We start from the raw sequence: 54,736 nt of genomic DNA on the forward strand, positions 1-54,736 counted from the left end.
GGGAGGTAGCCATGGGCAGCCCGATCGTAGGAAGCGATCCCACGGACGAGACGGACGGGGACGCCAAGGCGTCCCCGCGACGGCTGTACACCGGAGGTGAGCGTCCTTTCGACCCGGAGGACCTCGTCATGGCCTCCGGGCACGACGTCACGCCCGAGCGGGTCGAGTGGGCCAGACAGCAGATCGAGCAGAAGGGCACCGCCGCGCTCGAACGCTACCTGCCCTGACATAGCCGGGCCCAGCAGCCGGCGGTCTGTGCGCTTGAGTACGCGTACTCGGGCTCACGGCCCGCCGGCCGGATGAGCATGGATGGATGAGCGAGGGGCGCCGGGGCGGCGTCGCCGAGGACGGCAGCGCCGCGGCGAACATCGCGGTGACGACGCGGCCCGCCGACCCGGCCGCCATGACGCACGTCGAGGGCTTCGTGGAGGCGGCCCTCTGCCGCTGAGGCCGCGGGGCTACTGGCGGCTCCAGCGGTCTCCGGCGGCCGGTCGGCACCGTGCAGTTCTCGCCATCGCGACCGGTCTTCCACCGTCAGAGTTTAACGGCACTTTTCCTGGTCAAAATTCGAACATGGGGTAATTCCTGCACGGGAAATGCCGCCTTTGAGCCATTTCACCGATTACCTCTACCGCCTCCGCCATTCGTAATCCTAGGGTGGTTTCGTCCAATCCCTTTGAATACGAAGGAGGATCATCATGCGGACTCGGAAGCGGGTTGCGGCGTTCGCCCTGGCCACGGCCCTGGCCGGCGCGGGGTTCGTCGGCGTCTCGTCGGCGTCGGCCTCGGCTGCCCCGACGGCGTTGAGCTGCGGCAACAAGCAGTTCTTCACGGGGAGCGGCGGGCACGCGGGCGCGTCGATCAGGTGTACCAACGGGCCCTTCGTCGCGGATGTGACGTGCTACAAGCCGGGTTACGGCCGGTACCACCACTACGGCAACCGGGTGGAAAGCGGTGGGACCTCGACCGTGTGGTGCGATCTGAACGCCACCGCGGAGAACGTGGTGGGCCTCGCCTCCTGAATTCCCGGAGAGGTCGCGCGGCCCGGTGGGCGGCGTCGGCCGGTGGGTGGAGGGCGGTGTGTCCGAGCGGCCGGGCATACTGGCGCCGTGTCGAGCACCGATGATTCCCCGCAGCCCCCTTCCCGTGAGCCGGAGCCGGAGCCGATGACGCCGGGCCGGGCGACGCCCGATCCGTTCGAGGGGCTCGTCCTGGACGAGCGGTTCATCGGGGAGGCCACCGTCAAGGAGCCGACCGCCCGGACCAGGATGCTCGCCACGCGGTGGCGGGAGGAGCCGCCGGTGGACCCGGGCGGCCGCCGCTGGACGCCCGGGCCGGCTCCCCGCGCGGCCCGCGGCGCGGGGCGCTCGCGGTGGCTGCGGCCCGGACGCCGGCGCACCGCGCTGATCGCGGTCACCGCGTTCGCGGCGCTGTTGGCCGTCGCGGTCGGGACGGACCCGGCCGGCGTGCTGAACCGGGACGGCCGGTCGAGGCCCGGCCCGCGGCCGGTGCCCGGAGCGCCCCGGCCGACCGCGGACGTCGCGCTGCCCGGCGGCGGGGTCTCCGACGGCGCCAGGTGCGGCACCCGGGGCTTCCACCACTTCGAGCCGGCGCCCGCGTCCTTCACCTTCGCCGGGCCACCGGCCGACACCCCACCGCCGGGGCCTCAACTCGTGCTCAGCTCCTACGGGTTCTCCCGGGACTCGGCGCAGGACCCGGGGCACTTCACCATCGACCTGGGTCTCGCCCCGGGCCCCGGCGGCCGAGCGCTGGACCTGTCGGCGCCGCTCGGTCCGCAGGGCGTGGCGGTGGAGATCGAGGGCCCGGACGGCCTGGTCGGCGGGGCCCACGGCCTCCCGCTGACGCGCGGCGACGACGACGCCCCGGCCGGCCCGGGCGGCAGCGTCCACGTCGGGCCCGAGGGCGGCGCGTCCGCTCGGGTGACGCTCCCGCCCGAGGCCCTGTGCCCGGGCTTCGACGGCTTCGCCGTCCAGCAACGGCTGGTGGCACCGACCGACGCGCACAACACCGTCACCGGCCGGCCGCCCTACCGGCTCACCGTCTCCATCTCCGATCCGGCGATCGGCGCGCTGCGGCGCCAGGTGGGCTCGACGGTGCCGGGCGACGTGCTGGCGACCGACAACCGGTTACAGCCGTAGGTAGTTGAGCGGTTGGGCGGCTGCCGGGCGCCGTACCGGCGCGCGCTACCGCTCGTAGCGCATCTCGGGGAAGCGCGGTGACGGGCCGTCCAAAAGGTGGTCGTCGTGGCCGCGCAGCCAGCGGTCGAGGAAGGACGCCACGTAGGAGCGGGTGGCGAGGACGGCGCGGTCGGGGCGGACGTCGCCGACGGCGGCGGCCACGGCCTCCGGGGTGACGGCGCCCTGGCGGGCGAGCTGGGGCAGCAGGGGCTGGGCGTCGGTGTAGGAGCCGTGGCGGGAGCCTTCCAGGGTCACGTCGGCGTGCCAGCCGGTGCTGTGCTGCCACAGGGCGTCCCAGCCGGGCTGCTGGTGGTAGCTGCCGGAGTCGGCCTCCTGGGTGCCCATCAGCAGGAAGGGCCGGGTCAGGCCGTCCGCGGCGACGGTGGGCAGGGGCAGCTGGACGCCGCTGCCGTCCGGGCCGGGGAAGTGCAGCTGGCCGTCGAGGTCGACGCCGGCCTTGAGGCGCGGGTCGTCGTGCATGGTCTGCAGGGCCGCGGAGCCGCCCCCGGAGTGGCCGACCGCGGCGATCCGGTCGAGGTCGAGGGAGGCGGCGAGGCCGGACGGCAGCTGCTCGTCGTGGCGCAGCCCGGCGAGCCGGTCCAGGACGAAGCGGGTGTCGTCGACCCGGGTCTGCAGCATCTTGCGCAGGAGGGCGCCCAGGTCGAGGCCGGGCTGGTCCATGAGCGCGGGGAAGACGGAGGTGGCGAGGTCCCCGTCGGGGAAGGCGACCTCGGAGGCCTCGTAGGTGTGGTCGACGGTGACGACGACGTAGCCGCGGGAGGCGAGGTCCTCCACCAGGGCGGTGCCCCAGCTGCGCGGGGCGCCGAAGCCCGCCGAGTACAGCACGACGGGCCGCTTGCCGCCGGGGAGGGCGGGCGCGTCGGCGCGGGCGTGGGTTCGGATGCCCGCCCAGTCGGTGCGGCCGGGTTCGAAGCCGTTCTCGCGCTGGCCGATGCTCCCGGCGCTGTCGAAGTGGTCGGCGGCGGCGGGGAGCATGTAGGGCGCGCGGTCGTCGCCGGTGGCGGGGCTGGTGGTCGGGTACCAGAGGCTGATCATCAGCTTGCGGTGCTGTCCGGGCTTCCAGGGGTCGTCCCGGCCGTCGTCCGTGAGCTGCAGGGCGGTCGTGCCGATCGGGTACGGCCCGGTGGGCTGCGGCAGCCAGGCCCTGGCCTGCCGCTCGGTGGCCCGCTGCGGCGCCGCCGCCGCGCCCGGCGCCCCGGCCGCACCCACCGTGGCCGTCGCCGCCAGCAGCACCGCCGCCGCGGCCGCCCCGGCCCGTCCTCGCCTGTTCATCGCCGTTCCCCCTCGTTCGTTCCCGTGGTCGCTTCGGACACGGGCGACGGTACGGGTGGGGAGGGGCGGAAACCGTCGTACCGGAGTGCCAAGTCCCGCTGTAGCACTCCGGTATGACGGTGCCATGACGGCGTTCGGCGCTGATCGCCGGTGCCGCCCGCCTACGCCGGCCGCTGCCGGTGGCGCGACCACCCCGTGTCCTCGCGTGCCGGCGCGCCGGTGGCCGGTGCCCGCAACGGTGTGCCCGGGGCGGTACCGAGGCCCGCCGGGTGCCGCTTCACGTTCATTGCTTCCCCATCTCTGCCGTGCCACCGGCACGACTGGTGACGTCGCACCGGGTGCGACGAGCGAGCTGCGGAGACCGCCGTGTCCGCAGTGCGATCGCCGCACCCGGCGCGCTGCCGCGCGGGGGCCGACGGCCGGGTGCCGGCGTGTCCTGGCGCGCTGGAGAGATCATCTTCGGGTCGCCTGTCACGGGGCTAACATGCGGCAGAGATCGGACAGGGGGCGGGAGATGCAGTTCAGCGTGCTCGGTCGGCTGACCGTTCGCGACGGCTCCGGGGAGGTCGGCGTGAGCGGTGCGCGACTGCGTTCCCTCCTGGCGGTGCTGCTCCTGCACGCGAACCGGCCCGTCGCGACGGACCGGTTGCAGGAGGCGTTGTGGAACGACGGTCCCCCGGCCTCGGGCGCCGCGGCCGTGCACAATCTGGTGGCGCGGCTCCGGCGGGTGCTGTCCGACGGGACGGGCCGGCGGATCTCGGCGACCCCGCTGGGCTACCTGCTGGCGGTCGCCGACGGGGAGCTCGACTGCCGGGTCTTCGAGCATCACGTCGGCCGGGCCAGGGCGGCGTTCCTGAACGGGGAATGGGATGCCGTGCACCGTGAGACGGCTGCGGCACTGGCCCTGTGGCAGGGCGAACCGCTGGCCGAGCTGGCCGACCTCCACGAGGCGCGGGCCCCGCGCGAACAGTGGTGCGAGACCCGGCTGCAGGTTCTGGAGTGGCACTTCGAGGCCCAGCTGAACCTCGGTCGGCACCACGGGATCAGCGCCGACCTCGCGGCCCTCGCCGCCGAGCATCCCTTCCGGGAGGCGTTCCACCGGCTGCTGATGTGCGCCCTGCACCGCACCGACCGCACCGCGCAGGCCCTGGAGGTCTACCGGACCCTTCGCCGGAAGCTCGACGACGAGCTCGGCATCGAACCCGGCCGCGCCACGCAGGACGTCCACCAGCGGATCCTGGCCACCGACGGTGACCCCGCGACCGCCCCGGAGCACGCGCCGACCGCCTCGCTCCCCCGGGACGTCCGCGCGTTCGTCGGACGTCGTGAAGAGGTCGACCTCGTGCTCGCGGCGTGCCGCCGTGGCGCCGGGGCGGGCGGAGTCCTCGGGATCCACGCCGTCGACGGCATGCCGGGCATCGGCAAGAGCGCCTTCGCCGTCCACTGCGCCCACCGGCTGGCCTCCGACTTCCCCGACGGCCAGATCTTCCTGCCGCTGCACGCGCACACCCCGGGCACGCGTGCCGTCGAGCCGGCCGAGGCCCTCGCCGAGCTGCTGCTGGCCGTCGGGGTGGCGCCGCGGCGGATCCCCTCCGAACCGTCGGCACGGGCGGGGATGTGGCGCAGCCAGGTCGCCGGCAGGAGGATCCTCCTGCTGCTGGACGACGCCCTCAGCAGCGAGCAGGTCAGACCCCTGCTGCCCGGCGCACCCGGAACGCTGGTCCTGGTCACGAGTCGCCGCCGGCTGGTGGGGCTCGAGGACACCGTCCCCGTCACGCTCGACGTCCTGCCCCCGCAGGAGGCCGCCGCACTGTTCACGGCCGGAGCCGGCCGGCCGGGCCTGCTGCCCACGGAGCCCGCGGTCGTCGAGACGGTACGCCTGTGCGGGCACCTGCCGCTGGCCGTCGGGCTCATGGCGGCCCGTCTGCGCCACCATCCGTCCTGGTCGGTCGCCGATTTCGTCGTGGACCTCACCGGGGCCACCGGGCGTCTGGAGGCGCTGCGCGCCGGAACGACCTCGGTGGCCGCCGTCTTCGACCTCTCCTACCAGCATCTGCCGGCCGATCTGAGGCGCCTGTTCCGCCGGCTCGGTCTGCATCCCGGTGACGACTTCGACGCGTACGCCGCCGCCGCGCTGGACGACACCGACCTCCCCACGGCCCGGCAGCGGCTGGAGGCGCTGGAGGACCACCATCTGATCGAGGAACCGGTCCGCGGCCGCTACCGCATGCACGACCTCCTGCGCGAGCACGCCCGCGTCCTCGCCGGGGCCGACCGCCCCGACGAACGCGGCGCGGCCGTGGACCGGCTGCTGGACTACTACCTGGCGGCCGGCACGGCCGCCGACCGCCACTTCGCCCGCCACAGCCTGCCCGCCCCCGGCCGCACCCCCTGCGGACGCGTCCCCAACCTGTCCACCCCGGAACGGGGAACCGCCTGGCTGCAGGCCGAGCGGGCGAACCTGCACGCGGCGGTGGAGTTCGCCGGCGAGCACGACCGCCCGCTCCACGCCGTGCGCCTGCCCTCGGCCCTGCACGAGTTCCTGCGTGGCCACGGCCACTGGGAGCAGGCGGACGCCCTGCACCGGATCGCCCTGGACACCGCGGTTCTCACGGACGACCGGCTCGGCCAGGCCCACGTCCTGGTCCACCTGGCCAGACTTCGGGACCAGCGGGGCCGGTTGGGGGCGGCCGCCGAGTTGCTCCTGCGGGCACGGGCACTGTACCGGGCGCTCGGCGAGCGGCTCGGCGAGGCGTACACGCTGTTCAGTCTCAGCGACGTGCAGCAGAGCGAGGGACGGTACGAGGCCGCGATCGAGTCGTGCCGCGCGTCACTGGCGATCCACCGGGAAGCCGGCGACCGCCCCGGCGAGGCGAACGTGCTGGTCAGACTCGGCTTCGTACAACAGCTCGCGGGGCACACCGGAGCGGCCGCCGAGAACCTGCGGCCGGCCCTCGCACTGTTCCGCACCCTGGGAGACCGGGGCGGCCAGGCCAACGTCCTGTTCAACCTCGGCCTGATCGGGGAGAAGACCGGGCACTACGAGGACGCGGCACGCGACCACAGCGCGGCGCTCGCCCTGTTCCGCACGCTGGGGAACCGGTTCGGCCAGGCCAACGCCCATCTGGGCCTCGGACTCGTGCAGGAGGCGACGGGACGGTACCGGGAGGCCGCCGACAGCCACCGGGCCGGTCTGGAGATCCTCCGCAGCACCGGGAACCCGATCGGCCACGCGGACGCCCTCACCTTCCTGGCCCGCGTCCAGCTCGTCACCGGCACGTACGAGGCGGCGGCCGGGAACCTCCGGGCCGCGTTGGAGACCTACCGCACGGCGGGCGTGCGCCGGGGCGAGTTGGACGCCCTGGTCGCCTGGGGCGGTCTCCTGCACGAGACCGGGCAGCACGCCGCGGCCGTCGAGCAGCTCCAGCAGGCCCTGGCCGGCATCCGCGACCTCGGCATCCCGCCCGCCGAGGCACGCGCCCTGGTCCACCTGGGCGACGCCCAACGGGCCGCGGGCGAACTGGACGCGGCCGCCGGGAGCCTGCGGCGGGCGCTGGCTCTGTGCAGCGGCCTCCAGCACCCCGGGATCGAGGCGGAAACCCTCAACGCACTCGGCAGGCTCCTCTCGGAGCGCGCACGGTGGGCCGAGGCACGCACCCGTCACACGGAGGCGCTCCGGATCGCCAGGGCCATCCGCCATCCGCTCCAGGAGGCGCGCGCACTCGAAGGAATGGCGAAGAGCTTTGAGCGCGAGGGGAACTCCCGCGACGCCGAGGAGCATCTCCGTCAGGCCCTCGCCGTCGCCCGGCAGCTGGCCGTACCCGACGCCGAGCGCATCCGGGGCAGCTTGTACGACGTGTACGGCGCCGGTGCGCACGGCGAGGGTGCGGCGGTGGACGGGGTCAGGACCGGGGCGGGCGGACCGGGGCGTCGTCGTGGCCCGGGAGGATGACCGGCACGGCGCACCCGGGGGTCAGTGGCCGGAGTCAGTGGCCGGGGGTGGGCTGTTCCGGGGTGAGGGAGTTGCCGGGCGGGATGTGGCCGCAGTCGGAGGGGGCGCGGCGGCCGGCGAAGCGGTCGCCCAGCCAGCCGACGGCCTGCGGGGCCCAGACGACGGGGACGCCGAAGTGGCTGAGGAGGTCGTACTGCTGGTAGGCGACCGGAGCGGTGCCGGTCGCGCAGTACTGGCGGGCGAGGGCCCGGACGTCCCCGGCGACCGCCACGCCGTCGCCCGTGCCGATGCCGGGCGGGCTGGCGAAGGTGCCCTCCAGGACGCCGCCGTTGCCCTGGGCGATGGAGCCGGGCACGGTCGGGGTGGGGGCCGAGCCGAGGTTGTTCCGGTTGACGGCCTCGACGAAGGGCGGCGCCGAGTTCGGGTCGGCGTACTGGGGCTTGACCAGCGCCTTCCAGGTCAGCCCGGGGTAGTGGCCCAGGGCGTCGACGATCGAGCCGTGCTCCAGCTGCTGGTAGACCGAGCGGCCGTAGTCGTTCAGGTAGGGCGTCAGGTCGCTGCCGAAGGAGCGCGAGGCCCCGATCACGGACAGCGGGGTGATGCCGCTCCACACCAGCGAGCCGTCCACGTACTTGAGGTTGTGCGCCGGGTCCACCAGCAGCCCGCCCTCGGTGTAGCCGACCAGCTTGGCGTTCACCTCGGGCGCGTAGCTCGGCGCGAGCGCGGCCGCCCAGCCGGTGGCGACAGCGCCGCCGGAGTAGCCCATCAGCCCGAAGCGGGTGTCGGGGCCCATGCCGGTCTCCGGGGAGCGGGTGGCGGCCCGGATGGAGTCCAGGGTGTTGGTCGCGTACTCCGGGCCGGCCGCGAGGTCGGCGTTCTGGCCCTCGGTGTCGGGGAGCACCACGTTGTAGCCCTGGGCGAGCAGCGGCACCAGGAAGAGCGCCTCGACGTTGGGGATCAGACCGCTGATGCTGACGTCGCCGGCCACCGCGCGGGAGGGGCCGTCCTTCGGGTCGAGCGAGTCGTAGAAGGACTGGTACGAGACGGCCTTGCTGCCGTCCCCGGCCAGGCTGCGCACCACGGTGGTGACGTTGGCGCTGGGGCGGCCCTGGGCGTCGGTGCTGCGGTAGAGCAGTTGGATCGCCGTCACCGGGGTGGGCAGGCCGAGCACGTGGTACGGCAGGGTCCGCGTCTTGAGCACGGTGCCCGGCGCGAGCGAGGCCAGTGGCGTGCTGCCGTCGTAGGCGTAGAAGGGGTCGCCCGCGGTGGCGGAGCGCGCGGCCGCGGGGGCCGCGGCGGCCGGGCCTGCCGTGGCGGCCACGGCGGTGGCGGCCAGGGCGGCGGTGACGGCGGCGGCGAGCAGCCGGGACGTGCACGTGCGCATGGTTCCCCCGAGTCGTGGAATTCCTGGTGGTCCGTCGGAGAACGCGGGTTACCAACTGGTAGCCGGCGCCCCGGAGAACATCATGTCCATGACCCGTCAAGCTGTCCCCGGGCCGGGTCACAAAGATTAACGACGGGGGTAGTGACCGGTCACAAGGCGGCGCACCGCGCGCCCGTGCCGCCCGGGGCCGGCCGGGTCAGCGGGTGGGCGGCGCGGCGGGCGCGGCCCGGTCCAGGATCGCCTCGACGATGCGCAGCAGGCGTTCGCCCGGCCGGTCGACGCTGCCGTTCTGCGTGCTGACCTGCGCGCCTTCGAGGAGGAAGGTGATCTCGGCCGCGGTCTGCTCCGGGTCGGGCAGCCCGGCCCGCGCGCACAGGTCGAGCAGCCGGCGGGCCTGGCGCTCCTTGTGCCGCTCGATCACCTGCCGTGCGGGGTGGGCGCGGTCGGGCAGTTCGGCGATGGAGTTGATGAAGGGGCAGCCCCGGTGCGAGACCGCCGGCAGCCCGCCGGCGATGAAGCGGGCCAGCCCGAGGATCTGCTCCCGGGGCCGGTCGGGGTGCTCGGCCTCGACCCGGTCGAACGCCGCCTGGTACTCGGCGGCGACGATCCGCAGCCACTCGGCGACCAGTTCGTCCTTGGTCTCGAAGTGGCGGTAGATCGCCATCTTGGTGGTCTCGGCCTTCTCGGCGATCGCCTGGACGCCCACCCGCCGGATCCCCTCGCTGCGGAAGAGCTCCTCCGCGGCGTCGAGGATGCGTTCGCGGGGCGGCAGCTTGGCCACCCTGCTCGGTCGTCCGGCGGTCGCTGTCATGGCTGTTCGGGGCCTCCGGTCGCTCGCGGGTGCTCCGCCTCCCTGGCGTCCCGCACTTCCTGAACCTGCTGCTACGGTACCAGTCCGTTCCACGCGATACCGATCGGTATCGTTGAAGACTGGTCGGTATCGACATCGGTACCGGTCCCGGATCCAGGAGTGACCCAGTGGACGTCACGGAGTACACGGCCTTCGACGCGGTCGGGCTCGCCGAACTGATCGCCCGGCGCCAGGTGAGCCCCGCCGAGGTGGAGGCCGCCGCGCGCGCGGCCGCACGGGCCGTCGGCCCGCGGCTGAACGCCGTCGTGGAGACCTGGCCGGCCGACGACCGGCCCCGCCCCGGCGGCGCGCCGCTGGCCGGGGTGCCCTTCCTCGTCAAGGACCTCGGGGTCACCATGGCCGGGCGGCGCACCGAGCTCGGCAGCCGCCTCGCCGCCGGGAACGTCGCCGCCGAGGACTCGACCCTGATGGCGCGCTTCCGCGCCGCCGGCCTCGTGACCTTCGGACGCACCGCGACCCCGGAACTGGCCTACAGCACCACCACCGAACCCGTGCTGTACGGCCCGACCCGCAACCCGTGGGACCCCACCCGCAGCGCCGGCGGCTCCAGCGGGGGCGCGGGCGCGGCGGTCGCCGCCGGGATCGTGCCGATCGCGCACGCCACCGACGCGGCGGGCTCGATCCGCGTCCCCGCCGCCTACAACGGCCTGTTCGGGATGAAGCCGACCCGCGGCCGCATCCCCGTCGGCCCCGCCGTCGACGAGATCTTCAACGGCCTGGCCGTGCACGGCAGCGTCAGCCGCACCGTGCGCGACAGCGCGGTCCTGCTCGACCTGGTGGGCGGCCCGGAGGCGGGCGACCCCTACGTCGCCCCGCAGCCGGAGCGGCCGTACGCGCAGGAGGTCCGCCGGGATCCGGGCTCCCTGCGGATCGGCGTCCTCGCCCAGGCCTGGGGCGGGCGGCGCACCACGGCGCCCGTCCTCGACGCGCTGTCGCGCACCGTGCGCCTGCTGGAGTCGCTCGGCCACCGGGTGGAGCAGGCCGGGGCCGAACTCGGCGTCGGCTGGGAGGAGTTCGTCCTGGCCAACGCCCGGCAGTGGACGGCGAACCTCACCGTCATGGTGGACGAGCTGGCCGCCGCCACCGGCCGGCCCGTCGACTTCTCGACCCTGGAGGCGCCGATCCTGGCCAGCTACCACTACGGGCGGCGGGTCACCGGCCCCGAGCTCGTGACCGCCCTGGCCGTCCGCAACCAGGTCTCCCGCAGCCTGGCACGGTACTTCGCCGCGTACGACGTGCTGCTCACCCCGACCGTGCCGGACCTGCCGGTGCCCCTGGGCACCCACGGCCGGGGCGCGGAGGCCCTGGACGGCCTCGGCTGGCTGCGCCGGATCCTCGACCACTCCCCCTTCACCGCGGCGTTCAACGTGGCGGGCACGCCCGCCATGTCGGTGCCGGTGACGGCCGACCCCGGCACCGGGCTGCCGGTCGGCATGCAGTTCGCCGCCGGGTACGGGCGCGAGGGGCTGCTCTTCCGGCTCGCCGGGCAGCTCGAACAGGCCTGCCCGTGGTCGGACCGCACTCCCCCGGTGTGGGCGGGCGAGCACCCGGGCCGCTGAGGTCCCGCCCCGGGGGAAGCGGACGCCCCTCGCGGCCGGAACGGTCGCGAGGGGCGCGTGCCCGCCTGGGAGTTACAGGCTGTGGGTGAGGTGGTCGGTCAGGAGGCGGGTGAACCGGGCCGGGTCGGGCAGGTCGCCGCCCTCGGCGAGCAGGGCGCTGCCGTGGACGAGTTCGGCGATGTCGGTGAGGACCGGGTCGTCGGACTTCGCCCCGTGGGCCCGGTGCAGGGCGGTGATCAGGGGGTGGGTGGGGTTGAGCTCCAGGATCCGCTTCACGGTGGGGAGTTCCTGGCCCATGGCCCGGTACATCTTCTCCAGGGTGGGGGTCAGGTCGTGGGCGTCGCCGACCAGGCAGGCGGCGGAGGTGGTGAGCCGGGTGGAGAGGCGGACCTGCTTGACGTGGTCGGCCAGGGTGGCCTGCAGCCAGGTGAGGAGGGCGGCGAAGTCCTCCTCGCGCCGGGCCTTCTGCGCCTTCGCCTCGTCGTCGCCGTCGGTGTCGGCGTCGTCGCCGAGGTCGACCTGACCCTTGGCGATGGACTGGAAGCGGTGGCCCTCGAAGGCGGGGACCTGGTCGGTCCAGACCTCGTCGACGGGGTCGGTGAGGATCAGGACCTCGTAGCCCTTGGCGGTGAAGGCCTCCATGTGCGGGGAGTTCTCCACCATCTGGCGGTTCTCGCCGGTCAGGTAGTAGATGGTGTCCTGGCCGTCCTTCATCCGCGCGACGTACTCGCGCAGCGTGGTCGGCTTCTGCGCGTCGTGGGTGGAGGCGGCCGAGACCAGGGGCAGCAGCGCGTCGGTGTTGTCGCGGTCCTCCAGCAGGCCTTCCTTGATCACCCGGCCGAACTGCTCCCACGCCGTGGCGTAGGCCTCGGGGTTGGCGGCCTGCATGTCCTTGAAGGCGGTGAGGACCTTCTTGACGAGCCGCCGGCGGACCGCGGTGATCTGGCGGTCGTGCTGCAGGATCTCGCGGGAGACGTTCAGCGACAGGTCGTGGGCGTCGACCACTCCCTTGACGAAGCGCAGGTAGTTCGGCATGAGCGCGTCGCAGTCGTCCATGATGAACACGCGCTTGACGTACAGCTGCACGCCCCGCTTGGTGTCGCGGGAGAACAGGTCGAACGGGGCGTGGGCGGGGATGAACAGCAGCGCCTCGTACTCGAAGGTGCCCTCGGCGCGCATGTGGACGGTCTCGGCCGGGGGCTGCCAGTCGTGGCTGATCTGCTGGTAGAACTCGTGGTACTCGGCCTCGGTCACCTCGCTGCGGGGGCGGGCCCACAGGGCCTTCATCGAGTTCAGCGTCTCGAACGCGTCGGCGGGTTCGGCGCCGTCCACGGTCTCGGCCTCGGTCTCGGTCTCGGCACCGTCCGCGGCGGCGTCCGCGGCGGGTTCGGCGGCCATGCGGATGGGCCAGCGGATGAAGTCCGAGTACTGCTTGACGATCTGGCGGATCTTCCACCCCGCCAGGTAGTCGCCGAGGCCGTCCTCGCCGTCGGCCGACTTGAGGTGCAGCGTCACCGAGGTGCCCGCCGGCAGGCCGTCGGCCGGCGCGATCGTGTAGGTGCCCTCGCCGTCGGACTCCCACGCGGTGCCCTGCTCGGTGCCGGCCCGGCGGGTGTGCAGGGTGACCTTGTCGGCGACCATGAACGCCGAGTAGAAGCCGACTCCGAACTGGCCGATCAGGTTCTGGGCCGCCTCCGCGTCCTTGGCCTCCTTGATCCTGGCCAGCAGGCCGGCGGTGCCGGACTTCGCGATGGTGCCGATCAGGTCGACGACGTCCTCGCGGGTCATGCCGATGCCGTTGTCCCGCACCGTCAGGGTCCGGGCCTGCCGGTCGACCTCCAGGGTGATGTGCAGGTCGGAGGTGTCGGCCGCGAGGTCGGTGTCGGTGAGGGATTCCAGACGGAGCTTGTCGAGGGCGTCGGAGGCGTTGGAGATCAGCTCGCGCAGGAAGATGTCCTTGTTCGAGTAGATCGAGTGGATCACCAGCTGCAGCAGCTGGCGGGTCTCCGCCTGGAACTCGAGCGTCTCGGTCGGGCTGGCCACGAGGGGTCTCTCCTTCATGTTCGTACGCGTGTGGTGACCGGCCAAGGATACGGAGGACCTCGCACGGCCCACCTGCCGTTTCCGGCACATCGACAGTCAAATGACCGATGCCACGGGTGCGCCGCTCCGAGAACAGTGGGGGCACGGCCCGAGCGGACAGCTCGGATCGCATGCTCGGAAACGCTCATCGAATGCTTGGAGCCACCCCATGAAGTCTCTGTCGGGCAAGCTGCCCAAGACGGTCGCCGTCCTCGGCCTCGCCGTGTCCGCGCTGACCGCCGTCGCGGCCACTCCGGCCTCGGCGGGCACCGCCGCCACCGCGGGCTGCACCCGGCCGCTGCGTTTCTACGACGTCGAGGTCCAGGTGGACAACTGCTCGGACGGCTGGGTCTGGATGTCCACCGGCACGCGCTTCAACGGGGCCAGCGCCTTCGTGAAGACCGCCTCCGGCGAGGTCCACGAGTTCCAGCTGGCGAAGAACCAGGCCAGCGCGATCAAGTACCACACCCGTCTCACCAGCGTCTACGTCTGCGGCAACGACTCCGTCGGCTGGTTCCCCCCGGTCCCCTTCCGTCGCTGCTCGTCGCAGGTCGGCCTGTGACGACGTCGCCCGGGTGACAGCCGTCGCCCCGGTGACACCGGAGCGGTCCGCCCACGGAAGGGGCGGGCCGCTCCTCGGCCTTCCCGCGCGGCGCCGGCCCGGGTTCAGCCGCGCTGCACGGTGACGCGGTCCACGGCCGTGCCGTCCTCGGTGACGGACCGCACCTCCATCCGGGCCGACGCGCCGCCCACGGCGGGCGTCACGTCGACCGCCACCAGGCAGTAGCCGGTGTAACGGACCCTGGACCAGGTGACCTTGACGGTCTGCTCGTGGCCGCTCCGGTCGGAGACCACCATCGGGACCGGGGCGTCGTTCCTGGTCTCGTGCCCGAGGTAGGTGTCGGAGGCCGGGAACTTGTAGAGCCCGCCGCCACCGCCGCCCGCGACGACGTAGGTGGTGCCGTCCTTCACCGGGTTGACGGTGTCGCCGGAGGCGGCCTTACGGGTGGCCTTGCCCGCGCGGATCGGGTCGGTCCGCTCGTAGACGTGGTTGTGGCCGCTGAGCACCAGGTCCACCTGGTACTTGTCGAACAGCGGGGCCCAGTCCTGCTGCGCGCCGAGTTCGGCCCCGTTGTCGTGGCAGGTGGAGTACGTGCACTGGTGCAGGTAGACGACGATGAAGTCGATGCCGGGGTCAGCGCGCAGGGCGGCGAGCCGGGCCTCCAGCCACTTCTTCTGCCGGCCCTTGGTGTGGTCGAGGTTGGCGGGGGTGTTGAAGCAGACGTCGTTGCCGTCGAGGCTGACCAGGCCGACGTTCTGGTAGCGCCAGGAGTAGATGCCCGTCGACTGGTCCCAGGCGTTGTCGGGCATCGTGAACCGGGCGCGGACGCCGCCGTAGCCGTCGCCGCCGTACCAGGGCTCCATCTCGTGGTTGCCGACCGCCACCATCCACGGGGTCCGGGCGGCGACGGGGTCGTTCTGCACGAAGAAGGAGTCCCACAGGCGGGCGTCGTACGCGTCGTCGGTCTTGCCGCTGCCGCCGCTGTTGGCGTACGAGAGGTCGCCCATGTGGAGGTGGAAGGCGGGGTCGAGGCCGGCGATCAGGTGGGCGGTGGCGGCGGCGTTGTAGCCGATGCCCTGGTCGCCGAAGGCCGTGAAGGTGAAGCCGGCGCCGCGTCCGGGGGCGGGTGCGGTGCGGAAGCTCGCCACGTCGCCGAGCCGGCCGGCCGGGTCGTGGCCCTGGTGGCCGACGGCGTAGTAGTAGGTGGTGTCCGGGACCAGCTGGTCCACCCGCGCGTGCAGGTAGTACTGGGTGACGGTGGTGGGTTTGACCAGCGGCTGGTCCTCGACCGGGTGCTGCCAGGCGAGTTTGCTGACCAGGGTGCGGACCTCGGCGGGGACCGGCGCGCCGAGGTCGCCGGGCTGCAGGCCGATCCGGACGAAGGGGGCGGTCACCGCGTCCGGCACCTGCCAGGAGACGACGACCTGGCGGGACGGGTCGGCCCCGTAGGCGAGGTGCCGGCCGAAGGGCCGCAGCGCGGACCCGGCGGTGCGCTCGCCGCGGGGCGACGGCAGGGTGGGGCTGCCGGGGGTGGGGGTGTCGAGGACGGGGGTGTCGAGGACGGTGGGGTGCGGGGCGGCGGCCCGGGCGGCGCCGGGCAGCAGGAGGCCGCCGGTGAAGGCCGCTCCGCCCGCCGCGCCGACGCGTAGGAGGGAGCGCCGGGAGTACCGGGGGTGCCGTGGTGTCTCGGACATGACATCAAGTTAGGAAACTTCCCTAACATCTGACAAGAGGACGGACGACACCAGAGTCGGGCTCAGGGCGGGCGCGGGCCCAGGGCGCGGGCTCAGGACGCGGGCTCAGGACGCGGCGCTGTCGTTCAGGTGGTCGAGGGCGTGGGCGATGAGGGGCTCGTGCCGGTGGACGGTGAGCTTGTCGCGGTAGCCACGGGCCAGGCCCGGCGCAAGCACGCCGGTGAGGTCGAGGGCGCGGTGCGCCAGTGCGGCGGCGACGTCGAGTTCCCCGAGGGCCAGGTGGGTGTCGACCGCGTACAGCAGGAACAGCGCGGTGTGCGGGTGGTGGGCGGTGTCCTGCGGCAGGAGCAGGGTGTCGGCGAAGGCCCGGAAGTACGGTGCGGCCCCGCGGGGTCTGCCCAGGTACCACAGCACGCCGCCCCGGGTGATCGACAGGCGCTGGTGGATGCCGGGGTCGAGCGAGGGGTCGGCGGGCGCGTCCGCCATGCACTGCCCGGCGTGGTCCAGTGCGGCCTCGGCCGCGCTCGCGTGGCCGAGTTGGGCCGTCGCGGTGGCGTCGAAGCAGTGCAACGTCGCCTCCGCCGCCGGGCTGCGGGGGCCGGCGGCGCGGGCGGCGCGGATGAGGGTGACGGCGCCCTCCGCCGCACCGGCGACCAGCTGGTGGAGGGTCAGCTGCGACATGGCCCGCGCGGCGAGCGCCGGCTCACCTGCCGCGGCGGCGGCCCGGACCGCGGCGAGGCCGTGCCGCTCGGCCCGCGCGTCCTCGCCGAGGGCGAGGCTGAACCACCCGCAGAGCAGGGACGTGCGGGCGGCCAGCGCGAACAGGCGCCGCACCGACGGGTGTGCCGACGACAGGTGTGCCGACGACGGGTCCGACGCCGGTGCGCCGGGGTGCCCGGCGCGGGTGAGCAGGGAGACGACCAGGCGGTGCTCGGCGTGCGCCGCCGCGTACAGGACGGCGGGCGACAGCCCGGTGGCGTTCTCGTGGCCCTCCAGGGCACTGGTGCGCGCCTCGATCCCCGCGACGCGGCCGGTCAGCGCCCCGAGGTCCGCCCCCGGCGCCGCCTCCACCCGGGTCAGGCGCAGGCGCTCCAGCGCACCGCGCAGCTGGCCCGTCAGTGCCGCGCCGCTCAGGACCGGTGCCGGCGCCCGGGCCGGGGTCTCCTCGGGCGGCAGCGCCGTACCGGCCAGGACGGTCACGGCGCCCTCGTCGGTGTGGGGCTGTTCCAGCAGGGCCGCGTCCCGGGTGGCGAGGTGCGCCCAGAACGGCCAGCCCAGACGGCGGACCTCCCTGGCCGCCACGCCGTGCAGGTGCGCCATCGCCAGCTGCGCGGTGAACTCGGGGGCGATCCGCCCCGACTCCCAGCGGGACACCTTCTCCCGGCGGGCGGCCATCCGCCCCAGGCCGAGCTCGTCGTGGGTGCGGGCGACGAGGCGGGCGTACTCGGGCTGCGACAGGCCCAGCGCCGCCCGCAGCGAGGTGAGGGGATGCGTCATGGGATGTCCTGGTCCTGCCGTGCTCGGGGGGAAGGGCCAGATCGTACGAACGCCCCGCGACACGGGCCAAGCGAGGAGGCACACCGGGGCACACCGGGACCGCTGGGACCAGCCGGGATCAGCGCCCTTCCGGGCGGGGGGTGCGGAAGACACGGGCCAGGTGGGCGGTCAGGCCCTCGGCCGTGGGCGGGTACAGGCGGGTGCCCAGGTAGCCGTCCGGGCGGACGACGAACGCCGTCGGGCCCGCCTGGGTGGCGTAGGCGCGGGCGAACTCGCCGCGGGTGTCGCGGTACACCGGGAGCCGCGTCCCGCCGGCGGGCGGCCGTGCGCCGTCGGCGAGGATCACGTAGGAGGTGAGCTGATGACCAGTCAGTTCGGTTGTGAGGGAGGCGAGTTCGTCGAATCCTCCGGTCGACTCCCGGTCGGTGCCGTACAGCAGCAGCACGTGTTCGCCGCCCCGCAGCACGTCGTACAGGCGCTGCGGGTAGGTGGCGATCTCGCCGGTCAGGCCGGTGCAGTCGGGGGCCCGGTCGCCGGGGCGGGGGGCGGGCCCGGCACCGCTGTCGCCGTCGGCGCCGTCGGCGTCCGGGGGGCCGACGATCGGGCTGTCGCGGTAGCCGACGAGCAGTTGGGCCTCGCGCAGCAGCAGGGTCGCCGGGTCCTCCGGGTCGGCCTGGACGCCTTCGGCGGCGTGCCGGACGGTGCGGCCGACCACCTCCTCGCCGACCGGGCGGCGCTCGGCGTCGTAGCTCGCGAGGAGGCCCGGGCGGGCGGTGCCGCCGATCGTGAGGGCGAGCTTCCAGGCGAGGTTGTAGGCGTCCTGGATGCCGGTGTTCATGCCCTGCGCGCCGGTGGGCGGGTGGATGTGCGCGGCGTCCCCGGCGACCAGGACCCGGCCGTCCCCGTACCGGTCCACCAGCCGGTGGCTGATCCGGAAGACCGAGGACCAGCGCAGGGCCGAGGCGGTGGCCGGCCGCGGCGAGAGCCGGTCCAGGACCGTCTGGACGTCGGACAGCGCCGGGCCCCGGCCGCCCTCCAGGCCGTGCGCGACGCCGGAAGCGGCAGGCGCGGCTGAAGCGGCCGGGACGGCAGGCGCGGCTGAAGCGGCCGATTCGGCCGGTGCGGCCGGTGCGGCCGGTGCGGCCGACAGCTCGGGTGGCACCAGCATCGACATCCGGTAGCGGCCCCGGCCCGGCAGCGGGATGCAGACCAGCAGGTCGTCGACGCGGCCGTCCTCACCCCGGTGCAGGGCGCGCACGCCGTAGCCGGGCGGCAGGTCCCAGTCGACCTCGACGTCGGCGAGCATGTACTCCTCGGGGAACGCCCCGCCCCGGAAGCCGAGCCCGAGCCCCTTGCGGACGGTGCTGTGCGCACCGTCGCAGCCGATCAGGTACCGGGAGCGGACCTCCTCCTCCCCCGCCGCGGTGACCAGGCGGCTGGTGACGCCGTCGTCGTCCTGGGTGAACGACACCAGTTCGCTGCGGCGCTCGATCCGGCCGCCGAGGCGGATCAGGTGCTCCTCCAGGATCCGCTCGGTCTCGTACTGGGGCAGCGCCGCGAAGCCGTACGGCACCTCGGGCGGCAGCGCCAGGTCGGTCCTCGGCTGCTCGGTGCCGTTCACGTAGCGCAGTTGCCCGCGCATCGGGACGGCGGCGTCGAGCGCGGCGCGCACCAGTCCCATCCGGTCCCAGATCTCCAGCGTGCGCGGCTGGACACCGACCGCCTTCGCGAACGGCAGCCGCTGCGGCAGCCGTTCGACGAGCCGGCAGCCGATCCCCCACCTGCGCAGTTCCACGGCGGCGGTCAGGCCGACCGGTCCGGCGCCCACGACGAGTACGTCCACTGGAAACCTCCCGGCTGCGTCCCCGGTGCGTCCCCCCGGTCCACCTCCCAGGGTGGCGGGCCGGGCGGGTGACGGCGACCGCGCCGCGGCCGGTGCCGGTGCCGGTCTCAGCACCTGGTCTCGGCCCCGGCCCGCCGGCCCTGGGCGCTCAGCCAGCGGCGGACGGCGAAGCGCAGCCGGCCGGGGGTGGGGCGGCCGGCGACGACCGCTTCGAAACGGCGGTGGTCACGGGCCGCCCGGAGCACCGCGAGGTCGTGGGTGCCGGGGGCGGGCGGGGCCGGTTCGGCGTGCTGGGCGGCTCGGTAGCTGTCCAGGAGGTGCTGGTGCAGTGCGTTCATGCGCCCACCGTGCACCCCGGCCGCCCCGCCGGTCCCGCCGATTGACGACCCCCGTCAAATGACGTGGTCAGCGGGCCGGGCACCATGGTGGGGTGAGCGTGACCATCGACATCACCGGACTGCCGCACGAGCGGATCGCCTTCCACCCCTCGCCGCTGGCCGAGCTCGGCAACGCGCTGCACGCGCTCGCCGAGCCCGCCCACCACCCCCGGCTGCACGCGTGGACGACGGCGACCTCCGGCACGCTCGAACCGGAACTGGCCGGCCGGATGCTGGAGGCCGACTTCATGTGGCGCTCCACGCGCTCCGACTTCCTGATCCCCGCCTGCCCCCGGCAGACCCTCGCCGAGGAGCTGGACGACCTCGACCGGATGCCGGACGAGAGGTTCGTCGGGGCGGCCCTGGAGATCTCCTGCAGCACCAACCACTACCCCAAGGGGCTGCCCTCGCCCCTGACCGACGCGTGGTCGCGGCGCCGCTCGCTCGACCTGGCGGCGGCCCGCGGCCCGCACCAGGCGGCGTTCGTCGAACGGATGCTCAACGACCCCACCGGGACCCGGGCGTGGATCCGGCGCCTCCTGGAGGACTGCGACCGGGCGTTCTTCGCCGACACCTGGCGCCGGGTCCGCGTCCAGCTCACCGCCGACGCCCAGCAGAAGACCGACCTGCTGCGCCGCAAGGGCCTGGCGGAGGCCCTCACGGCGGCGTCGCCGGCGCTGAGCCTGGAGGAGGACGAGCACGGCAGCCGCATCGTCGTCGACAAACTCGTGCACGGGCGCACCGACGCCCGCGACACCGCCGTCACCCTGCTGCCCAGCGTCTTCGGCTGGCCGCACCTGTTCACCCTGTACGGGCCGGGCTGGCAGCCGGTGATCCAGTACCCGGCCGCGGCCCACGAGATCGGCGGCGCCGAGCCCGTGGAGACGGTCAAGCTGCGCCTGGACGCGCTGACCCACCCGATGCGGATGAACCTGTGCCGCAACCTGGCGCGCGCCGCGTACTCGACGAACGAGCTGGCCGACGCGTACGGGCTCACCGCCCCCGAGATCTCCCGCCACCTCGCCGTCCTGCGCAAGGCCGGGCTCCTCGTCACCCGGCGCCGGGGCCGTTACGTCCTGCACCAGCTCGACATCTCCGTCGTGGCCCGGATCGGCAGCGACTTCCTGGAGTCGGTGCTGCGCTGAGGCCCGCCCGGCGAACTGCTCGGCGGTACGCGCAGAGTGCGCGGATCGAACGCGCGCGGGCTGTCAGCCCGTCGGGCCCGTGGCCGCGCGGGCCCGGAGGGCGTCGACGGCGAGGCGGGCGGCGGTGCCGATGGCGGCGTCGGCGGCGGGCAGGGTGATGGTGGTGGCCGCGGCGCGGGTGAAGACGGCGAGGGCGTAGCGGCCGCCGTCGGGGTACTCGACGACGCCGACCTCGTGGCGCAGCGTGGGGAGGGTGCCGGTCTTGCCGTGGACGCGGACGTCGTCGTAGGGGAAGCCGGAGGCCAGGCGGTGCGGCCAGACCTGGAGGCCGAGGAGGCGGCGCAGGGCGGCGCCGTGGTCGCCGGGGCAGGCGTCGCCGTGCCAGAGGGCGGCGAGCAGGGTGGTCATGTCGCGGGGGGTGCTGTGGTTGGTGAAGGCGGGGTCGAGGACTCTGAGGCGGGCGACGACGGCGGGGTCGACCGGGGAGTCCGGGCCGGTGTCCTCGGCGAGGGCGGCGCTGAGGTCGCGGAGTGTGTGGACGGCGACGGTGCGGGTGAGGCCGAGGTCGGCCATGGTGCGGTTGACGGCGTCGAGGCCGATCTCGTCCCACAGGGTGTCGGCGGCGGTGTTGTCGCTGACGGCGGCGGTGAGGTAGGCGAGGTCGCGCAGGGAGAGGCGGGCGGGGTCGAGCATGGCGGCGAGGCCGGTGCCGCCGGGGGTGCGGCCGGTGGCGGGGATCTCGACCTGTCGGGTGAGGTCGATCCGTCCGGCGGCGGCCTCGCGGTAGAGCGTCACGAGGAGGCAGAGCTTGTGGACGCTGGCGGTGCTGACGGCGGTGTCGGCGCCGAGGCCGATCTCGGCGCCGGTGTCGAGGTCGCGTGCGTGCAGCCGGCCGGTGACGCCGGCGTCGGCGAAGGCGGCGGTGATGCGGGTGCGCGCGGCGCGGCTGTGCGGGGTCCGGTCGGCGGCTGATCCGACGGCGGCCGTACGGTCGGCGGTCGGGCGCTCGGCTCCGGTGCGGTCGCTGGTCACAGCGGGAACTCCATTGCGGGCCGGGGGTAGAGCGGGCGGTGGGGCGGTGGGGGCAGCAGGCCGCCCGGTCCGGTCAGCGCCTCGTGGGCGGTGTGGGCGAACAGGCGGACGGCGGGCCCGCCCCGCCCGGCCGGCCAGGCCGTGGAGGTCCGCCAGGCCAGCGGGGTGCCGGTGAGCGGACGCCAGACTGTACCCGGTGGCGGCGCGGTGCGCGGCACCAGGGCGATGGCGCTGCCGGTGAGCACGAGCGCGCCCGCGACGTCGGGCCCCGGCGGGTCGACGACGGCCTCGGGGGTGCAGCCGTGCCTGGTCAGGGTGGTGAGCACCTCGTCGTACAGGGCCGGGGCGGTGGCGCGCGGGAAGAGCACCAGGCGCAGGCCGGTGAGGTCGGCCACCGCGAGCTCCGGGCGGTCGGCGTACGGGCTGCGGTCGGCGAGCAGGACGCCGAGCGGCTGGTGCAGGACGGGGCCGAAGGCCAGTCCGTCGGCCGGGCAGGGGTGGCGCACGACGGCGACGTCGACGGTGTGCTGGGCGAGTTCGCGCACCACGGCCGTGACGGGCACCTCGCGCAGTTCGAGCCGGGTGCCCGGGGAGGCGGCCTCGAAGCCGGTGAGCAGCGCGGCGAGGGTGGCCGGCCCGAGGTCGGGCGGGACGGCCGCGCGCAGGGTGCCGGCCCGTCCGCTGCGCAGGTCGGCGGCGGTGGCCAGGAGGCGGGCGGCGCTGTCCAGGGTCTCCTCGGCCTCGGCGAGCAGCAGCCGGCCCGCCGGGGTGAGGTCGACGCCGCGCGGGCCGCGGTCGAAGAGGGTGACGCCGAGTTCGCGTTCGAGGCGCTGGATCCGCTGGGAGAGCGAGGGCTGGGCGATCCGCAGGCGCTCGGCGGCGCGGCCGAAGTGCCGTTCCTCGGCGACGGCGCGGAAGTGGCGGAGGTGCCCCAGCAGGTCCATGGCCAGCCATCATAGGTGTTTTCTTATCGCCTCCTTCACGATTGCGGTCTTGGACTGGAGGGTCGGCGGCCTGGTTGGCTGAGCGCGACGGCGCGACCGCATCGGCGCGACCGTGACGGTACGAACCACCTGGGAGAGCACTGATGACGTCCGACCTCCACCGCCCCCGCCGCCCCCGTCCCCGCGTCGCGCTGCCCGCTGCGGCCCTGCTGGTGGCCGCGCTGGTCGGCGGGTGCGGCGGGGCGGGCGGCGCCTCGACGGCCTCCGGTACGGCGGCCTCCGCCGTGACGGCGGTACCGGTGGCCGGGGCGGCCCCGGCCGATGCGGCGGAGGCCTCCTTCGCGGCGCTGGAGCAGCGCTTCGGCGCCCGGCTCGGCGTGTTCGCGGTGGACACCGGCAGCGGCCGGGAGGTCGCCCACCGGGCCGACGAGCGGTTCGCGTACGCGTCCACGATCAAGTCGCTGGCCGCCGGGGCGCTGCTGCGGACGGCGTCCGACGCGGACCTGGACAAGGTCGTGTCCTACCGTCAGGAGGACGTGCTGGAGTGGGCGCCGGTCGCCTCGCAGCACGTGGCCACCGGCATGAAGCTGCGGGACCTGGCCTCCGCCTCCATCCAGTACAGCGACAACACGGCGGCCAACCTGGTCGTCGCCGAACTCGGCGGCCCGGCGGCCGTCCAGAAGTCCCTGCGGGACCTGGGCGACTCGACCACCAGCGTCGACCGCACCGAGCCCACCCTGAACGAGGCCACCCCGGGCGACACCCGCGACACCAGCACGCCGCGGGTGTTCGCCGGCGACCTGCGCCGCTACGTGCTCGGCGACCTCCTCCCGCAGGACCGGCGCGCTCTGCTGACGGACTGGCTGGTCGGCAACACGACCGGCGGCCCGTACGTCCGCGCGGGGGTGCCCGCCGACTGGCGGATCGGCGACAAGACCGGCAACGCGGGCTACGGCACCCGCAACGACGCCGCGGTGGCGTGGCCGTCGGGCGGGCGCGCCCCGATCGTGATCGTCGTCCTGTCCGACCGCGGCAAGGCGGGCGCCAAGTCCGACGACGCCCTGCTCGCCGAGGCGACGAAGACCGTCGTCAACACCCTCGGCTGACGTGCGCAGGAACGTCCCTTCCCGACCGACCAGGAGCCCGACCGCGATGATCCGCCCCACCCGCCGCGCCGCGACGGAGGCCGACTACACCCGGCGCCGGCTCGCCCAGCTCGCCGTCCTCGGTATCGCCGCCGGGGCCGCGCCGGCCGCCCTGCCGGGCCCGGCCTCGGCCGCCACCGGAACGTCGGCGAAGGCACCGTCCGGCCCGCGCCCTGCGGCGAAGGCGCCGTCCGCCGCCTGCGCGCACGACGAGCGGGCGCGCCGCCTGGCCGGTGACGACCCCGTGCTGCGGGCCCTGGTGACGGCGCTGACACCCGGCTCCGCCCTCCCCCAGCTGCCCGCGCCCCCGCCCGTCAGACTGTTCGACAACCTCGTGCTGCTGAGCGCGGGCTGGGTCTCGGCGATGGCGGTGCTGACGGACGACGGCATCGTGCTGATCGACGCGCTCACCTCGCCCGCCGACGCCGAGGATCTCATCGTCCCCGGGCTGCGGGCCGTCGGCGCCGACCCGACGGCGATCCGGCACATCGTCGTGACCCACGGCCACCCGGACCACTTCGGCGGCGCGCAGACCCTCGCCGACCGCTACGGCGCCCGGGTGCACATGTCCGCGGCCGACTGGGACCTCCTGGCCCGCACCCGCCCTGCCGACGCCCCCGCCCGCGACCTCGACATCGCGGACGGCGCGCAGCTCACCCTCGGCGGCACGACGATCGAACTGCACCACACCCCGGGCCACACCCCCGGCACCGTCTCCCCGGTCATCCCGGTCCGGGCGGGGCGCCGGCACCACAGCGCGATGCTGTGGGGCGGTCTCAAGCCGCCCTCGACGGTCGCCGAGCTGCGCACCTTCCTCGCCTCCGTCCACTCCTTCCGGGCCGTCATGCGCCGGGCGAACGTGGAGGTCGAGCTCTCCAACCACCCGAACGACCACGGCCTGGAACGGGCCGAGCAGCTGCGGCACCAGCCGCCCGGGGCCGCCAACCCCTTCCTGCTCGGCGGCCCCCGCACCCAGCGGTACATGGCGGTCATGGACGCGATGCTGCGCGGCCGCATCGCCGAGAAGGAGGAGGCCGTCGGGGCGGCGGAGGCGGCCGGGACGGCGGAGGGGGTCGTCGGGGCGGCGGTGGCCCACGGCTGTTGTTAGCCGGCTAGCCGCCGCTGTCGGCCGCCCGCGCCGCGATACCGGGAGCGGGCCGCACGCCGGGCCGTGCGGCGAAGACGCCGAGGGCGTTGGGGATCCTGCGTTCCAGGCCGTGGTCGAGGTGGTTGCGCACGGTGGGCCCGCCGGTGGCGGGGTCGCGGGTGACGAGGGTGGCGGAGGCGCCGCCGTCCAGGTAGGCGCCGTCCGGGCAGCCGAGCCCGCGCAGCACCCGGGCGAGCTCGGTGAGCGTCAGGCCGGTGGAGGTGCCCTCGCGCCCGTCCGTGGACAGCAGCGTCAGCACCCGCCCGCCGTCCGCGAGGCCGACCGCGCTGCGCGGCTCGGCGGTCGTGGCGTCCAGGCCCGCCGGCTCCTGCCCGTCGCGCAGCAGCCGGTAGGCGCCGAGCGCGAAGCGGAAGGGCACCGGAGTGTCCGGGACGAGGCGGTGGTCCACCGCGACCGGGGTGCCGACGGGCAGGCCCGCCAGCACCCGGGCGCCGGCCTCGCGGCCCAGCAGCACGGTGCTGCCCGCCGGGATCGGGCCCGCGCCCGGGGTCGGGGAGGTCGCGGCCACCCGGCCCCGGCGGACCGTCACCTCCCAGGTGTCCGCCGTGCAGGGGGCCGCGCGCGACTCGTCGTTCCCGCACGCCGCGCGGGCCCGGGAGACCTCGCCCCACTCCGGCGTGAACACCCCGATCGAACCGACCGGCAGGGCGTACTGGTTCAGCCCGCCCACCGGCCACACCCCGCCCGCGGCCCGCACACCGCCCCGCAGCACCAGGCGCCCCAGCCGGGCCACCCCGTCCGCCCCGACCCCGAGCACGTCCCGGTCGGTCTCCCCCGGCGGCGGCCGCCACCCGAACCGCTGCGCCGACGGCACCGCCGCCTTCAACGCCCGCCCCCGGTACACCTCCGGCCCGGACGGCGCCCCGGTGGCCGGCACCCCCGGGTGCTGTTCCTCGCTGATGTCGAAGAAGTCCCCGTTGACCGCCGCCACCGCACCGCTCGCACCGACCAGCGCGGTCAGCGGCGCCCGGGCCGCCACCGCGCCGGGGAACAGCAGGTCCGCCCGCACACCGGGCGCGCGCAGGTCGGCCCGCACGGCGTACACCCGCGCCCGGCCGTGCGGGGTGGGCACCGTCAGCTCCCGGTAGCCGACGCCGGGCGCGAGCACCGCCCAGTCCGCGGCGGCCTCGGCCCGGGAGGGCGAGGCGGCCGGGCCGATCGGACCCGCAGCCAGCAGGAGGGCGCCCGCGCAGCGCAGAACGGTCTTCATGCCGGCCATGCTGACGCCCACCGCCGAGCCGCCCCCGCACCGCCTGCGGCGCGCCGCCCGGCCGTCCCTCCCCCGCAGGAAAGCGGGCGGGCGGGGCGTTCGCGGGCTCCGGGGGTGTCTCACTCCGGCGGGGCGGAAGGGGTGCGGGGGTGCGGCAGGTTCACCACCACCAGGGCCAGTCCGGCCAGGGTGACGTTGCGGATCGCCGCGTCCAGGCCGTTCCAGGCCTTCGACTGCCACATGGCGAACCACTCGCCGCCGATCCCGATGAATCCGGCCCCGAAGAGGAGCAGCATCAGCAGCAGGCCGAGGGTGCTGAGGCGGCGCGCCGCCTCCGGCCGAAGCCACCAGGCGAGCGTTCCCGCCGTCAGCGCCAGGGCGCTCAGCGCCTCCCAGGCGATGATCGCCACGTAGGCGGCGTTCTGCAGGCCGGGCGAGGTGATGGAGCGCCACATCAGGTCCCGGTCCCGGAAGGTGGTGTCCATCGCCAGCACGTGCTGGACGAAGTGCTGGTTGGTGGCGAAGTCGGTGACGTTCCCGAAGACCACGAGGAGCTGGCAGAGGGCGTTCACGCCGGTGAGCACGGCCGCCGCCGCGGGCAGCGAGCCGAACGCGAGCAGGCGGTCGCGGAGGGTGGGGCCCGGGTTGGCGGGGCGGCTGGTCGGCATGCGGAACAGGCTAGCGCCCGGGGGGGGAGTTGGCCCGGCCGCGGTCGGGGTGGTGGGGTCGTTGCGCGAAGGGCTGACGGTTGATCATGCTCTTGTGCCGTGGCGGAACTTGAGGATGGTCCGGTGCGGTGCGGGACGGGCCGTGCGGACACCGTGCTGGTGGTGGTGCGCGGTCCGAGCGGGGCCGGGAAGTCGAGCGTCGCGGCGCGGCTGCGCGCCGCCTACGGCCGGGGCGTCGCGGTGGTGGGCCAGGACGTGCTGCGGCGCACCGTGCTGCGCGAGCGGGACGTCGTCGGCGGGGCGAACATCGGCCTGATCGACCTGGTGGCGCGGCACGCCCTCGACCACGGGTTCCACGTCGTGGTCGAGGGCATCCTCGCCGCCGACCGCTACGGCGCGATGCTGACCCGGCTCGCCGCGGAGCACCGCGGTCGCAGCTTCCTCTACTACCTGGACGTCGACTTCGACGAGACCGTGCGACGGCACGCCACCCGCCCGATGGCCGCGGAGTTCTCCCCCGAGCAGATGGCCGGCTGGTACCGGGCCCGCGACTTCCTGCCGGGCGGGCTGGAGCGGGTCATCGGGCAGGGCAGCACCCTCGACGGGACGGTCGAACGGATCCTCGCCGACACCGCCCTCACGCCCCCCGGCTGGACGCCGAGGCCCTGAGCTCGCGTTCCCGTCCGGCGGCGGAAACCGGGTTGCCCGGGTGGTGGTCGGTCGAGGATCATCCTGGGGTCCTGCACGCCCTCTGACCTCCGGAGACCCATGACCAGCGAACTGTCCGAAGCCCGGGAGCTCTTCGAGTCCGGCGACCCGCAGGGGTCGATGCGGGTGCTGCGCTCCGCTGCGGACCGGCTCCCGCCCGCCGAGGTCGCGCCGCTGCTGGCCGGGCTGGCCCGGGGCGCCGGTTTCGAGGACCTGGCGCAGGCTTCGACGGCGCTGGCGGCCCGGCCCGGGGACGCCGAGCGGCTCTACGACTACGGCTACGCCTGCGTCGAGCGCGGCATCGACGCGGTGGCCGTCCCCGCGCTGCGGGAGGCGCTGCGGCTGGTCCAGGCGCCGCCGGCCGCCGCGGTGCGCACCGGCCTGTTCCGCCGCAGGGCCAAGTCGCAGGCCGCCCCGCAGCTCGGGCTGCGCAAGGTGCTGCTGGAGCTGGTGTCGGCCCTGGAGGGCTGCGAGCGGCACGGCGAGGCACTGGCCGTGCTGCGTGAGCACGACGAGCGGCTCGGCGACTGGCCGGACCGGTACCTGACGGTCTACAACGCCCTGATGGACGGACGGATACCGCTGGCCCGTGAGGTGTTCGGGGCGATGTCGGCCCCCGAGGGGATCTGGGTGGGGCCGGGGCAGCGGGTCGGGCGGATGCTGGAGCGGGCCGCGGAGCTGCCGCCGGTGGACGGGCGGGACCTGCGGGGCTGGCACTACGTGCTCACCGGCGGCCTGCTCACCACCCTCTCGCCGCACGGCTTCGAGCAGGGCATGACCGGCCGCTGGGCCTACCTCCAGGACGACTTCGGGCACTGCCACCACGGTCTGGAGCGGCTGCGCGCCGTCCTGGCCGCCACCGGTCGCACGCCCGACTCGGTCGCGCTGCTGGCCGACCGGGGCAGCCGGGCGCTCGGGCTGGCCGCGGCGCGGCTGCTCGGGGTGCCGGCGGCGCCGTTCCGGCCCGGTACGCCGGGTGCGCTGGTGGTCGCGTACGACCTGAACGAGTGCGATCCCGCCGTGGTGGCGCAGCTGAACGAGCGCGCGGAGGGCCAGTTGCTCTTCGAGCACGCCACCTGCTGGACGGACCCGCCCGCCGTGACGGCCGATGTCTCCACCCTGCTGGGGCAGATCGTGAACGCCCCGTGGGAGCCGGGCCTGCAGTTCGGCGAGGACGGCGAACCGGCGGAGGCCGGGCCCGACCGGCGCTCGGCCGAGGAGCTCGCCGAGGCGATCCTCGCCGCCGCCCCGGAGGCGCCGGAGGGCGACGGCGGGACCCCGGCCGACCCGGACGCGGTCCTCACGGCCTTCGCCGCCCGCGCGGTCGGCTGGCCCGCCGCCGGTCCGCGCGACCGGGTGGCTTCCGCCGGGCCGGTGCGCAGCTCACGCTTCGCGTGACGGCCCGTCCCCACCCGCCGGGACGAAACCCTCCGGAACAAACAACCCCCCTGGTCACGGGCCTGCCGGGGTCACCTGGGAGGATCTGCGCCATGACGACCGACATCCGCCGCGCGGCGGGCACCAGAACCTTCTCCGACGTCCTGCTGTCGATGGTCGGCCTGCGCCGGGCGAGCACGGAGAAGGACCTGGCCGACCTCCGGGCGGGCACCACCTTGCAGGTGGCCTGTTCGAGCTCGACGCTGGGCACGGTCAGGATGCTGCCGATCGGCAAGGGCCGCACCGTTGCGCACACGGCCTCCGGCTACCTGCACCTCACGGCCGGCTCGGTGGCCTGGCGCAACCGGCGCACCGGCGAGGACGTCGCCCTCCGGGGGCCGTTCGGCCTGTCGGCGTCGGGGCAGAAGGCCCCGCACCCGAAGATGGCGCGCTTCGACCTGGTGGCGGACGGGGCGCAGCACGTGATCCTGATCCCCAAGGCCGATGTCCCCCTGGTGACGCAGGTGCTGGAGGCGGCCGGTGCGGCCGGCCGGTAGCGCGCCGGGCCGGGCGGCGGAAGGTCGAAGACGGGCCCTAGGCTCGCCCGCATGGGTCGTGACGGGCAGGGAAGTGACGGTGTGGTTCAGGTGCCGGCGCAGGTGACGGTGCCGGTGCCGCCGTTGGGCGGCTACGAGGCCGGGCGGCTGTTCCACCGGCTGTTGCAGTTGCTCCTGCGGGACTCGAAGGAGGCGGGGCAGCCGGTCGGCCTGCACCAGTACCTGCTGGGTGGCGTGGTGCAGTCGCACGAGCCCGCCCGGGCGCAGGGGGGTGACGCCGGGTCTCAGCAGCCGCGCTGTGCGTGCTGCGGTACGCCGTACCCGTGCCGCACGGTGCTCGGTGTGGCGGTGAGCGCGGGGTTGCCGATCCCCTGGGACTCCCCCGCCGCCGTGGTGCCCGCGCTGCGGGACGCGGGGCTGGAGCCCCGGCCGGGCGGTGAGGTCACGGCGGAGCGGGTGCAGTGGGTGCGCGGCTGGGACGCGCGGCGGACGGCGCAGGGGGCCTGGGAGATCGGCATCGCGCTCGACCGGGGCGAGGTGGAGACCCTGGCGGTGGGGGACGACGCGGCGATGGCCCGCTACCTGGCCGTGGCGGCGGTGGCCCTGGGCAGCCCGTACCCGTACGGCTGGGTCGAGGACGCGGCCGAGGCGGCGGCGGTGCGGCCGGCCGCGCACGCGCAGGTGGCCGAGTGGCGGGAGCGGGTGCGGCTGCCCTACCTGGACGTGCACCGGCAGTACGGGGCGGCCGGGGAGCCCGGGGGCGGGGCGAACTGACGCCCCGGTGCCCGGCCCCGCCCCCGCCCCGCTGTCCTGCCGGGGCGGGGGCGGGGCCAGGCCGCGCGGACCGGTCAGGGGTGGCCGTCCGGGCGGTGGACGCTGAGGCTGCCGTACGCCGACAGGGTGCCGGCCAGGTCGCCGGGCGCGTGGCGCAGGGTGGTGTCCAGGAAGGCCAGGGTGGTCGCGGCGACGAGGTGCGGGCTCGCGGTGCGGCCCAGGGAGCCGACGATCTGGGGCACCGGTGGCAGGTACAGCGGGCCGTCCATGAAGGTGAGGTGGGCGGCGCCGGGGACGGTGAGGCGGTAGCCGGTCGCGGTGTCGAGGGCGAGGGCCTCGGTGAGGCGGGGCAGGTAGCGCGGGTCGGTGCCGGGGGTGACGGCCTGGGTGAGCGCGAGCACCGGCTGGTGGAGGGCGGGGGTGGTGGGGCCGTGGGGGAAGCCGTCCAGGTCGATGACGGCGTCGATCCGGGGGTCCTGGCGGGCCGCCTGGAGGGCGGCGGCGCCGCCCATGGAGTGGCCGGTGGCGGCGACCTTGCCGGTGTCCAGGCGTCCGGCCAGCGGGTCGCTGCTCCCGCTCCGGTCCAGGTTCTCCAGCTGGGTGAGGGCGAAGCCGAGGTCGGCGGCGCGGACGGCCGTCCAGCCGGCGGCGAGTTGCTCGTCGGTGTCGCGGTCGCCGGAGGAGGTGGTCGCGGTGCGGATCGTGCGGCCGTCGTCGAGGACGACGGCGGCGGAGTCGTACGGGTGGTCGAGGCCGGCCACCACGTAGCCGTGGCTGGCCAGTTCCTCCGCCCAGGCGGTGTTCTGGGTGCGCACCCCGCCCGCCCCGGGGGAGAACAGGACGACCGGGAACCGCTCGTCCCCGCCGGACACGGGGGCGTTGAAGACCGCGTGGGTGCGGGCCCGCGGGACGCCGTCGACCAGGAAGCCGGGCAGGCCGACGCCGTGGGCGAGGGCGTCGGAGACGGTGCGCGCCTCCTGCTCGGTGCGCCCGAGGTACTGGGCCCGCGGCGCGTCCGCGGGGCTCTTCCGTGCGGGGTACCAGAGTTGGACGACGACGGTGCGCCGGTCGTCGGGGTCGGCGGTGAAGGTCTCGGGGCGCTGGGGGTCGGTCCACTGCACCACCCGGGTGCCGACCGCGAAGGGGCCCGACGGCTCGGGGAACACGGGCACCGGGAAGGCCCAGGCGGCCACCGGCCCCGCCGCGATCAGGCCCACGCAGGCCGCCGAGCCCGGCAGCGCCAGCCACCACCGGGCCCGCCACCCGGGCCGGCCGGGGGCGGCGGGGTCGCCGGGGTCGGTGGCGGGGTCGGCGGCAAAGCGGTGGATGCGGCGGAGCCGTCGCAGCAGGGGGGCGAGGGCGAAGGGCAGCGCGAGGGCGGCCCCGGCCAGCACCGGCAGCAGTTGCCAGCGGAGCCCCACCACGCCCAGCACCGCCGTGGCCAGGACGAGGACCGCCACCGCCGCGACGGTGACGCGCGGTCGGGCGGCGGGGGGAAGCCAGCGCGCCACCACCAGCGCGAGGGCGCCCAGCACGGCGAGGAACTCGGGAGGGGACATGGACAGTCCCGTGATGATCTCGGTCACGCCGCCATCGTCGGGGCGGGGCACCGGGCGCCGCATCGACCCCCGGTCGCCCCCCGGTCGCCCTCGCCTGCCACCGCGGTCGCAACCGGGCACGCCGCACGGGCGGGTGCACTGCGACCGCAGGAGGTACCGCACTCCTCCTGTGGTCGTACAGGGCCGGTGGTGCCGTCAGACGGCGGACTCATGTGCGCCGCCGCCCCCGCGGCCTACCGTGGCGTGGCGCGCTCAGCGGGCACGGCGCATTCAACAGGACCGTCGGGACCGACGCCGACAGGGATGTGGGGAACGTGGGGATGACCGAGGCGGCCGCGCAGTCCGGCCCGGGCCGGGTGGTGCGAGCGGTGGGGAGCACGCGGCTGCGCGGCCTCCGACCGCCGCCCGCCGTACGGGAGTCGCTGCCGCTCGCGCTGCTGCTGCTCCATGTCGCGGCCACCCGCGCGCCGCGGGAGTTCCCGGTGGCCGCGGCCCTCACGGTGGCCCTCGCGCTGCCCCTGGTGTGGCGGCACCGGGCCCCGCGTGCGGTGTTCGGCGCCGTGGCCGGCGCGGCCTTCGTCCAGTGGCTGGCGGGCGTCCAACTCCCCGCCGATGTCTGCCTGTTGGTGGCCCTGCACGCGGTGGCCGCGCACGCGGGCCGGCGCGACGCGCTCCTCGCCGGCGCCGTGGTGGAGGGCGGGGCGCTGCTGGCGTGCCTGCGCTGGGCGACGGAAGGCGCGTTCCTGGCGCCCTTCGTCGCACTGAGCGCGGCGGTCGTCGCCGCCGCGGCGCTGGGCGCGAACGCGCGCACCACCCGCGCCTACCTCGCGGCGCTGGAGGAACGGGCCACGCACCTGGAACGCCAGCAGGACCAGCAGGCGCGACTAGCCGTCGCCGAGGAGCGCACCCACATCGCCCGGGAGGTGCACGACATCGTCACCCACAACCTGTCCGTCATGGTCGCGCTCACCGACGCCGCCGTCCACGCCCAGCACCGCTCGCCCGAGCGGGCCACCGCCGCGATGGTCCAGGCCTCCGAGACCGGCCGTCAGGCCCTGACCGACATGCGGCGCTCGCTGGGCATCCTGCGCACCGACGAACCGGACGCGCAGCGCCACCCGCTGCCCGGCCTCGCCCAGTTGGAGGCCCTGGCCGAGCGGATGCGCGCCGCCGGGCTGGCGACCCGGGTCGAACTGCGGGGCGGCCACGCCCACGTGCCCGCCACCGCCCAACTGACCGTCTACCGCCTGGTGCAGGAAGCCTTGACCAACACCTTCAAACACTCCCCCGCCGGCACCCGCGCCGAGGTCCAGGTCCGGTGCTCGGCCGCGACCGTGACCGTGGACGTCACCGACAGCGGCCCCGGAACCGCCTCCCGCCCCGACCCCGGGACCGGAACCGCCTCCGGGGGCAGGACCGGGGCGGGGGCCGCTGCGCCCGGCCACGGCATCCCCGGCATGCGCGAGCGCTGCGCCGCCTACGGGGGGACGCTGCGGGCCGGACCGCTCCCGGGCGGCGGCTGGGGCGTGCACACCCGCCTCCTCCTCGACGGCGACGGAGCCGTGCCCGCATGACGATCCGCATCCTGATCGCCGACGACGAGGCGCTGCTCCGGATGGCCTTCGCCACGATCCTGGAGGCCCAGCCCGACATGGCACCGGTGGGCGAGGCCGCGGACGGCGCCCAGGCCGTACGCCTCGCCCGGGAGCTGCGGCCCGACGTCGTCCTCATGGACGTCCGGATGCCCGGGACCGACGGGATCGAGGCGACCCGGCAGATCACCCTGGCCTCCCCGCGGAGCAGGGTGCTGATCCTCACCACCTTCGACCTGGACGAGTACGCCTTCGCCGGCCTCGGCGCCGGGGCCTCGGGCTTCCTGCTGAAGAACACCAGGCCCGAGGAGCTCCTCACCGCGATACGCAACGTGGCCGCGGGTGACGCGGCGCTCTCCCCGCGGATCACCCGCCGCCTGCTGGAGGACTTCCGCCCGCACCTGCCCGACGGCACCCGCACCGGCCCCGGCAACGGCAGCGGCAGCGGCAACGGCAGCGGCCGGGACGAGCGGCTGGGCCGGCTCAGCGCCCGCGAGCGCGACGTGCTCCTCCAGGTGGGCCTCGGCCTGTCCAACGCCGAGATCGCGGCCGCCCTGTACCTCGCGGAGGCGACCGTGAAGTCCCACCTGGGGCGGATCCTGCACAAGCTCGAACTCCGCGACCGGATCCAGGCCGTGGTCTTCGCCTACGAGAACCGCCTCGTCCCCCCGGCCTGACACCGCCCGCCCACGGGCCGGTGCGGCCCGGCAGGGCGGGGCGGGGCCGCTACCTGCGCCCCTCCTCGTCCTCCTCGCCGTCCGGCGGCAGGCCGACCTCCTCGCGGTCCTCCTCGGTGCGCTCCTCCAGCTCGGCCTCGTCGGGGCGCCGGGGCAGGCCGCGGCCGTGGCCGGTGTCGGGATCGCCCTCGACGTCCTTGTTCGACTTGTGGTGCGACATGGGGATCCTCCTCGGCCGGACGGCCCCTGGTCGGGTACGGGCTCGGTACGGGTTCGGTACGCGCCCCCTCCCATCACCTCTCCGGGCCCGGCGGCCCGCAAGTCGGGCGGGCGGCCGCGGTCGGCCACGGGCCGGGCGGTCCGCTTGGGCGTTGGCCGTACGGCGGGCGGGTGGCGACGGTACCGTGCTGGGCATGCGAATGACCGAACGCCTGTGGGCGGCAACGGTGTTGGCGATCACCTGTGCGGGGCTGGGCGGGTGTTCGGGGGCGGGCGCCCCGGCGGCGGACACGGCCGCGAGCACCCCGGCGGGCGCGGGTACCGGAGCCGGTGCCGGAGCGGGCGCGGGCGGCGGGGCCGAGGAGGTCGAGGGGACCGAGCTCGGCTCCGGCCACCTGCGGCAGATCGTCGAGTCGGTGTACCTGTCCGGCACGGCGGGGCTGCGCGGCGGCGAGGTGCTGCGGCCCGGGCCGGGCAAGCCGCTGGCGCTCTCGCCCTGCCGGCTGGAGGCGCCGCGGGCCGGTGTGCGGATCGACGACAAGGTCCGCACCGGGGCTCCGACGGTGCCCGTGCCGGCCCTGTACGAGCTGCGGGTGCCCGCCGCGGCGGACGGGATGTGGGCGAGCGTGTACGTGCTCGCGCGCGGCACGGACAGCACGAAGCTGCTCGCCGACGTGGTGACGGCCGGCCGGGCGTGCGAGCCGCGCACGGTCGCGCCCGACGACCCCCGCTCGCGGTCCACCGTGCCGGTGGCGACCACCGTGGGGATCACCACCGGGACGGAGGGCCCGGGCGTGGCCGTGCTCACCCGGTCGGTGTCCGCCGCCCCGGGCGCCACCACCCCGCCCGCGGGCCCCGGCTGGACCATCGGCCCGGACGGGAAGCTGGTGCCCGACGGCGACCTGCGGGCCTCCCCCGCGTCGGGCCCGGTGGACGTGGACTACGGCGAGGCGGTGTTCTACGGCACCAACGGCCGGGTCCTGGTCGAAATGGTCAGGGTCGGCGGGAACCGCACCCCGACGAACGCCTCCCCCGGTGCCCCGGCCGCCGAGGAGGCCTACCCGGCCGCACAGCGGGCCCTGAGAGAACTGCTCGCCGGCTTCAAGGGCCTGCCGGACTGACCCCGCCGCCGGGCGCCGGGAACACCCGGCGGGAGGAGCGGCCCGCACCGACCGCACCGACCCGCGGGCACGGGCGCGGGCGCCTCACTCGGTGTCGGCCACCGGGACCTCGTCCTCGCGGATGATGATGTGGTCCTCGCCCTCGATCTTGATCTCGGTGCCCGCGTAGCCCTTGGCCGGGGCCTTGTCCTCGGCGGACGTCGTCGCCTCGTTGTCCTCGCTCATGTCTCCTCCTTCTCCTTCCGGTCGACGCCGTGTCGACCCGCACCGATCCTGTCATGACGGACCGTCATCAGAAGGTCACTCGCACGGATCGGAGGAACCCTCCCCCACCGAGCGGTCCTTCCCGGCGGGGCGGGGTTCAGGGGGCGGTGAACAGGGCGGGGAAGGCCGGGGCCAGCCAGGGGCGGCGGCCCCAGGCGAGGACCTTGCCGCGCAGCAGGGCGTCGGTGGCGCCGAGGCGGCCCAGGGCCATGAGGAAGAACGCCACCGGCTCGGTGAGGATCGTGCAGTCCGGGCGGCGCGGCGGCTGCGGGCTCACCGTGGCGGCGCCGTCCGCGAAGGTCACCGCGAAGCCTTCCAGGCCGCGGATCCGCAGGCGGTAGCAGGCGTTGTGGCCGGCCGCGGCGCGGGGGTCGACCACCCACGGCATGGCGGTTCGCAGGAAGGGCAGCGTCAGCGCGACGCGCCGGCGGTCCAGCGGGTGCGGGCGGCCGAGGGCGCGGGCGATGTCGTAGAGGTGGGCCAGCATGTGGGTCAGCAGGTAGGCGGTGAGGGCGTCCAGGTCCATCGCGCCGAGCGGGGTCGTCACCGGGGCGGTGCCGGGGCGCGGGGTGGCCGCCGCGGTGAACTCCCGTGCCCGCTCGGCGATCTGCGCGGCGAGGACGGCCGGGTCGCGTTCGGGCCGGGCGGCCAGGGCGGCCGCGTTCGCGGCGGCCAGCGAGCCGGGGGTGCCGTCGCCGTAGGGCCGTTGCCCGCCGGCGGCCAGGGCGGCCATCAGCTCGTTGGCCATCGCGAGGTGGGCGGCGGCTTCGGCGACCGTCCAGGTGGATCCGGGGACGGGGGTTCCCCCGTCGCAGCCGGCCAGCAGGGCGGGGGCCTCGTCGCCGACCTCGGTCACCGCCCGCAGGAGCGCGGTGCGGGCGGCACCGGGGCCGGCGGCGCCGGGGCGGTGCGGGGGCTGCGGGGCGTTCATGGGGGTGAAGCGTGGCCCACTCCCCCGCCGCTGTCCAGGGGTACGGCGCGGTCGGCACGGTCGGTGCGGTCGGTGCGGTCGGTGCGGTCGGTGCGGGGACGGGACCGGGCCCCCGCCCGGCGGGCGGGGGCCGTCGGGCCTGGACGGTCCGACGCTCCGTCAGTGGGCGACGATCTGGAGGTTGGCGCTCTGGCCGGCGGTGCCGCCCACGTAGAAGGTGTGGCCGTCGGGGCCCAGCGCCAGGCCGGTGAGGCCGTCCTCGTCGAGGTCGCCGGCGCTGTCGGCGGGGACGGGGGCGCCGGTGGCGGTGTCGAGGGCGAGGACGGAGGTGCTGCTCGTGCCGTAGTTGCTGTCGGCGAGGTAGAGCCGGGTGCCGTCGGCGCTGACCTGCGGGTTCTCCAGGGCGTCGCTGCCGGTGGCGGGGTGGAAGGTGGTGGTGACGGTGTCGGTGGCCGGGTCGATGACGGTGCTGGCGCCGCTGCCGAGTTCGGCGAGGCCGAACAGGCGCTTGCCGTCGGGGGTGAACGCCAGGTTGTAGTCCAGGTTCGTGGCGGTGCCCTGGACGGTGCCGGCCACGGTCGGCGCGGTGGCGGCCGCGGCCACGTGGACCACGCCCTGGCTGGTGCCGACGTACACGTCGCCGGTGCCCGGGCGGGCCGCGGGGGCGCCGACGTAGGGGGCCTGGACCTGGACGGATGCGGTGAAGGCCCGCTGCGCGGTGGCGAAGGCCAGGATCCGGCTCTGGCCGTTCTGCCGGTAGGAGGTCGCGCCGTTCTGGGAGACGTACAGGGTGGCACCGTCCGGGCTGAGGGCCAGTCCGGAGGTGGAGCCCGCGGTCCAGCCGGCGGGGCGCGGCTGGTCGGGCAGGGCGAGGGTGGCGAGCAGGGTCAGGGTGGCGGTGTCCACCACGCTGAGGCGCTGGCCGTCGAGGACGTACAGGCGCGAGCCGTCCGCGCTGAGGGCCGGGTGGGCGCTCCACTGGAGGGTGCCCAGGGCCAGGCGGGCGGTGACGGCGCCGGTCTGGGTGTCCACCGTCTTCACGGTGGAGGTGTTGTCGGCCTCGGTCACCACGACGTAGGCCTTGGCGCCGTCGGGGCTGACCACCGGCACGACGCCCCGGGCGCCGACGGCGATGGTCGCCTCGGTGCCGGACAGCGGTGCGGCGGCGGTGGCCGCGGTGGCGGCGGTGCCGGTGAGGGCGAGCAGGGCCGTGGTGGCGGCCGCGGTGAGCGTGGCGGCGGTACGGCGGTGGGTCGTGCGGGACATCGGTTTCCCCCTCGTGGAACGTGCGGTGCCGTGCGGCGTGGTGGCGGGCCGTCAGCGCTGGATGACCTGCGGACCCGCGGTGCCGGGGGGCAGGCTAGCCGATGCGGATGAAGATCCGATCGACGTACGGGCGAGCGCACGGTGACCACTCGTCGGCCGCAGCTCGTCGGCTACGGCTCGGCGGCTACGGCTCGTCAGGGGCGCTGCCGGTGGCGGTGCCCAGGTGCCAGGCCTCGATGTCGCGGTAGTGGATCGGGCCGGGGCCGCGGCCGGTGTTGCTGCCGACCAGGTGGAGGCGTTCGGCCCGCCAGGGGCGGCCGTGGAAGCCGGTGAGGCCGGCCGCGGCCAGCGGGACGCCGGTGGGGTCGTCGCGGCGGGCCCGGGCCAGGGTCAGGTGGGGGCGCAGCGGGCGGTCGTGGAAGTCGATGCCGCAGGTCCTGGCCAGGGTGCGGACGTCGGTGGCGAGTCGGTGCAGGGCTTCGAGGTCGCCGTCGATGTCGGCCCACAGGAGGCGGTCGTCGAAGTGGCCGCCGCCGTGCAGGCCCAGGCGCGGGGCGGGGTGCGCGGGGGCCAGGGCGGCCAGGGCGGTGCGCAGCGGCGGTACGGCGGTGGTGGGCAGTTCGCCGAGGAAGGCGAGGGTGATGTGCCAGTCCTCGATCCGGTTCCACCGCAGCCGCGGGTAGGCGGCGTAGGCGGGGCGGAGGGCGTGGGCCAGCTCGTCCTTGGCGTCGTCGGGTGGGGCCAGGGCCACGAAGACGCGCCGGGTCGAGGGTTCGGGGTGTTCGTCCACGGGGGATTTCTAGCACCCCGGCCGTCGGGTGGGTCGGGGCGGGGACCAGGGGCTCGGGGACCAGGGGCGGGGCTCGGGGGCGGGGGTCAGCGGGCGGCCGGGGCGAGGTCGAGGACGACCAGCTTGTCCGTCCGGTAGCCGTCGAGGTCGGGGTCGTGCCAGGACTGGCCCGCGCGGATCCGGTGGAACCTGAACGTGGCGTTCGTCCCGTTGGCCGCGACGATGCAGCGCACCGGGCCCGGGTGGTCCGCTCCGGTGAGGAGGCGGCGGAACTCCAGGGCGAGGGCGATCCCGTGCAGGAGGAGGAGCCGTTGGCCGTCCTCGGAGATCTGCGGGGCGTCGTCGACGGTCCGAACCTCGACGGGGACGTGGTCCTCCAGGTGGAAGGAGCTGTCGGCGCACTCCCAGGCGGTGAGGTCGGTGAAGGCGGCGGGCGCGGCGCCGGCGTCGGCCGTCGAGTCGGCCCAGGTGAGGACGGCTCCGCGGCGGGTGATCCCGTCGGCGAGGCGGCCGCGCAGGCCGGGGGCGAGGCCGCCGGGCGGCGTCAGGGCGGCGGGGTGGTCGTGCACTCCGAGCGCCTGGGCGGCGGCGTCGTTCATCGTCAGCGACAGCATGTGGCCCATGGTCGCAGCAGTTGGAGCAGGGGGCTGGGGTCCCGGGCGGGAGGGGTCAGTCTCCTTGGGACCAGGCGGCGACGGGCAGCGAGAGGTAGACGCCGAAGTCGGTGAGCCCGGTCGCGGCGCGGATGTTCGCGTGGAGGGTGTCCACGCGTTCCTGGCGGTCGGCCGCGCGGCTGGCGAACCACTTCGACTTGACCTCGATCACCACCGCCAGGCCGCTGCGGTCCAGCGGGCCCAGCGGCCGGAAGCGCAGTTCGACGTCGCCGGGTCGCAGGTCCCCGTCGTACGGCTCCTCGGGGCACTCCACGGCCAGGGACACCAGGTGCGGCAGCACCGAGCCCAGCTCGCGCAGGGTGGACTCGGGCACGGTGGGCGCGTGGGTCACGTCGACGAGCGGCATGTCCGCCACCCTAAAACGCCCGGCCCGGGCCGGTGGGCCCGGCCAGGGCCGGTGGTGTCTCCCGCGGAGCGGCCGCGGGAGACACCGCCGCCGGGGCTACAGGGTCTTGCTCGCCAGCAGGTTCCCCTGGGCGTCGTACGCGGCGAGCCTGATGCCGGTGAGGGGCTGGGGCTGGCCCTTCTCGGAGCCGGTGGGCTTGAGGGCGGACGCCCAGGCGTAGCCGCTGGCGTAGCCCGGGGTGCCGGGGAGCGAGGCGACGGTGGCCCAGTGGGCCTGGCCGTCGAGTTCGACGGTCATCCGGGCGACCTGTCCGGGCCCGTGGTAGACGACGTTGTACAGGCCCTCCTGGTTCTGGGCGGGGTTGCGGTAGTACTGCATGGTGAGCTCGGTGGTGGCGCTCGCCGCCCAGGAGTAGCCGCCGCAGCCCGGGCCGCTGCCGTGGACGGAGGCGTCGTGGATGCAGATCTCCCGGTCCTTCAACGACATCCACCAGCCGGGGCGGTCCAGCGGCAGTTGCTGGCCGGGCTCGGCGACGACGGCCTCGGGGGCCGGTCCCGCCGGGAGCAGCGGGGCCTGCGCGGCCGGGGCCGCGGCCGGGGCGAGGGCCCTGCCGCCGTCCCGGGCGGACAGCACCGCGCCGGTGCCGACCGCCACCGCGAGCGCGGCCGCCACGGCCGACGCGCCCACCACCATCCGCCGCCGCTGGCGGCGGGCGTGGATCCGTACGGGCTCGGCGGACCAGTGGGCCACCGTGAGCCGGGACGCCTCGTCGTGCAGGGCGCCGCGCACCATGTCCTCGGTGTCCATCAGCTGTTGTCTCCGTTCGTGCCGTCGGTCGTCGTAGCGCCGGCGCCCGCGTAGGGGGCCAGCGCCGGATGGGTGCGCAGTTTCGCCAGGCCGCGGCTGGCCTGGCTCTTCACGTTGCCCAGTGAGCAGCCGAGGATCTCGGCGACCTGCTGCTCGCTCATGTCCTCCCAGTAGCGCAGGACGACCACGGCCCGCTGGCGCTGGGGCAGTTGGGCCAGTGCCTGGAGCAGCACCGAGCGCTCCTCGACGTCGCGGTGGTCGGCGCCCGGGGTGTGCGCCCGCTCGGGGAGGACGGGTACGAGCAGCTGCCTGACCCTGCGGCGCCGGTGGCGGCTCAGGTTGTTGTTCACCAGGGCCCGGTGGACGTAGGCGTCCGGTTCCTGGAGGCGGCTGATCCGGGGCCAGTTCCGGAAGGCCTTCGCGAACGTCGCCTGTACGACGTCCTCGGCCTCGTGGTAGTCGCCGGTGAGCAGGTAGGCGGTGCGCACCAGCCGTGGCCAGCGCGAGGCGGCGTACCCCTCGAAGTCGAGCTCCCGCAGGCCGGGGCCGCCCGCGGCGGGCGGGGCGGGCCGGGGCCGGTCCTCCACCGGGGCGGGCAGTATCCTCGCGGTCATCCAGTTCCTCTTCACGTTCCGCGCGACGGCCCGACCGGGCCATCGCTCTGCCCTACTCACCGCCGCGACGGCGCAAGGGTTGCACGCCGGAACCGAATCCTCCGACCGGGGCCCACGCGACCGGCCACCCGGCTGCCGCTACCTGCGCCCCCGCCCGCCGCTCCTGAGGTCCGCCCGGCGCAGGCGGTTGCGGCCGTAGGCCCAGAGCACGGGGACGGTCACGGCGACGGCCACGACGGTGTCGGCCAGCAGCAGGGCGGGGACGCGCCACAGGGGGCGCAGGGCGCGGGAGAGGCGGTGCACGGTTCGGGGTCCTTTCCGGCGGGCCGGACGGGCGTCCGGCTTCCGTGGAAGCGGTGGAGGCGGTGGAAGTGGTGCAAGTGGTGGAAGTGGTGGAAGTGGTGCAAGTGATCGTCACCGGGCGGGCGGGGTGCGCGGAACGGCCGTTCGGCCGAGGCTGGGGGCGGTGCCTCGGCCGAACGGTGGAGGTCCGGGGCGCCCGGGGCCGCGTACCGTGAACGACCATGATCACCTTCCCGGCGCGCGCCGAGTTCGCCTCCTGGGCCGCCGAGCGGCGCGGCCCGGCCATCGGGGTCGCCGCCGCGACCGCGGCCGCCGTCACCGCCGAGGCGTTCGCCACCGGCTTCGCGCCGACGGTCCTCGCGACGGTCGCGGTCGGCCTGCTCTGCCTGCTGGCCCTGCTCTCGCCGCCCCGCCTCCTGGTGCGCACCGGGTGGGCCGCGGTGACCGCCTCGATCGCCCTGTCCCTCGTCACGGGCCAGCTGCGGCACCGCCCCGAGGTCACCTTCGGCCTGACGGAGATGGGCGTCCTGCTGCTGCTCGTCACCCGGGCCGTGCGCTACCAGCCGCCCCGGCACCTGTTCCCGCTCGCCACCGCCGCCTGGCTGGCCACCCCGCTGCTCGTCCTGCGGCTGCCCGGCTCCGAGTGGGTGCACGTGGGCCGGTACGTCGTGCCGGCCCTGCTGCTCGCCGCCCCGGTGGCGGTCGTGCTCGGCCTGTACCTGCGGCTGCTCGACACCACCCGGGGGCGGGAGGAGAACGCCCGGCTGAACGCCCAACGGCTGGAGTACGCCCGCGAGTTGCACGACTTCGTCGGGCACCACGTCACCGCCGTCACCGCCCAGGTCAAGGCGGTGCGCTTCACCACGGCGGCGGGCTGCCCGCCGACACCGCAGGTGCTGGACCGGGCGCTGGCCGACATCGAGGACGCGGCCGCCCAGGCCACCGAGTCGATGCGGGCCATGGTCGCGCTGCTGCGCCGCCCGGACCGCCCCGCCCCGCTCTGCGCCCCCGCCGGCCTGGACGCCCTGCCCGCCCTGGCCGCGGCACTGCGCGCCGCCGGACCGGCCGTCTCCCTCACCCTCGACCCCCGGCTGACCGCGACGCCCCCGGCGGACCACATCGCCTCCGCCGTCCACCACATCGTCCGCGAGTCGCTGACCAACATCCGCAAGCACGCGGCCCGCGCGGACACCGCCGGCATCGACGTACGGCTGTCCGCCGGCGACCCCGGCGTCCTGACGGTCTGCGTCACCGACGACGCGCCCCGGCCCGCCGCCGAACCGTCACCGGGCCGCGGCCGCGGCGGTTTCGGCATCGCGGGCCTGCGCGAGCGCGTGCACGCGCTGGGCGGGGAGCTGAGCGCGGGGCCCGGCCCGGTCGGCGGCTGGCAGGTCGCCGCCGAGATCCCGCTCGGCCGAAGCGCCCCCCGTCACGCTTCGTGACAGCTGGCAGGATGGGCGGCATGACCATCCGTGTCCTCCTCGCCGACGACCAGGTCACCGTGCGCGCCGCGTACCGGATGATCCTCGACTCCCAGCCGGACATGGAGGTCGTCGCCGAGGCCGGGGACGGCCGCACGGCGGTGGCCGAGGCCCTGCGGCTGCGCCCCGACGTCTGCCTGCTCGACATCCGGATGCCCGGCACCGACGGCCTGGAGGCCACCCGCCTGCTGGCCGGCCCCGACGCCGAGCACCCGCTCAAGGTCGTCATCGCGACCACCTTCGACCTCGACGAGTACGTCCACGGCGCGCTGCGCCACGGCGCCTGCGGCTTCGTCCTCAAGGACTGCTCGCCCGCCCTGCTCATCGAGGCCGTGCGCGCGGCGGCCGCGGGCGACTCGCTGATCTCCCCCTCCGTCGCCTCCCGGCTCCTGCGCGACCTCGCCTCCCGTCCGCCGGCGCGGCCCCGGCGCCGCGGCCCCGACACTCCCCCGCCCCAGGAGCCGCTCACCCCGCGGGAACGGGACGTCGTCGCGATGGTCGCCCGGGGGCTGACCAACGACGAGGTCGCCGCCGCCCTCCACGTCACCCTCTCCACCGTCAAGACCCACCTCGGCAACGTCCAGCGCAAACTCGGCGCCCGCAACCGCGTCGAGGTCGCCGCCCGGGCCTGGCAGCACGGCCTGACCTGACCCGGGCGGCGGCGCCGCGGCCGGGGCGCCGGGGCGGGTCAGCCGGTCTGCTCCTGCTCGGCCTCGACCTGGGCGTTCCACTCGCGCTTGGCGGCCCGCCAGGCCTCGTCGCTCTGGCCGAGCCGCCAGTAGCCCGAGACCGACAGCCGCTCGCGCGGGACGCCGCGCTCCACGCGCAGCAGGTACCGCAGGTCCTTCACGAAGCCGGCCTCGCCGTGCACGAACGCGGACACCGTGCCGGCGGGGAACTCCAGGGCGGCGACCGCCTCGACCAGCGCCTCGCCCACCGGGCGCGCGCCGCGGTGCAGCCAGTGGATCGCGGCCCCGGCGGGCGAGAGGACCTTCTGCTCCTCGGCGGCGTCCGCGACCTCGACGAAGGCGTGCACCACGGCGCCGGCCGGCATCCGCTCCAGCGCCGCGGCGATCGCGGGCAGCGCGCTCTCGTCGCCCGCCAGCAGGTGCCAGTCGGCGTCCGCGTCGGGGGCGTAGCCGCCGCCGGGGCCCAGGAAGCGCACCGTCTCACCGGGCTGCGCGCGGGCCGCCCAGGGCCCGGCGAGGCCCTCGTCGCCGTGCACCACGAAGTCGACGGTCAGCTCGTGCAGCGCCTGGTCCCAGGCCCGCACGGTGTACGTCCGGGTGACCGGCCGCTGCTCGGGCGGGAACTCCTCGCGGATCCGAGCGAGGTCGAAGGGCTCGGGGTAGTCCACGCCCTCGGGGGCGAAGAGCACCTTGATGTAGTGGTCGGTGAACTCGGTGGCGTCGAAGTCCGCCAGCCCCGCGCCGCCGAGGACCAGGCGCACCATGTGCGGGGTGATCCGCTCGGTGCGCAGCACCCGTGCCTCACGGGCGCGCGGTGTCCGGCGGGTCGGTTGCTCTGCCATGGTGCCCCCTGGGCCGTGTGGTCGTCGCGCTGCCTGGTTAGGCTTGCCTAAGTTAGCACTTCTGAGGCGGCGTCCGGTCCGGGGTGGGGCGGGGCTGTCGTGGGGCTCAGCGCGGCGGGTCGATCCTCTCGACCGGGCCGAAGTCGCGGAAGGTGCCGCGGGTGCGGATCTGGACGCCGCCGAGGTCGGTCTTCCGGTCGAAGCGGACGGTGTGGCCCTGGGCGTCGATCCACTGGTCGAGCCGGAAGCCCTCCACGCCCTTGCTCTTGAGGATCTTGTACTGCTCGGCCTCCAGGGGCTTCACCTGCTCCACGCCGACCGTGCCGGCAAGGTGGAAGCAGGGCGTGCCCTCGCAGTCCTCCATGCCCGTGCGGGCGGACGGGCCGAGGGCCAGCAGCGCCTTGGCGTAGCCGTGGTAGTCGGCGACCCGGTCGCCGAGCGGTGAGGTGCGCCAGCTGCTGCCGCTGCGGATGTAGGTGGTGCCGTCGCCGGTGACGACGACGTTCGGGGTGTCGCTGCCGCCGGCCACGTCGCCGCCGGCGGCGCTCATGGACTCGGTGAGCCGGCCGGAGCGGACCGGGCCGTTGAGGTTCACCCGGGCCTTGGTGCGCGAGTTGAGCGGGCCGGCCTCGGTGGTGAAGTCCTGGGTGGCCGCGTACGGGGTCGCCTCCGCGAGCGCGAGCGCCTTCTCCGGGTCGATCGCCCCGCCCGCCGTCGTGGCCACGGCGGTGGCGGTGGTCGCGGCGGCGGTGGGCGTCGGAGTGGCCGTGGGCGTGGGCGTCGGGGTGGCGGTCGGCGCGGCCCCGGCGGTGGTGGCCGGCGCGGTCGGCGAGGCGGTCGGCGCCTTGTCGTCGTCGCAGCCCACCAGGGCGGCGAGGGAGACCGTGGCGGCGGCGACGGCGAGCACGGTGGAGCGGCGCATGGTCAGGAGACCCCCCGGTCGGACGAAGTAACGGGGCATCCTGACACAGCGGCTGATCCGAGGGCGAACCGTTTTCCCGTCAGGGCCGCTTTCCGTCGGGGTCGCTTTCCCGTCGGGGTCGCTTTGGCCTCGCCACGGGCACAACGGGTCTAAATGGCGGAGAAGGTGACGCCTGAACAGAAACCGGACCAGAAAGGAGGCGTGGCGCGGGCGACACCTCGTCGCCAACCGCCACGGTCGGCAATCGGCGGGAGCCGCTCCGGAACATGATGGTTGGCCTGCGGAATGGTTATCGGTTATTCTCCGGCCGACGCGATGGGGGGGAATCCTTCGCGTTGCCGCGGATATCGCGGCCATTTCGGACTTACTTGAGGTTGAATTGAGACTTCGGCCTGCAGTTCTGGCTGTTTCCCTGATCGCGTCCCCGCTCGCGCTGGCCCTGCCGGCCCAGGCGGCGACGCCGGACAAGGACCACTCCGTCACGGTCGGCGGATTCGCCTCGGTGGAGGCGGGCGGTGACTGGTCCGAGGGCACCGTCACGGTCAAGAACGACGCGGACGCGCCCTACGGCGGACAGCACCTCGTGCTGTACTTCGGCACCCAGATGCTCGGCGTGGACCAGATCGTCGCCGAGTACGCGGACGGCACCTCCGGCGCCTGGCAGCCGGTGAAGCTCGTGGACCAGGACCTCGGTGCCACACCGGCCGGCCACCAGGGCGTGGCAACCGACCTGACCGGCGCCGGGATCGACGTCCCGGCGCACGCCTCACGCACGTTCAAGCTGCGGTTCAAGCTGGTGCAGTCCACGCACGAGGGCCCGAACAGCGACGTCGCCGTCGAGCCGCTCCTGGCGCCCGCCCTGAGCGCGGACGGCCAGGCCAAGGACTTCACGGTCCGGGGCGTCGGACGGGGCGTGAAGACCACGGGCCTGACCACCACCGTCACCGGCCTGCCCAAGGACCTCCCGGCCGACGGGAAGCCGCAGGCCTTCCAGGTCTCGATCAGGACCGCCAACGGCTTCGACTGGCACCTCACCCAGGCATCGTTCTTCCTCTGGGCGGGCCAGAAGTACGGCTCCATGACCGGCCCGTCCGCCTGTGACGCCCAGGTGGACGTCCAGGACCCGCAGGACGGCAGCTGGCACAAGGTCAGCATGCAGGCCGGCGGCGTCGAAGGGCAGTTGGTCGACCTGACCAAGTGGGCCACCGGCCCGGTGGACAACCGGGTGCTCAACGCCCGTGTCACGCTCGGCAAGAACTTCAGGACCGACACGGACGCCTCGCTGAACTTCGGCCAGTTCGGGGGCGCCGACCGAACGCTGTTCTGGACCTCACAGCCGATCGCCGCCACCCCGGTCGACGGCGCCCCCGAGTGCCTCGGCCAGAGCACCCCGGCGCCCACCCCGACCACCACCGCGCCCGCGGTCGTCCCGGCCGCTGCGGTCACCGCGGCAACCGCCAAAACGGTGACGGCGGCGGTGGCCAGGACGGACACCGGCACCTCCGTGGACGGCACCGGCGCGACCGAGCTCGCCGACACCGGCTCCAACGGCGCCGGCCTGAGCGCCGGCATCGCCGGTGCCCTCCTCGTCGCCGGCGGCGCCGTCGTCACGCTGACCCGACGTCGGACCCGCGGCAGCAACTGACCAGCACCTGAATCGGGCAGCTGTTTCCCGGGGTCGTCGGCCCCGGGAAGCAGCTGCCCTTCCGTTCGCCCCTGCGGCGCCGGCCCGGCCCGTCCCCCGATCGGGCCGCGGCGGCGTTCCCCCGCCGTACGGAGCGGGGCGCAAGGCCCCGGGGTCAGCGCAGGACGAGGAGCTTGGTGCCCGGGACGAGCTTGCGGTTGACGGAGGTGGACTGGACGAAGACGGTGTAGGAGGGGTTCTCGCCGGGCTTGACGACGGCCTCCGCGGCGGGCAGGCCGAGGAGTCGGCGGGCGGCCGGGCCGGAGAAGACGCGGCCGGTCATCCGGCCGGTGGCCGGGTCCTTCTCGGCGACGGCGAGCTGCTTGTTGCCCTGGATCTTCTCGCGCTTGGAGAGCTCGTAGAAGGCGCAGCCGGTCGTGTAGGGGTGGCCGGAGCTGGTGACGAAGTCGCGGATGGGGGACGCCTCGTCGACGGGTATGAGGATGTACTTGCCGGTGTCCAGGGCGTCGAGGTTGGCCGTGACCTGGGTGGTGTCGAGGTCCTGGCCCATGGCGAAGAGGTTCTTGGTGCCGCGCACGCCCTGCTCGCGCCCGCGCAGGAAGCTGGTGGCGGCGGACTTGACGGTGCCGATGGCCTCCTCGACGCCCTTGCTGGAGTCGGCGTCCCAGATGGCGATGTTGCCGGCCGGGAAGCCGTACTCCTGGGCGGTGCGCTTGGCGAGGGAGTTGGGGACCAGGATGGCGGAGGTCCAGTGGTCGGGGAGGCCGTCCATGGCGCCCTGGATGCGGTCGAGCCAGGAGCGCAGGACGGCGGCGCCCTGGCCGCCGTTCATCCGGGTGTGCATCTGGCCGCTCTGGGAGCAGCCGGAGGCGTTCTCCTCACCGTCGGTGACGACGACCTGGAGGAAGGAGTGCTCGCCGTAGCCCTCCCAGATGTTCTTGAGGTCGTCGACGGACTTGACGGCGGCCTCGATCAGGGCGGTGGCGCCGTTGTCGACCTGGTAGAGGCCGCGCAGGGAGGGCAGGTGCTTGACGTCCATGTCCCAGACCAGGTTCTGCACCTCGTGGTCGAAGGCGTAGAGGCTGATCCGGGTCTCGTGGCCGAGGCGGTCGGACTCCTCCTGGAGGCCCTTGACGAACTCGTCGACGACGCGGACGAGTTGGGCCTGGTGCTGGCGCATCGAGCCGGACTTGTCGACCACGAGGGAGACGTGGTTGACCTTGTGCTTGATCCTGTTCGCGGACATGGCTATCCCCTTTTCCGGCGCGCTTGCGAGGCATTTCCGGAGTCTCTCGCGGGGTTCACCCGCGGCGCCTTTCGGCGTTCCCTCCAGCGTTGTGACCACTCTAGGGGCGGGCACTGACATCGCGTCGGGCGCCGGCGGGCGGGGTCGCGGGCGCCGTCGGCCGGGGGGGTCAGGCCTCGTCGGCCTCGTCCTGCTCCTCGTCGTCGGCGCGGGAGAGGGCGTCGGTGATCAGGCGGGTGGCGAAGTCGCGGTCGTCGCCGCAGATGCGGTTGACGTACTCGGCGAGCAGGGTGGCGGTGGCTTCCAGGGGGTTCATCTCGGCGTCGGTCCAGGGGCCGTACTGGGCGCGCCACAGGTTGGGGCTCAGGTCGCCGGCGGCGGCGACGAGCAGGCCGGCCATGGTGGGGACGACCTCGGGGCGGAAGGTGCGGGGCATCATGCGCATGGTGGCCAGGAGGCTGGGCAGCACGTACTCGATGACGTCCTTGCCCTGGTCCTCGCAGGCCTTCCGCAGCCAGTTCATGTACAGGTAGATGAGGGTGCAGGCGCCCTCCAGCAGGGCAGCGAAGCCGTCCGGGCCCAGCGAGGCGGCGAGGTGGTCGACCATCTCGCGGTGTGCGGGGTCGGCGCCGGTGCGGCCGTCGTAGAGGGCCTTGAGCCGGGAGTCGATGACCATGAGCGCCGCGCTCACGTCGCCGGCGGGGGCGTACTGGGGGTCGCAGGGCGAGGTCACGGGACTCCTCCGGGGCGGGTGCCGACGGCCGCGGCGGGACGGCCGCTCCCAGCAGAGCGGACCGGGGCCGGGCCGGGGGCGGGAACCGGCCCGGCGTCACCCGGACGGGAGGAGGAGGCCGGGGTGTTGACGGGTCGGCGGGCCCCGGCGCCCGGTCAGGGCTTGAGGGCGACGCCGGCGTAGAAGGAGACCTGGGCGTCGGTGACGCCGGCCGGCAGCAGGTCGGCCTCGTCGGTGCCGTCGGGATGCCAGCGGTGGGCGGGGACGATGCCCGGGTCGAGCAGGTCCAGGCCCGCGAAGAGGGTGGCGAACTCGGCGCGGGGGCGCAGCCGCAGGGAGGTGCCGGCCTGGTTGTAGATCTCCTGGACCTTGGAGGCGCCGGGCGGGTCGAGTTCGGCGGTGGCGTGGGAGAGGACCAGGGCGGAGCCGGACGGCAGGGGGTCCAGGAGGTGCTCGACGATGGCGTGGGCGTCGTCGAGGTCCGGGACGAAGTGGAGCAGGGCGATCATCGACAGGACGACCGGCCGGTCCAGGTCGAGGGTCCGGGCGACCTGGGGGGTGGCCAGGATGGCGGCGGGGTCGCGGACGTCGCCGTGGACGTAGGCGGTGCGGCCCTGGGGGGTGCTGGTCATCAGGGCGCGGGAGTGGGCCAGCACGACGGGGTCGTTGTCGGCGTAGACGACCCGGGCGGCGGGTTCGACGGCCTGGGCGACCTCGTGGAGGTTGGGCGAGGTGGGGATGCCGGTGCCGATGTCCAGCCACTGGCGCAGGCCGCGCCGGGCCAGGGCGCGGGTGGCGCGGTGCATGAAGGTGCGGTTGGCCCGCACGGCGGTGCGCATGGTGGGGAAGACGGTCAGGACGCGTTCGGCGGCTTCGCGGTCGACGGCGAAGTTGTCCTTGCCGCCGAGGAAGTAGTCGTACATCCGGGCGCTGTGCGGGATGTCCTGCCGTATCTGCGGCGCCGCCGGCTGCTCGGGGTCGGGCTCGGTCGCGGTCATCCAGGATCCCCCCATGCTCATTCGTGTCCCTTCTTGATCACACCGGGCCGGGGCAGTCTAGCCAACTCGCCGGTGTCGCGCGGGAAGTCGGCGGGGGCGGGTGGGGCTCGGCCGTCCCGGGCATTTTCCGCCGCGTCCGGCGGCCGGTCGCGTACGGGCGGCCCGGGATGTGGCAGGTAGGAGGGCGGCGGCCCCGCCGAGTGCCCCGGCGCGGGCGGGTCCGGCCCCTTCCCCTCTGCTGTCAGCTCCTGCTGTCACCTCCTGCGATCGAACGGAGTCCCCATGCGTCGACACCGCGGCGTCCTGCTGACCGCCGCCCTCCTGGCCCAGCTGGCCGCCGGGCCCGCGCACGCCGCGCCGGCCGGCGGAGGGGAGGAGGCCGGGCAGTGCGGGGTGGTGCGCAGCGGTGACGCGCCGCTGGGCGGGGCGCGGGTGACGCTGTACCAGGCCGGGGAGGGCGGGGGCGGGCGGCCGCGGGTGCTGGCCCGGGGGCGCAGTGACGGGCAGGGGCGGTTCAGCCTGGACTACCGGCGGCCGCGGGACGCGCGGGCGGTGCTGTACGTGCTGGCAGACCTGCCGGGCCGCGGGGGCGGGGACGGGCGCGGTACGGACCGGGGCGGTACGGACGGCCGGGAGGCGCCGGAGGGGGCGGGCGGCGGGCCGGTGACGCTGGCCGCGGTGCTCAGCGGTGCCGGGGCGCCGCCCGAACTGGTCGTCAACGAGCGGACCACCGTGGCCGTGGCCTACGCGCTGGCCCGTTTCACGGGCCCGGACGGCGTCGCGGGCTCCTCCCCCGGGCTGCCGAACGCCGCCGCCCTCGCGCACAACCTGGCCGACACCGGCACCGGCGGCATCGCCCCGCTGCTGGCCGCGCCGCCCAACGGCGCGCTGACCTCGACCATGGCCGAGGTCAACTCCCTGGCCAACCTGCTGGCCTCGTGCGTCACCGGCGACTCCTGCGGGCGGCTGCTGGAGCTGGCCCGGCCGCCGGGCGGCGAGCGGCCGCGCAACACGCTGCTGGCCGCCGTGAACATCGCCCACGACCCGGGCCGCAACGCCGCCGAGCTGTTCGCGCTGGCCGCCACCACCGAGCGCTACCGGCCCGCGCTGGGCGCCGCGCCGGACGCCTGGACGGTGGCGCTGCGCTACGCGGGCAACGGGCACGAGCTCGACGGCCCCGGCAACATCGCCTTCGACGCGGACGGCAACGCCTGGGTCAGCAACAACTACCGCTACGGCCCGGACCCGACGGTGCCGGTCTGCGGCAGCGACACGGTGCTCAAGTTCACCCCCACCGGGCAGGACGCCCCCGGCGCCCCCTACCGCGGCGGCGGCCTGTACGGGGCCGGCTTCGGCATCACCGTGGACGCCAGGGGCAGCGCCTGGGTCGCCAACTTCGGTTTCCAGGGCCATGGTTGCCCACTCGATCCGACGCCGTTGGAGCGCAGCCTCTCCCAGTTCGCCCCGGACGGCACCCCGTTGTCGCCGCCCGCGGGCTGGCGCGGGGCGGGCATCGTCCAGCCGCAGGGCATGGCCGCCGACCGGGCCGGCACGGTGTGGGTCGCCAACTGCGGTTCGGACAGCGTGGCGCGGATCCCGGACGGCGACGGGGCCGCGGCCCGGGAGATCCCCACGCCCGGCCTGCACAAGCCCTTCGGCGCGGCGGTGGACCCGGCCGGGCGGCTGTGGGTGAGCGGCAACGGCAGCGACAGCGTCCAGGTGGTGGGCCCCGACGGCGCGCTGGAGCGGACCGTCGCCGGAGGGGGCCTGCGCCGGCCGCTGGCAGTGGCCACCGACAGCCGGGGCAACGCCTGGGTGAGCAACAGCGGCATCCTGCCGGTGCCCTGCGGGGACAGCACCCCCGGCGACCTGGCGGACGCGCTCGGCGGCGAGGACGGCCCGCGCCCGGGCGCCTCGGTGACCCTGATCGGGGCGGACGGGACACCGGCGCCCGCGCCCTTCGCCAACGGCGGGCTGTTCCTGCCCTGGGGGGTGGCCGTGGACGGGGACGACACCGTGTGGGTGGCCAACTTCGGCGGCCACCGCGTCGCCCGGCTGTGCGGGGTCAACCTGGCGGCCTGCCCGCCCGGGGTGCGCACCGGTGAGCCGATCTCGCCGCCCGGCACCGGGTACACGAGCGACGGGCTGGAGCGCAACACCGGCGTGCAGATCGACCCCTCGGGCAACGTCTGGCTGGCCAACAACTGGCGCACCGTACCGGTGCAGGCCAACCCGGGCGGGCACGAGCTGGTGGTGCTGGTCGGGGCGGCGGCGCCGGTGGGCACGCCGCTGCTCGGCGGGGGCGGGCGGCCCTGACCCGACGGTGGGCGGCGGCGGGGAGGCGGCCGGTGGGGCGACTACCCGCCGGTACCGGAGGGCCGCGGCGGCCCGCGGGGAACACTGCGCCGGTTCGGCGCACCAGCGCGCAGGAGACCCCGGGAGCCCGTCCATGCCGCCGTCCGCCCGCCGTGTCCCCCCGGCCGCCGCGACGCCGCCGCCCGCCAGGCGCGCGGCGCTGCGGCGCCTGGGCGAGTGGTGCGCGCGCCACTCCGTACTCGTCCTCGTGCTGTGGATCGTCGCCCTGGCCGGCGTCCAGGCCGCCAACCGGACGGTCGGCGGCAGTTACTCCGACGACTTCTCCCTGCCCGGCACCCAGGCCCAGCAGGGCCGGGACGTGCTGCAGGCGCACGAGCCGGCCGCCGCGGGCACCAGCTCCCAGGTGGTGCTGCACGACGCCCAGCAGCTGACGGGCTTCCAGCCGCAGATCGCCCAGACCGTCACGGCGCTCCAGCAGCTGCCGCACGTGATCAGCGCGCAGAGCCCGCTGCCGCCGGCCGGGCAGAGCGCCCCGCCGGGCGGGCCGCTGGCCCCCGACGGGCTGACCGGGTACATCACCGTCCGCTTCGACACCACCCCGGCGCTGCTGGGCCACGACTACCTGGGCGGGGTGGACGCGGCGGTGGCGCCGCTGCGCCAGGCCGGGGTGCAGGTGGAGTACGGCGGGCCGCTGGGCGAGCTGGCCCGGCCGGCGGCGGACGACCGCTCCAGCGAGGTGATCGGCTTCGCGGTGGCGGTGGTGGTGCTGCTGGTGGGGTTCGGCAGCGCGATCGCGGCCGGGCTGCCGCTGCTGACGGCGCTGATCGCGGCCGTGGTCGGGCTGGGCGCGCTGGGGCTGGTCGCGGCGCTGTCCACCTTCGCGACCGTGGCGCCGACCCTGGCCACGATGATCGGCATCGGGGTCGGCATCGACTACGCGCTGTTCCTGCTGACCCGGCACCGGCAGAACCTGATGGACGGGGTGGACCCGGTCGCCTCCGCCGGGCAGGCGGTGGCCACCAGCGGACGGGCGGTGCTGGTCTCCGGCTGCACGGTGATCATCGCGCTGTCCGGGCTGTCGGTGTCGGGCATCTCCTTCATCGCCAAGCTCGGGGCCGCGGCCGCCGTCACGGTGGTGTCGGCGGTGCTCGGCGCGCTGACCCTGCTGCCGGCGCTGATGGGGCTGATCGGGCGCCGGATGGACCGCTTCGCCGTGCGCCGTCCGATCGCCGAGGCCGGGGGCGGCGGCGAGGGCGGCGGGAGCTGGCACCGCTACGCCCGGCGGGTGGAGGCGAACCCGTGGCGCTACCTGGTCGCCGGGGTGGTCGCGCTCGGGGTGCTGTCGATCCCGCTGTTCTCCATCCAGCTGGGCCACATCGGCGACGGCGCCGACCCGACCTCCTTCACCGACCGGCGCGCCTACGACCTGGTCTCCCAGGCCTTCGGCCCGGGGGCGAACGCGCCGCTGACCGTGGTGGTCGACCAGAGCGCCGTGGCGGACGGGTCGCGGGCCGGCGTGCAGGGCGCCGTGCAGCAGGCCCTCACCGGCCTGCCCGGCGCGGCGAGCACCACCCCGCTGCAGACCAGCCCGGACGGCGCCGTGCTGTTCGCCACCGTCGTCCCGGCCGGCGCCCCGCAGGACCGGGCCACCACCGACCTGGTCAACCACCTGTCGGACACCGTGCTGCCCGACGCGGTGGCGGGCAGCGGCGCCAGGACGTACGTGACCGGCAACACCGCGGCCCAGGTCGACTTCCTGGACATCGTCTCCGGCCGGCTGGTCCTGATCATCGCGGTGGTGGTCGCGCTGGCCTTCCTGATCATCCTGGCGGTCTTCCGCGGCCTGCTGGTCGCCGTCAAGGCCGCGGTGCTCAACCTGCTGTCGATCGCCGCCTCGTACGGGGTGGTGGTGGCGGTGTTCCAGTGGGGCTGGGGCGGGCCGGCGCTCGGGGTCGCGGGGAAGGTCCCGATCGAGAGCTACGTGCCGATGATGATGTTCGCGATCGTCTTCGGGCTGAGCATGGACTACGAGATCTTCCTGCTCTCGCGGGTCCACGAGTCCTGGCTGCGCACCGGGCGCAGCCAGGACTCCGTGGCGCACGCGCTGGAGATCACCGCGCGGGTGATCACCTGCGCCGCGCTGATCATGGTGAGCGTGTTCGCCGCGTTCATCGTCAGCGACAACGTGGTGATCAAGATGATGGGGCTGGGCCTGGCGGTCAGCGTGCTGGTGGACGCCACGGTGGTGCGGCTGCTGCTGGTGCCGGCGGTGATGACGCTGCTGGGGCCGGCCGCCTGGTGGACGCCACGCTTCCTGGACCGGGTGCTGCCGCACATCGACACCGAGGGCGCGGGCGAACAACCGTAGGGCGGGCGCGGCGTCCGGCGGGCGCGGTGGTCAGCGGGCGCGGCGTCCGGCGGGTGCTCGGTCAGCGGGCGCTGCCGAGGTCGCGGTCGTGGTCGGCGCCCTCCAGCAGGAGGGTGGTCTCCTCGATCCGGCGGAAGCGGCCGTCGGGGGCGAACTCGGCGAAGAGGTAGACCTCCATGCGGACGGTGGAGCCGTCGGTCTTGGTGATGGTCATGGTGTGGCGGTCGGCGTAGCGGTGGCCGTCGACCAGCTCCTCGTGGACCTCGACGGAGCCGTCGGCCACGACCGTGCGC

At 75.2% G+C, this 54,736-nt stretch carries 51 protein-coding genes (1 of these 51 only partly in view); 22 read left to right on the forward strand and 29 right to left on the reverse strand.

The genetic code is table 11. The features are described from left to right. Window positions 1-11 precede the first annotated feature (11 nt). The 4 genes from ACFY2K_RS13075 (at window position 12) to ACFY2K_RS13090 (ending at window position 2,159) form a co-directional block, all read left to right on the forward strand. Window positions 12-227: a hypothetical protein gene (locus tag ACFY2K_RS13075; protein ID WP_375895055.1), complete on the forward strand. Its 216-nt coding sequence runs from the start codon at window positions 12-14 to the stop codon at window positions 225-227. An 86-nt stretch (window positions 228-313) separates the two neighbouring features. After that, window positions 314-448: a hypothetical protein gene (locus ACFY2K_RS13080; RefSeq protein WP_375895052.1), complete on the forward strand. Its 135-nt coding sequence runs from the start codon at window positions 314-316 to the stop codon at window positions 446-448. Between the two features lie 250 nt (window positions 449-698). Next, window positions 699-1,022 (forward strand): hypothetical protein, encoded by a 324-nt coding sequence (locus ACFY2K_RS13085; RefSeq protein WP_380641474.1) that lies wholly within the window; start codon window positions 699-701, stop codon window positions 1,020-1,022. Window positions 1,023-1,109: 87 nt separating this feature from the next. Further along, window positions 1,110-2,159, forward strand: coding sequence for a hypothetical protein (locus ACFY2K_RS13090; RefSeq protein WP_387711279.1), 1,050 nt, complete (start codon window positions 1,110-1,112; stop codon window positions 2,157-2,159). A gap of 45 nt (window positions 2,160-2,204) precedes the next feature. Here the strand turns inward: ACFY2K_RS13090 and ACFY2K_RS13095 are convergent, their stop codons facing one another. Beyond that, a complete protein-coding gene (locus ACFY2K_RS13095) occupies window positions 2,205-3,491 on the reverse strand; it encodes an alpha/beta hydrolase family protein (protein ID WP_387711280.1) in 1,287 nt (428 codons plus the stop codon). A gap of 514 nt (window positions 3,492-4,005) precedes the next feature. On the opposite strand from ACFY2K_RS13095, the gene ACFY2K_RS13100 reads away from it, so the two are divergent. Continuing rightward, window positions 4,006-7,443, forward strand: a complete 3,438-nt coding sequence (locus ACFY2K_RS13100) for a BTAD domain-containing putative transcriptional regulator (protein ID WP_387711282.1) — start codon at window positions 4,006-4,008, stop codon at window positions 7,441-7,443. A gap of 34 nt (window positions 7,444-7,477) precedes the next feature. Here ACFY2K_RS13100 and ACFY2K_RS13105 read toward each other — a convergent pair whose 3' ends face one another. Then, entirely contained in the window at window positions 7,478-8,827 is a 1,350-nt protein-coding gene (locus ACFY2K_RS13105) for a lipase family protein (protein ID WP_387711283.1), read from the reverse strand. A gap of 196 nt (window positions 8,828-9,023) precedes the next feature. Continuing rightward, window positions 9,024-9,638: a TetR/AcrR family transcriptional regulator gene (locus ACFY2K_RS13110; RefSeq protein ID WP_380587428.1), complete on the reverse strand. Its 615-nt coding sequence runs from the start codon at window positions 9,636-9,638 to the stop codon at window positions 9,024-9,026. 167 nt (window positions 9,639-9,805) lie between these two features. Between ACFY2K_RS13110 and ACFY2K_RS13115 the strand changes: the two genes are divergently transcribed. After that, complete coding sequence (locus tag ACFY2K_RS13115) at window positions 9,806-11,257, forward strand: amidase (RefSeq protein ID WP_387711284.1); 1,452 nt, start codon at window positions 9,806-9,808, stop codon at window positions 11,255-11,257. 72 nt (window positions 11,258-11,329) lie between these two features. Here ACFY2K_RS13115 and htpG read toward each other — a convergent pair whose 3' ends face one another. Then, entirely contained in the window at window positions 11,330-13,300 is a 1,971-nt protein-coding gene (gene htpG, locus ACFY2K_RS13120) for a molecular chaperone HtpG (RefSeq protein ID WP_387711286.1), read from the reverse strand. 208 nt (window positions 13,301-13,508) lie between these two features. On the opposite strand from htpG, the gene ACFY2K_RS13125 reads away from it, so the two are divergent. Next, a complete protein-coding gene (locus ACFY2K_RS13125; RefSeq protein ID WP_380532014.1) occupies window positions 13,509-13,901 on the forward strand; it encodes a hypothetical protein in 393 nt (130 codons plus the stop codon). Between the two features lie 104 nt (window positions 13,902-14,005). On the opposite strand, the gene ACFY2K_RS13130 is transcribed toward ACFY2K_RS13125, so the two are convergent. The 4 genes from ACFY2K_RS13130 to ACFY2K_RS13145 form a co-directional block, all read right to left on the reverse strand. Further along, window positions 14,006-15,595 carry a purple acid phosphatase family protein gene (locus tag ACFY2K_RS13130; RefSeq protein WP_387711288.1) on the reverse strand — a complete coding sequence of 530 codons (1,590 nt, stop codon included), beginning with the start codon at window positions 15,593-15,595 and terminating at the stop codon, window positions 14,006-14,008. Window positions 15,596-15,700: 105 nt separating this feature from the next. Beyond that, the gene (locus ACFY2K_RS13135; protein WP_387711290.1) at window positions 15,701-17,092 is read right to left on the reverse strand and encodes a hypothetical protein; all 1,392 of its coding nucleotides are present in this window, start codon (window positions 17,090-17,092) and stop codon (window positions 15,701-15,703) included. Between the two features lie 118 nt (window positions 17,093-17,210). Then, the gene (locus ACFY2K_RS13140) at window positions 17,211-18,935 is read right to left on the reverse strand and encodes an FAD-dependent monooxygenase (RefSeq protein ID WP_387711292.1); all 1,725 of its coding nucleotides are present in this window, start codon (window positions 18,933-18,935) and stop codon (window positions 17,211-17,213) included. A gap of 107 nt (window positions 18,936-19,042) precedes the next feature. Then, complete coding sequence (locus tag ACFY2K_RS13145) at window positions 19,043-19,273, reverse strand: hypothetical protein (RefSeq protein WP_375895023.1); 231 nt, start codon at window positions 19,271-19,273, stop codon at window positions 19,043-19,045. A 92-nt stretch (window positions 19,274-19,365) separates the two neighbouring features. On the opposite strand from ACFY2K_RS13145, the gene ACFY2K_RS13150 reads away from it, so the two are divergent. Beyond that, a complete protein-coding gene (locus ACFY2K_RS13150; protein ID WP_375895020.1) occupies window positions 19,366-20,457 on the forward strand; it encodes a DUF5937 family protein in 1,092 nt (363 codons plus the stop codon). 63 nt (window positions 20,458-20,520) lie between these two features. Here the strand turns inward: ACFY2K_RS13150 and ACFY2K_RS13155 are convergent, their stop codons facing one another. Both ACFY2K_RS13155 and ACFY2K_RS13160 read right to left on the reverse strand, forming a co-directional pair. Further along, the gene (locus tag ACFY2K_RS13155) at window positions 20,521-21,384 is read right to left on the reverse strand and encodes a serine hydrolase (RefSeq protein ID WP_380532035.1); all 864 of its coding nucleotides are present in this window, start codon (window positions 21,382-21,384) and stop codon (window positions 20,521-20,523) included. 101 nt (window positions 21,385-21,485) lie between these two features. Next, window positions 21,486-22,433: a LysR family transcriptional regulator gene (locus ACFY2K_RS13160; protein ID WP_375895017.1), complete on the reverse strand. Its 948-nt coding sequence runs from the start codon at window positions 22,431-22,433 to the stop codon at window positions 21,486-21,488. Window positions 22,434-22,576: 143 nt separating this feature from the next. On the opposite strand from ACFY2K_RS13160, the gene bla reads away from it, so the two are divergent. Then, window positions 22,577-23,539, forward strand: coding sequence for a class A beta-lactamase (gene bla, locus ACFY2K_RS13165; protein WP_387711294.1), 963 nt, complete (start codon window positions 22,577-22,579; stop codon window positions 23,537-23,539). Between the two features lie 46 nt (window positions 23,540-23,585). After that, window positions 23,586-24,686 carry an MBL fold metallo-hydrolase gene (locus ACFY2K_RS13170; RefSeq protein WP_380532032.1) on the forward strand — a complete coding sequence of 367 codons (1,101 nt, stop codon included), beginning with the start codon at window positions 23,586-23,588 and terminating at the stop codon, window positions 24,684-24,686. Window positions 24,687-24,690: 4 nt separating this feature from the next. On the opposite strand, the gene ACFY2K_RS13175 is transcribed toward ACFY2K_RS13170, so the two are convergent. Together ACFY2K_RS13175 and ACFY2K_RS13180 are read right to left on the reverse strand one after the other, a co-directional pair. Next, a complete protein-coding gene (locus tag ACFY2K_RS13175) occupies window positions 24,691-25,956 on the reverse strand; it encodes a phosphodiester glycosidase family protein (RefSeq protein WP_387711296.1) in 1,266 nt (421 codons plus the stop codon). A 119-nt stretch (window positions 25,957-26,075) separates the two neighbouring features. Continuing rightward, window positions 26,076-26,624, reverse strand: a complete 549-nt coding sequence (locus ACFY2K_RS13180; RefSeq protein WP_387711298.1) for a DUF2165 domain-containing protein — start codon at window positions 26,622-26,624, stop codon at window positions 26,076-26,078. 123 nt (window positions 26,625-26,747) lie between these two features. Here ACFY2K_RS13180 and ACFY2K_RS13185 point away from each other — a divergent pair, with 123 nt between their 5' ends. From ACFY2K_RS13185 to ACFY2K_RS13200, 4 genes are all read left to right on the forward strand, one after another. Then, the gene (locus tag ACFY2K_RS13185; protein ID WP_380587453.1) at window positions 26,748-27,293 is read left to right on the forward strand and encodes an AAA family ATPase; all 546 of its coding nucleotides are present in this window, start codon (window positions 26,748-26,750) and stop codon (window positions 27,291-27,293) included. A gap of 99 nt (window positions 27,294-27,392) precedes the next feature. Then, entirely contained in the window at window positions 27,393-28,730 is a 1,338-nt protein-coding gene (locus ACFY2K_RS13190) for a tetratricopeptide repeat protein (protein ID WP_380640032.1), read from the forward strand. Window positions 28,731-28,822: 92 nt separating this feature from the next. Beyond that, window positions 28,823-29,266, forward strand: coding sequence for a hypothetical protein (locus tag ACFY2K_RS13195; protein ID WP_380525354.1), 444 nt, complete (start codon window positions 28,823-28,825; stop codon window positions 29,264-29,266). 81 nt (window positions 29,267-29,347) lie between these two features. After that, a complete protein-coding gene (locus tag ACFY2K_RS13200; RefSeq protein ID WP_380525353.1) occupies window positions 29,348-30,040 on the forward strand; it encodes a hypothetical protein in 693 nt (230 codons plus the stop codon). Between the two features lie 74 nt (window positions 30,041-30,114). Here ACFY2K_RS13200 and ACFY2K_RS13205 read toward each other — a convergent pair whose 3' ends face one another. After that, on the reverse strand, window positions 30,115-31,662 hold the full coding sequence (locus tag ACFY2K_RS13205; protein ID WP_387711300.1) for an alpha/beta hydrolase family protein: 1,548 nt from the start codon (window positions 31,660-31,662) through the stop codon (window positions 30,115-30,117). A 257-nt stretch (window positions 31,663-31,919) separates the two neighbouring features. Between ACFY2K_RS13205 and ACFY2K_RS13210 the strand changes: the two genes are divergently transcribed. Continuing rightward, on the forward strand, window positions 31,920-33,173 hold the full coding sequence (locus ACFY2K_RS13210) for a sensor histidine kinase (RefSeq protein ID WP_387711302.1): 1,254 nt from the start codon (window positions 31,920-31,922) through the stop codon (window positions 33,171-33,173). Continuing rightward, complete coding sequence (locus ACFY2K_RS13215; RefSeq protein ID WP_387711304.1) at window positions 33,170-33,868, forward strand: response regulator; 699 nt, start codon at window positions 33,170-33,172, stop codon at window positions 33,866-33,868. Before ACFY2K_RS13210 ends, ACFY2K_RS13215 begins: the two co-directional genes overlap by 4 nt. Window positions 33,869-33,917: 49 nt before the next feature. On the opposite strand, the gene ACFY2K_RS13220 is transcribed toward ACFY2K_RS13215, so the two are convergent. Continuing rightward, entirely contained in the window at window positions 33,918-34,088 is a 171-nt protein-coding gene (locus ACFY2K_RS13220) for a hypothetical protein (RefSeq protein ID WP_375894974.1), read from the reverse strand. 193 nt (window positions 34,089-34,281) lie between these two features. On the opposite strand from ACFY2K_RS13220, the gene ACFY2K_RS13225 reads away from it, so the two are divergent. Then, a complete protein-coding gene (locus ACFY2K_RS13225) occupies window positions 34,282-35,208 on the forward strand; it encodes a hypothetical protein (RefSeq protein ID WP_387711306.1) in 927 nt (308 codons plus the stop codon). Between the two features lie 84 nt (window positions 35,209-35,292). Here ACFY2K_RS13225 and ACFY2K_RS13230 read toward each other — a convergent pair whose 3' ends face one another. From ACFY2K_RS13230 to ACFY2K_RS13270, 9 genes are all read right to left on the reverse strand, one after another. Then, window positions 35,293-35,433 carry a hypothetical protein gene (locus tag ACFY2K_RS13230; RefSeq protein WP_380525347.1) on the reverse strand — a complete coding sequence of 47 codons (141 nt, stop codon included), beginning with the start codon at window positions 35,431-35,433 and terminating at the stop codon, window positions 35,293-35,295. A 136-nt stretch (window positions 35,434-35,569) separates the two neighbouring features. Further along, on the reverse strand, window positions 35,570-36,403 hold the full coding sequence (locus ACFY2K_RS13235; protein WP_387711308.1) for a maleylpyruvate isomerase family mycothiol-dependent enzyme: 834 nt from the start codon (window positions 36,401-36,403) through the stop codon (window positions 35,570-35,572). A gap of 159 nt (window positions 36,404-36,562) precedes the next feature. Beyond that, a complete protein-coding gene (locus tag ACFY2K_RS13240) occupies window positions 36,563-37,669 on the reverse strand; it encodes a hypothetical protein (RefSeq protein WP_387711310.1) in 1,107 nt (368 codons plus the stop codon). A gap of 184 nt (window positions 37,670-37,853) precedes the next feature. Continuing rightward, window positions 37,854-38,459: an RNA 2',3'-cyclic phosphodiesterase gene (gene thpR / locus ACFY2K_RS13245; protein WP_380525343.1), complete on the reverse strand. Its 606-nt coding sequence runs from the start codon at window positions 38,457-38,459 to the stop codon at window positions 37,854-37,856. Window positions 38,460-38,545: 86 nt separating this feature from the next. Further along, window positions 38,546-39,073: a hypothetical protein gene (locus ACFY2K_RS13250; protein ID WP_380525342.1), complete on the reverse strand. Its 528-nt coding sequence runs from the start codon at window positions 39,071-39,073 to the stop codon at window positions 38,546-38,548. A gap of 55 nt (window positions 39,074-39,128) precedes the next feature. Then, on the reverse strand, window positions 39,129-39,479 hold the full coding sequence (locus ACFY2K_RS13255) for a hypothetical protein (RefSeq protein WP_380525341.1): 351 nt from the start codon (window positions 39,477-39,479) through the stop codon (window positions 39,129-39,131). A gap of 96 nt (window positions 39,480-39,575) precedes the next feature. After that, window positions 39,576-40,286 carry a hypothetical protein gene (locus tag ACFY2K_RS13260; protein WP_380525339.1) on the reverse strand — a complete coding sequence of 237 codons (711 nt, stop codon included), beginning with the start codon at window positions 40,284-40,286 and terminating at the stop codon, window positions 39,576-39,578. After that, window positions 40,286-40,900, reverse strand: coding sequence for a SigE family RNA polymerase sigma factor (locus ACFY2K_RS13265; RefSeq protein WP_380525337.1), 615 nt, complete (start codon window positions 40,898-40,900; stop codon window positions 40,286-40,288). The genes ACFY2K_RS13260 and ACFY2K_RS13265 overlap by 1 nt, the downstream gene beginning before the upstream one ends. 138 nt (window positions 40,901-41,038) lie before the next feature. Continuing rightward, window positions 41,039-41,203, reverse strand: coding sequence for a hypothetical protein (locus tag ACFY2K_RS13270; RefSeq protein ID WP_380587480.1), 165 nt, complete (start codon window positions 41,201-41,203; stop codon window positions 41,039-41,041). Window positions 41,204-41,424: 221 nt separating this feature from the next. On the opposite strand from ACFY2K_RS13270, the gene ACFY2K_RS13275 reads away from it, so the two are divergent. Beyond that, complete coding sequence (locus tag ACFY2K_RS13275; RefSeq protein ID WP_380640016.1) at window positions 41,425-42,645, forward strand: sensor histidine kinase; 1,221 nt, start codon at window positions 41,425-41,427, stop codon at window positions 42,643-42,645. Window positions 42,646-42,656: 11 nt separating this feature from the next. Beyond that, entirely contained in the window at window positions 42,657-43,334 is a 678-nt protein-coding gene (locus tag ACFY2K_RS13280) for a response regulator (RefSeq protein ID WP_375896939.1), read from the forward strand. A gap of 38 nt (window positions 43,335-43,372) precedes the next feature. On the opposite strand, the gene ACFY2K_RS13285 is transcribed toward ACFY2K_RS13280, so the two are convergent. Next, on the reverse strand, window positions 43,373-44,215 hold the full coding sequence (locus ACFY2K_RS13285) for a siderophore-interacting protein (protein ID WP_380525334.1): 843 nt from the start codon (window positions 44,213-44,215) through the stop codon (window positions 43,373-43,375). A 106-nt stretch (window positions 44,216-44,321) separates the two neighbouring features. Continuing rightward, window positions 44,322-45,137 carry a hypothetical protein gene (locus ACFY2K_RS13290; RefSeq protein WP_380640012.1) on the reverse strand — a complete coding sequence of 272 codons (816 nt, stop codon included), beginning with the start codon at window positions 45,135-45,137 and terminating at the stop codon, window positions 44,322-44,324. A gap of 379 nt (window positions 45,138-45,516) precedes the next feature. On the opposite strand from ACFY2K_RS13290, the gene ACFY2K_RS13295 reads away from it, so the two are divergent. Next, the gene (locus tag ACFY2K_RS13295; protein WP_387711314.1) at window positions 45,517-46,782 is read left to right on the forward strand and encodes a hypothetical protein; all 1,266 of its coding nucleotides are present in this window, start codon (window positions 45,517-45,519) and stop codon (window positions 46,780-46,782) included. Window positions 46,783-46,936: 154 nt separating this feature from the next. Here the strand turns inward: ACFY2K_RS13295 and ACFY2K_RS13300 are convergent, their stop codons facing one another. From ACFY2K_RS13300 to ACFY2K_RS13310, 3 genes are all read right to left on the reverse strand, one after another. Continuing rightward, window positions 46,937-48,028, reverse strand: a complete 1,092-nt coding sequence (locus ACFY2K_RS13300) for a VWA domain-containing protein (RefSeq protein WP_375896947.1) — start codon at window positions 48,026-48,028, stop codon at window positions 46,937-46,939. A gap of 169 nt (window positions 48,029-48,197) precedes the next feature. Then, entirely contained in the window at window positions 48,198-48,761 is a 564-nt protein-coding gene (locus ACFY2K_RS13305; RefSeq protein ID WP_375896950.1) for a hypothetical protein, read from the reverse strand. 155 nt (window positions 48,762-48,916) lie between these two features. Then, window positions 48,917-49,759 carry an SAM-dependent methyltransferase gene (locus ACFY2K_RS13310; protein WP_380525331.1) on the reverse strand — a complete coding sequence of 281 codons (843 nt, stop codon included), beginning with the start codon at window positions 49,757-49,759 and terminating at the stop codon, window positions 48,917-48,919. Window positions 49,760-50,041: 282 nt separating this feature from the next. Between ACFY2K_RS13310 and ACFY2K_RS13315 the strand changes: the two genes are divergently transcribed. Together ACFY2K_RS13315 and ACFY2K_RS13320 are read left to right on the forward strand one after the other, a co-directional pair. Continuing rightward, on the forward strand, window positions 50,042-52,075 hold the full coding sequence (locus ACFY2K_RS13315; RefSeq protein ID WP_387711316.1) for an NHL repeat-containing protein: 2,034 nt from the start codon (window positions 50,042-50,044) through the stop codon (window positions 52,073-52,075). A 133-nt stretch (window positions 52,076-52,208) separates the two neighbouring features. After that, window positions 52,209-54,443: an MMPL family transporter gene (locus tag ACFY2K_RS13320; protein WP_387711318.1), complete on the forward strand. Its 2,235-nt coding sequence runs from the start codon at window positions 52,209-52,211 to the stop codon at window positions 54,441-54,443. Window positions 54,444-54,504: 61 nt separating this feature from the next. Here the strand turns inward: ACFY2K_RS13320 and ACFY2K_RS13325 are convergent, their stop codons facing one another. Beyond that, a protein-coding gene (locus ACFY2K_RS13325) for a nuclear transport factor 2 family protein (protein WP_375897373.1) crosses the window boundary here: on the reverse strand, window positions 54,505-54,736 show its 3' portion. Its footprint extends 161 nt past the window's final position; 232 of the gene's 393 nt are visible here — the last part of the coding sequence; its start codon lies off the right edge, out of view — the gene reads right to left on this strand; its stop codon occupies window positions 54,505-54,507.

The organism is Kitasatospora sp. NPDC001309, assembly GCF_042896295.1.
Taxonomy (GTDB): Bacteria; Actinomycetota; Actinomycetes; order Streptomycetales; family Streptomycetaceae; genus Kitasatospora.

What these genes read in the sequence shown, in the direction of transcription:
- ACFY2K_RS13220 (WP_375894974.1), bottom strand. Translation starts at nt 34,088, where the DNA reads ATGTCGCACCACAAGTCGAACAAGGACGTCGAGGGCGATCCCGACACC.
- ACFY2K_RS13215 (WP_387711304.1), top strand. Translation starts at nt 33,170, where the DNA reads ATGACGATCCGCATCCTGATCGCCGACGACGAGGCGCTGCTCCGGATG.
- ACFY2K_RS13105 (WP_387711283.1), bottom strand. Translation starts at nt 8,827, where the DNA reads ATGCGCACGTGCACGTCCCGGCTGCTCGCCGCCGCCGTCACCGCCGCC.
- ACFY2K_RS13225 (WP_387711306.1), top strand. Translation starts at nt 34,282, where the DNA reads ATGCGAATGACCGAACGCCTGTGGGCGGCAACGGTGTTGGCGATCACC.
- ACFY2K_RS13250 (WP_380525342.1), bottom strand. Translation starts at nt 39,073, where the DNA reads ATGCTGTCGCTGACGATGAACGACGCCGCCGCCCAGGCGCTCGGAGTG.
- ACFY2K_RS13160 (WP_375895017.1), bottom strand. Translation starts at nt 22,433, where the DNA reads ATGGACCTGCTGGGGCACCTCCGCCACTTCCGCGCCGTCGCCGAGGAA.
- bla (WP_387711294.1), top strand. Translation starts at nt 22,577, where the DNA reads ATGACGTCCGACCTCCACCGCCCCCGCCGCCCCCGTCCCCGCGTCGCG.
- ACFY2K_RS13320 (WP_387711318.1), top strand. Translation starts at nt 52,209, where the DNA reads ATGCCGCCGTCCGCCCGCCGTGTCCCCCCGGCCGCCGCGACGCCGCCG.
- ACFY2K_RS13265 (WP_380525337.1), bottom strand. Translation starts at nt 40,900, where the DNA reads ATGACCGCGAGGATACTGCCCGCCCCGGTGGAGGACCGGCCCCGGCCC.
- ACFY2K_RS13075 (WP_375895055.1), top strand. Translation starts at nt 12, where the DNA reads ATGGGCAGCCCGATCGTAGGAAGCGATCCCACGGACGAGACGGACGGG.
- ACFY2K_RS13195 (WP_380525354.1), top strand. Translation starts at nt 28,823, where the DNA reads ATGACGACCGACATCCGCCGCGCGGCGGGCACCAGAACCTTCTCCGAC.
- ACFY2K_RS13190 (WP_380640032.1), top strand. Translation starts at nt 27,393, where the DNA reads ATGACCAGCGAACTGTCCGAAGCCCGGGAGCTCTTCGAGTCCGGCGAC.
- ACFY2K_RS13230 (WP_380525347.1), bottom strand. Translation starts at nt 35,433, where the DNA reads ATGAGCGAGGACAACGAGGCGACGACGTCCGCCGAGGACAAGGCCCCG.
- ACFY2K_RS13300 (WP_375896947.1), bottom strand. Translation starts at nt 48,028, where the DNA reads ATGTCCGCGAACAGGATCAAGCACAAGGTCAACCACGTCTCCCTCGTG.
- ACFY2K_RS13145 (WP_375895023.1), bottom strand. Translation starts at nt 19,273, where the DNA reads ATGAACGCACTGCACCAGCACCTCCTGGACAGCTACCGAGCCGCCCAG.
- ACFY2K_RS13100 (WP_387711282.1), top strand. Translation starts at nt 4,006, where the DNA reads ATGCAGTTCAGCGTGCTCGGTCGGCTGACCGTTCGCGACGGCTCCGGG.
- ACFY2K_RS13110 (WP_380587428.1), bottom strand. Translation starts at nt 9,638, where the DNA reads ATGACAGCGACCGCCGGACGACCGAGCAGGGTGGCCAAGCTGCCGCCC.
- ACFY2K_RS13310 (WP_380525331.1), bottom strand. Translation starts at nt 49,759, where the DNA reads ATGACCGCGACCGAGCCCGACCCCGAGCAGCCGGCGGCGCCGCAGATA.
- ACFY2K_RS13095 (WP_387711280.1), bottom strand. Translation starts at nt 3,491, where the DNA reads ATGAACAGGCGAGGACGGGCCGGGGCGGCCGCGGCGGCGGTGCTGCTG.
- ACFY2K_RS13175 (WP_387711296.1), bottom strand. Translation starts at nt 25,956, where the DNA reads ATGAAGACCGTTCTGCGCTGCGCGGGCGCCCTCCTGCTGGCTGCGGGT.
- ACFY2K_RS13170 (WP_380532032.1), top strand. Translation starts at nt 23,586, where the DNA reads ATGATCCGCCCCACCCGCCGCGCCGCGACGGAGGCCGACTACACCCGG.
- ACFY2K_RS13080 (WP_375895052.1), top strand. Translation starts at nt 314, where the DNA reads ATGAGCGAGGGGCGCCGGGGCGGCGTCGCCGAGGACGGCAGCGCCGCG.
- ACFY2K_RS13255 (WP_380525341.1), bottom strand. Translation starts at nt 39,479, where the DNA reads ATGCCGCTCGTCGACGTGACCCACGCGCCCACCGTGCCCGAGTCCACC.
- ACFY2K_RS13180 (WP_387711298.1), bottom strand. Translation starts at nt 26,624, where the DNA reads ATGCCGACCAGCCGCCCCGCCAACCCGGGCCCCACCCTCCGCGACCGC.
- ACFY2K_RS13135 (WP_387711290.1), bottom strand. Translation starts at nt 17,092, where the DNA reads ATGACGCATCCCCTCACCTCGCTGCGGGCGGCGCTGGGCCTGTCGCAG.
- ACFY2K_RS13235 (WP_387711308.1), bottom strand. Translation starts at nt 36,403, where the DNA reads ATGAACGCCCCGCAGCCCCCGCACCGCCCCGGCGCCGCCGGCCCCGGT.
- ACFY2K_RS13125 (WP_380532014.1), top strand. Translation starts at nt 13,509, where the DNA reads ATGAAGTCTCTGTCGGGCAAGCTGCCCAAGACGGTCGCCGTCCTCGGC.
- ACFY2K_RS13315 (WP_387711316.1), top strand. Translation starts at nt 50,042, where the DNA reads ATGCGTCGACACCGCGGCGTCCTGCTGACCGCCGCCCTCCTGGCCCAG.
- ACFY2K_RS13240 (WP_387711310.1), bottom strand. Translation starts at nt 37,669, where the DNA reads ATGTCCCGCACGACCCACCGCCGTACCGCCGCCACGCTCACCGCGGCC.
- ACFY2K_RS13290 (WP_380640012.1), bottom strand. Translation starts at nt 45,137, where the DNA reads ATGCGCCGCTCCACCGTGCTCGCCGTCGCCGCCGCCACGGTCTCCCTC.
- ACFY2K_RS13085 (WP_380641474.1), top strand. Translation starts at nt 699, where the DNA reads ATGCGGACTCGGAAGCGGGTTGCGGCGTTCGCCCTGGCCACGGCCCTG.
- ACFY2K_RS13275 (WP_380640016.1), top strand. Translation starts at nt 41,425, where the DNA reads ATGATCACCTTCCCGGCGCGCGCCGAGTTCGCCTCCTGGGCCGCCGAG.
- ACFY2K_RS13205 (WP_387711300.1), bottom strand. Translation starts at nt 31,662, where the DNA reads ATGCGGCGCCCGGTGCCCCGCCCCGACGATGGCGGCGTGACCGAGATC.
- ACFY2K_RS13210 (WP_387711302.1), top strand. Translation starts at nt 31,920, where the DNA reads ATGACCGAGGCGGCCGCGCAGTCCGGCCCGGGCCGGGTGGTGCGAGCG.
- ACFY2K_RS13285 (WP_380525334.1), bottom strand. Translation starts at nt 44,215, where the DNA reads ATGGCAGAGCAACCGACCCGCCGGACACCGCGCGCCCGTGAGGCACGG.
- ACFY2K_RS13260 (WP_380525339.1), bottom strand. Translation starts at nt 40,286, where the DNA reads ATGGACACCGAGGACATGGTGCGCGGCGCCCTGCACGACGAGGCGTCC.
- ACFY2K_RS13130 (WP_387711288.1), bottom strand. Translation starts at nt 15,595, where the DNA reads ATGTCCGAGACACCACGGCACCCCCGGTACTCCCGGCGCTCCCTCCTA.
- ACFY2K_RS13280 (WP_375896939.1), top strand. Translation starts at nt 42,657, where the DNA reads ATGGGCGGCATGACCATCCGTGTCCTCCTCGCCGACGACCAGGTCACC.